Here is a 57,671-nt window from a genome sequence, read left to right on the forward strand (position 1 = left end):
CTAATGCAAAACCAGGTGAAGCAGCATTCCCTACACACAAAATGATTGAATTACCTTCAGGTCTTAAAATTGGTATTGTTGGTTTAACAACACCAGAAGCAAAATTCACATCACACCCAAGAAACTCTAAATATTTAGATATTATTGATCCAGTTGAAGCGACAAAACCAATTGTTAAACAACTTGAAAAAGATGGAGCAGATATTACAATTGCTATCGTTCACTTAGGAGTTAACCCATCTACAAAAACAGAATGACAATCAAAATACTTGGCTCAAAACCTTCCTGGTTTAGATTACATCGTTGATGGTCACTCACACACATTTAATAAACTTTATAAAGAAAACAACATTACACCAAATAATGTGACATATATCGCTCAAACAGGAGCTCACTTAGATAATATCTTTGAAACAGACTTCTTCGTTCAAAAGAGCACAAAACAAATCGTTGGTGAACCACACCAATCACAAAGAAATATTTTCCAAATTCTTTTACAAATTCAAAGTGAAAAATTAAATGCCGAAATTGAAAAAGCAGTTAAAGCACTTGAAGCAGAATACACTGCAAATGCTTCTGTAGTTGCATTCAAATCACCAATTGCATTTACAAATATCACAGAAAAAAGAGTTGAACTTTACAAAGAATCATTCTGAGAAGGACGTATTAGACCTACAAACTTAGGTACATGAGCTGCAGATGCAATTCTTAAAGACTTTGGAGATAGTAACCAAACTGTTTCTGAAAGAGTTACAGAACCAATTACATTAGATAATGCATTCGGATTAGCTAACGGTGGTGGTCTTAGATCAAACGTTGATGCTGGAGACATTACAAACGGAAAATTAACAGGTATTGCACCATTTGGTAACCGTCTTACAGTTGTTAAAGTTTCAGGTGATGTTGTTATCCAAACAATTAAACACTCAATCTCTAAAATTGGTTCAGGTGGATACGGACAATTCTCAAGCAATGTTAAATTTGAAATTGTTCCAAACCCAGAAGTAACTGAAGGAGTAAAAAACAGATTTATTCTTAAAGAAAATTCATTATTAATTAATGGAAAAGCAGTTGTTCCAACACAAAATTACTACATTGCAACAAACGACTTTATCGCAGCTGGTGGAGACCAATACCAAATGCTTAAATTAAATGATCCTAAATCTACAGCTGTATTAGCAGCAGAATATGAAGATTTAGTTGCATCATTCAAAAAATATGGAGCATACTTAAGTGAAATTGAAGGTAAAACACCTACAGATGCTTTAGGAATGCACAAATGAAGTTACTACGCAAACAGTGATTCACAACTTTATAATGCAGAAGACAATTGATCAACAAACATTAAAACAGCAGTTCAAACAACTTCAGATCCAGCTCACACACACGGAGCATAATTATAAATTTAAAAACAAGTGTTCTAAGGACGCTTGTTTTCATTTTTTGAATGATTTAGCGATTAATTTAACTCTTTAAGCAATTACTTCAATTAATCTTGTACAATACTTATATGGCTAGAAAATACTATAACAATATACATTATACAATTGACTATAATAACCAAGTTATTATCCTAAGTGACAAAATGTATGATGATCTTCATTCAAATAATCAATGAACAAAATACAAAAAAATGGGTGGTAGCAGTATCTCTGACTTATTAATCAAAGATGCTTTCAAAAGCGAATTTAGCGCTTTTTGTCATATCACACGTTTAAAATTACCCGTTTTAACACAAAAATATGTTAAGGCTGGGGTTGAATTAGAACCAAAAATTTTCGATTTCTTAAGAGCAAAATTACCAGATTATGGAATTGAAAATTTTGTCGCAGAAGATTTTGGGTATGATTACTTCAAAAATGATCCAATCATTGGTGGGGTTCCTGATGGATTTATTCCAAAATACAATATGATTCTTGAAATTAAAACAGCACAAGAAAAGAAAAAAGAAATTTGAAAAAAAGATGGTGTTGATGTTTCATACCGTAAACAAGCACAATTATATTCATATCTTAAAGGCGCTGATAAGTATGCAATTGTTGCATTATTCTTAAAACCAGATGAAGGTGATTACGAACATCCTGAATTAATCAATCTTAATCAACGTGATATTGAAACATATGCATTCAAATTAAATGAAGCAGATGCAATTGATGATATTAAAAAAGTTAAAGAGTGATATATACATTATACAAACACTAAAATTTCACCTAAATTTGATCTTGCAATCAATGGTGATCAAATTGAATATTTAGCTTGTGAAAATGAGCAACAATGAATTGGATTGTTAAATAAATGAAAAGCAGCAGGAAAAGCTGATCCTGACATTAAACCATAATTTAATATAACTAATAAATCTAAGAGCCATTACATTGCTATAATTCATAACTTAATTAAAATTCATTTATTCTATAGGCCAGGTCTTCACCTGGTTTTATATTTCAACTTTTAGAAAAAAGTTGTTTTATGATGTATTTTAAGATGAATTAAATTCTTTTAACATTAAAACTCGTGTAATTATATATAATACTTTTATTGTTTAAGACACACAATATAAAAAGGAGTAAAATGCTGGCATTTATATTTTGATATTACTTCAGAAATAATCCAATAATTGAAACATTATTTAATAACTCAACTATTGGAAGGGGTTATTTAATCAAAAATAATCTTAAAGTTTCTGATGAATATTTATCAACAGCAAAAAAATACATTAAAAGATTACTTTTAATTGAAATATTTTTAATGATATTTTATATATCTATAGTAATTACAGTTTCAGTTTTCCTTATCTTTAATGTTCTTGGTTTTGATAAAGAAACAAAAACAACAACATGATTTATAATTCTTCAACGTGTTGTTCCTGTTTTTGTCACAATGGTTCCTACTTTTTTATTATTAGCACCAATTGTAAAAACATTGAGGATGTTAAAGTTCTTTCAAAAATGAGAAATTTTTAACAAAGAATTATTAAATGATCGGTTAATTGAAAATCAACTAGATTCATTAGAAAAAGATAACTACACTCAATTTAAAATCAATCAAACTGATGATATTATCATTAAAACTAAAACAATTATTTTCGATGGTAGTGCAATAAAGAAAAATGAAGTAGAAAATGCTGAATTTGATTGAAGTAGATTAAAATCACATGATCTTAAATTAAAATTATTTAAATCAAAAATTTTGTCAAATAAATTCCAAATTTACGCATGCATGATTCAAGATTATGAGAATGCAACATATAATGAAAATGAAATCAACATTAATATGTTTTATGATGCATATAATGCCGCAAATAGAGAGATAAGAAATTAAATAGGTTTATAGCCTATTTTTTAATAACTTTGTTGCTTTTAAGACAAATTAATCATAATTTAGTTAATAAACATTTGTGGTGGTTTTTTAACTTATAAAACGTATTTTAATAATAAAACATTATAATTGTATTATTAGTTAAATCATTAGGAACAAGCACAAATATTCATAATGATATTTTTTTAAAAACAACTAGGAGAAAGGTTTAAAAGTATGATAACAATAATATTATTAATATTTTATTATCTAAGCTCTGAATTAAAAATGCTTAGATGAATTTACACAAACATTGCTAGAACATATGTTAGATCTAAAATTAAAGTTCGTGAAAACACTCTAGATTACTACATTGCAAAATTAAAGCATTTAGATAAAATTTTAACAATATTTGTTTCTATTCTATGTTTTACACTTCTTATTCTTGGTATATTTCTCTTAATTGCTGGTATCCTTGCTGATAAAAATGGCGGCACAAAATTATTTATTGGGCTTGGTTTTATGCTTTATGCATTATTAGCTCCATTTTCATTGGTTGTTGAGTTATTTATTATTAAATATCCATTATTAATACTAAAACAATGACAAAAAACAAATAAAGGTCTTTCAGATGAATTTCTTTTAGATAATAAAATTGATTTTGATCAAGTACATAATTTTGAACAAATCCAATTATTCCAAAAATCATATCGTTTCGTACATCCAAGAAGAATTGTTTTTATTACAACTCCGAATATCGCTTCTAGAATGAATAATTCTCCTAAATGAATTCGAATTTTTAGATCAAGTTTCAAGGTTCCGAGAAAACCTTTAATCATGTGAAATAAGAATTACTTCAAATACTTATTAATGATGCAAATTTACCACGAAAGCACTGTAAATAAGCAACCCTTAAACATTAATATGTTTATTAATGAATATCGTCTAATTAGTGGTAAATAAGATCAAATTATTAAAATATACTCACTGTAAAATAAATCCAGTGAGTATTTTTATATCTTGTTTTCTTGATTTTGATATTTTTTCACAAAAACATCTCAGTTAATATAAATTTTGTAAATTCATTTGAATTATACATTATAATATTTATGTGATTAGTTGACAACAACTCCCAGCCCGGGCACGTTAAAAGAATGGGGTAAACGTTTTTATGCACCCGCTGTTGTCGGCATTGGATGGGTGCTTTTTTGTATATCATTAAGTAATGAGAAGATAAATGAAATATGAAATTTATTATTAAAAATTAATAACTTTTATATATAACAGCACTATATATTGAACTGAATAACTACTTATTTATTACTTAGTGTATTTTGTATTTATCTCTTTTATCACTACACACAAGTTGAAAAGCTTCTGTTTTACATACAAAAAAACTAGCTTACAGAAGCTAGTTTTAATTATTATTTATAAATACCTTGTTTTCATTCTTCAAGTTCTTTTGGTGTAGCTAAAATAAAGTGATCATCATTAATTTTGATTCATTCAGGTTGGTTTTGATAACTATATTCATGAATTGAAGGGTTATATTCATAACCAATTAAACTTTGTTTATCTGAGTCAATTGATGGAACTGAATCAAGTAAAGATTTTGTATATGGATGAAGTGAATGGTTCATGATTTCATCTGTTGAACCAACTTCAAGTAATCTACCTTTATTCATAACTGCGATACGATCTGAAATATATTCAACCATACGCAAGTCGTGAGCAATAAATAAGATTGTTAAATTATACTTTTCTTTTAAATCATTAAAGATGTTTACTACTTGAGCTTGGATAGAAACGTCAAGTGCTGAAATTGGTTCATCGGCAATTAATAATTGTGGACGCAATGCAACTGCACGTGAGATACCAATACGTTGTTGTTGACCACCAGAGAACTCAAGTGGGTAACGTTTAAGAACTGAATCATCTAAACCAACACTTTTAAGAATGTTTCTAACAAGAACTTTACGACAATCTGTTTCTGATAATTTGTTAAGTTCTTTTCTTTCTTCATATGCTTTTTTAAGAACTTCAAGCGCTTCATCAACACCTTCTTGTTTCTTTAATTTAGCATAGAAGTCATGATATAAACTTGAAAATGCAACATTTTCATCTACAGCAATATCTTTATCTAATTCTCTTTTGTATCATCCAAATAATTCTGGATGTGTTTCTTGATTTAAATATGAATAAACTTCTTTAACTACATCTTGATCATAGTTATATATGTAAATTTCTTTTGCGTTTTTAGTATTAACTAAACCTTCTGAAACAACCGCTTCAACATTTTTATGTGGGTTTAATGAGTTAGCAGGATCTTGGAAGATCATTTGAACTTTATTGACCATAAAGTTTTCTAATTTTTTATAGTCACGTAATTTTTTACCAAATTTGAAACCACGTTTCATTTTGTGTGGCAATACTTGATCTAAAATTTTAATTTCCCCAAATGAGTGTGGTGTAAGTCCGATAATTGCTCTACCAATTGTTGATTTACCTGAACCAGATTCACCAACAAGCCCTAAAACTTCACCTTTGTAAATGTTAATATTGAAATCAGTTACAGCTCTAAATGCATGTGAACCGGTTCCATAAGTAATATCAACATTATTTAAACTTGCTAAAACTTCTTTACCTGGGGCGACTTTCATTAATTCATCAGTACCTTTTGTAAGGTTTCTGTATGTTGTTACTGTACGAAATGGGAATTTTTTAGTTTGTTCATAATAGATGTTTTCATTTAATTTTGGCATAACTATTATTTAACTTCTTGTGAAGCTAAAAATTCCTTTCATAATTTAAGAATATGCTTAGGTGGTTGATATTCTTCTGCATTTTCGTCAAGTAACGCTGTTTTAGCTCTATGTGTTTCTGATAATCAATAGAAGTCTGGTTCTACTTCAAAGTCTCTACCTAAGGCATAATCGTTTCTGACTGCGAATGCATCACCAACGATGTTATTTAAGCTAGATGGTACTGAACCTCTAATTGTAGCAAGTCTTTCACCTTTGTTAACATCAGGCATACTTAAGATTAAACCTCATGTATATGGGTGTTGTGGGTATTTTAAGATTTCTCTTGCTTTACCTTCTTCGATAATTTGACCAGCATACATAATTGAAATGTAATCAGCAATCGAAGCAACAACTCCAAGGTCGTGAGTAATGAATACGATTGATAATTTTAATTTTTCTTGTAATTCTTTAATTACATCAAGCACTAAGGCTTGAACAGTTGGATCAAGTGCTGTTGTAGGTTCGTCCATAACTAAAATTTTAGGTTCAAGCGCAACGATTGCGGCAATAACAACACGCTGTATCATTCCCCCAGACATTTCATGAGGATATAACTTCATAACAGCTTCTGGGTCGTTGATTTTAGTTAATCTAAGGAATTCTACAGCTCTATCGTATGCTTCTTTTTTAGTTTTAACAACTTTATTAATAAGCATACCTTCCATAATTTGTTTTCCAACTTTCATTGTTGGATTTAATGTTGACATTGGGTTTTGGAATACTGCTGAAACAACTCTACCACGGTAGTGTGATTTTTCTCAATCTTTAGTAGTGAATTTTTCAACATGATTTCCGTATAACATGATTTCACCAGAATCAATAACAGCATTATCTCCTGTTAAACCATATAAAAGAGATGTAATAACTGATTTACCTGATCCTGATTCACCGATGATAGCATGAACTTTACCTTCGTAAATTTTAATACTTGGTCCACGTAAAACTTTATTCTTTTCACCTGGACGTGAAGGGTTTGTGAAACTAAGGTTAATATCTCTAATTTCGGCTGCAATAGGTAATTTTGTACCGTCTGCGAACTCTTGATATTCAGTAGTTGCTAAGAATTCATCTCAATCAAATAAGTCATTCTTATTTGATAAAAATGAGAATTTGTTTGCAAATCAAACTTTAATGTGTCTTCCTAATTTATTGAATGTATTTTTCTTTGGTTCCTTTGTAGTAGTTACATTTGTATCAATATTGTTTTTATCTTGCATAAATATAACTCCTATCTTTGTCTTCTAAGTGCATCTTGAACTGTTGAACCAATAAGCTGCACACTTGTTGTAATTAAAATTAAGAATGTTGATGGAACAAATACATATCTTAAGTAATCAGGGAATACTTTTTGACCTTCAGAGATAACGTTTCCTAATGTTGGAACATCATCAATCGCAAGTCCAATGAATGCAAGTGATGTTTCAGATAAAACAACACCTGGGATTGTAAAAACTAATTGTGTAATTAAGATTGGTAAGATAACTGGAATGTAGTTTTTAAGCACTTTTCAAGTTGGTGTACCAAGAATTTTAGATGCTGAAACTCATTCAAAGTATTTTGCTCTTTTAACTTGAGCTCTAATTTGGTTTGCCATACCCGTTCATGAAGTTAATGATAATGAGAACACAATAACTCAGAAACTAGGGCGTAGAATAATTGTCATTAAAATTAAGATAATAATCGTTGGAACAATTGAGATAACCTTAATGATAAATGTCATAATCTTATCAAAGAACTCAAAGTGACCCATCATGATTCCAATTGTTAAACCAATTGAAACCTCAATAACAGTAACGACAAGTGCTAAGGCAAGTGAGTACCTTAAACCTCATCAAATTCTAGCTCAATAATCACGTCCTGCGGCATCTGTACCAAATCAGTGATAGATATTGAATGAATCGTATGAATTAAATGTTAAATTACCATCATTGTGGTTTGTAGCGTTAGGATCTTGAGTTGTAAATGGAATGATAATTGATAATAAGATAATTACCATTAAAGTTACAAATCCAAATACTCCAGCAAATGAACGTGAGAAACGATTTATAAACTCTTTGAATGCACGTGTTTGTGAGCCCATGTGTAAGTCGTTTTCAAAGTCCATTATTTTACCAACTATTTTTCAACTTTGATAGTTAAATGGTTGTGTAATTGGGTTTGGTGCAGCCATATCAGCCATGGCTTCTTTATTTGTTTCACCAAGATCTTGACGTTGACGAATTTTATTTGCTCAATTTGAGACAAATTTGTTTAATTTGCCTTTTTTCTTAATGTTTTTATCCATTATGCACCTCTCCTTCTAATACGAGGATCAATTGCTTCATAAAGAATATCTCTAAATGCATATGATAAAACAGTTAATAAAGCAAACATAGCAATTAAGAACAAGATAACTGGATAATCTTTTCCTTGAATTGCATCAAGTAATGTGTTACCTGATCCAGGAATTAAGAAGATTTGTTCGATAAAGATACTTCCTAAGAATGAACCAAAGATAACAGCGGGGAAGAATGTTGCGATTGGGAATAATGCAGGTTTAAGTGCGTGTCTTCAAACGAAACGGTTTCTTGAAACACCTTTTAAGTAAGCGAATTTAGCATGCACTGAATTCAACTCACGGTTTAATTCAGTTCTGATGTATTTAATATAAACAATGATACTTCCAAGTGATAAGGCTAGACCAGGCAAGATGAACGTTGCAAAGTTTTTATCATCAAATACGTATGGAATTCCTGCTTCTCTACCGATGAATACCAATAATAAGGCAAAAATGATTGATGGAACTGATGAGAAAATACTTACAACGATTGTTGAAATATTATCAACTCATCCACCAGGATTTTTACCAACTCAAATACCTAATGAAATACCAACTGTAACAGTTAATAAAACTGAGAAAATTCCTACTAAGAATGATTTATAGAAACGCTCTCAAATAAATGAGTTAATTGGTTGATCAGGGAAAAGAACTAATGAGACTCCAAAATCACCATGGAATAAGTCTTTTAAGTAATTAAAGTACCTAACAATTAATGGTTTATCTAAACCTAAAGCAATCTCTTTTGCTTTTCTTGCTTGTTCATCTAGTCCTTTTAATGCAGGGTTTTCACCTGGTACTGCATTGATTAAGAAAAATGTAATTGAAATAACGATTATACCTATGATAAAGAACTCAAGCATAATTTTGAAAGTTCTTCACGCTGTTTTTAGAAATGGAGAGTCAATAGCAAGTAGTTTATCTTTTAAACTAAGAGTGAGTGAACGTTTATTAGAAAAACGAACCTCATTATCTGATAATTTTGTTTTGTTAAATTTAAACATTAAATAAACTCCTTTCTACCCTTGTCTTTTCTTAGGTAATCCAATTCTAGGTGGACGTGTATAATCATAAGCATATTGAAGTGAGAATGTAAATAAACTATCTACCCCTCCAACTTTTGTTATTTCTCAGTTTGTATCAACTTCCATAAGCGGAATAACCATTGCAGCATCACGTACAACTTTTTCTAATGCACCTATAAATAAGTACACATAGTCTTGTGATCATTTTGCAATTAATTCTTCATCATTAAAGTTACCCGCAAAGAATGAGCTGATTCTTGATGAATAATCAAATACAGTTTCATTTGGTTTAATGAAAGCTAATTCAATAAATTTATTTCAGAAGTTTGGAATGATAAGATCCGGGTTTGCTTCTTTTAATTTTGTATTATTGAAATCAAGTCTAATATTTGTATCATTTGTCATTGTTGCTATTTCTTCTACTGTTTTTGTGTCTTGTAAGTAAGAAATAACTATTCTTGCTAATCTTGCTGCTTTAACTTTTGGATTTTTTACCACAAGATATTCCAATAAGTTAGAAATATATCTTTGTGTAAATCTATGTGCATTAGGGAATTTTGCTTCAAATTCAGATTTTAATGAGTTTCAAAGTCCTGAAAATTCAACAATATCAATAGCACTTTGTGATTCTAATGCTTTGTCATAAGCTTCTTTGATTGTTGCGTTATTATTAATAATTGCTTGAGCAGCTGCAACATCACTTGCTATAATATCTTCTTTTGTAAATTCTGGATGTTGTGTTTGCATTGCTTCAACGTAAAGTTGTACAACATAATCACCATAGCTATATGAACCTACTGGGTTTTCTTTAAATGCAATTGCTTTTTGGTTGATTGTGTCAATTTCATCTTTTTTAAAGAATGTTGCTACATAATCTTGAGCACCATTTCCACCAATACGGTCATAGTTTTGATAAATAATATCGTATGAACCATTTTCAATATAACTTGCAAAGATATTTTCAGGTAAGCTCTTAAGATCAATTTCAACAAAGTTATCAAATTCTTTAGCTAAAATTTCTTTTAAGTATGCTCCGGCTTGTTTTTGTTCATCTGTTCCATTGTTAATGTAACGTAATGTAACTTTTTTGATCTCTGGATGTTTTGCTTTATATCTTTCGATGTAGAATTTCGCAGTTTGCGGATCGTAAACAATATCTTTTCTCTTTGTATGTTCAAAGTTGAATTGTTTAGATAAGTGTTCTACGAAATCATAGTTTTGTAATGCGAATTCTTTATTATTTTTTGCTTTAGTTTTTAAGTCTCCAAAGAACATTTCGATATTTTTACCATCGAATGTTTTGTATTGACCATATGCTGTTCAAGTTGTTACAGGGAATGAGAAATCTCATTGCACTGCTTTAAGAATTTGCTCTCTATTAATTGCATAATAAATTGCATTTCTTAAATCTTGATCTTGTACTGCACTATCAGCATTTGTTTCATTATCTAAGTTAAATCCAAATGCAATCGTTCCATAACCTTGGTTTTTGTTAAGGTATTCTTTAAATTCAGCATTTGATCAATAACCGTTAATTTTTGAAGCAGGAATATATGTTTGTGAAATAATTCCATCTTCAAAGAAAATTGAGTTTGAGTTTTTGTTTGTTGAGAAACGAATTTCAATTTTGTTTGAAATTACGTTTTCAACATCAAAGTATTCTTTGTTTTTTGCTAGTTTGATGTATCCGTTAGGTCCAAGTAAAATTCCGTTTTTACCACCATCAATAACAAATGGTCCAGATGTAAGGAATTCACCAGGTTTTGAACCATAAATATCAATTCCACCTGCTTGAGTTTCAACATATTTTCTATTAATCGGATATAAGTGAGTAATAATTGTCGAAACTAAGAAACCTAGTTCTGGTGTATGGTTTTCGTCAAAAATCATAGTAAATGAGTTTTCATCTCTTGAATATGATTTAATAATACCTTTTGAATCGCGTCTGAATTCAAATTTTTGGTATGGGTTAACAAATGGATTTTTTACAAGTGTAACTTGGATTTTTTTGCCATCTTGAAGAATTGTGAATGGTTGTTTTTCTAAATTAGCATCAAATTTAGCGTTTTCTTCAAGTTCTAAACCTTTTGTAATTGTTTCATTATCATAATCAAGAAATGCTTGACCTGTATAAAAACCAAACTCTAATGCAGCTTCTTTAATTTTAGCTACTTCAAGAGCATCTTTCGGTTCATTTGTTTTTTCATCAAAAATTTGACTTTGTCAGATAGTTTCATCATTTGGATCTTGGATGTACATGTTTAATTCTTCATTAAAAATGTATTTTCTTCTGCCGAATGGATTTTTGTATGCTTGGTTGAATTTCTGAATGTATTCTTTTTGTGCATCAATAAATTTATCTGCACCACGAATACCGTATTTTCTAATAGTATCTAGTTTTTGTGAACCAGTGTTAATATCAAGAATGTACTCTAAGTAATCACGCACGTCTTGTGATGTAACAAAATCTCCATTGCTTCAACGATTTTTCTTTGCGTTTGTAAATCCAGTGAATGCCATGTAGTTATTGGCATTGCGTGGGTTAACAAATCCATAAATTGTTGATCCTTCTGTGATAACTGAACTTGATGTAGCGGCTCCAATACCACCAACGAGACCAAAGTTACTTAATTCATAGTAACCACTTGAAATCAATCCTGTTCCTGAATCTCTTAGAATTGCTTTTTCATTTTGTTTTGCGAAATCATCAAAATTAGATGAACCTAAATTTTCACCATCCTTATCACTTCTTTGTTTTTCGACTAATCCAAAGTTGAATCTATTTGTTGTAAGAACTGATTTTAAGGCACTATTTGGTCCAGTTTTAATGAATGAATCCACTAGTGATGGAATGATTTTATCCATTGATTTATATTTTACGTAGTTTAAGTTGTTAATCGGCTCTGTTGCTAGTCCTAAATCATAGTTAACACCAGCAGGTCTATTTGAATGTAATTTTGTATTTTCAGTATTAGATATATCAACACACGATACAGATGCTAAAACAGTTAATGGAGTAGCAACTGTAAGTGGTATTAATAATTTTTTTCTTAATTTTCTTTTGATCATTGCTCTCCTTAATTAGTGTGAAATATTGAATTGGAAATTAATTTTAATTTTTGGTTTTGGACTATTTCCATTATTTGTTTCTGTCGCATCTTCATTTTCGATGTAGACTGGTGCTGATTCTTTATTTTTACCATTTTCGGCAACAAATTTTAAGTCACCAATTGTAAATCCATCAACTGTATTTTTGTTTGCATCAACAAATTCGACATAGTATTCATGTTTTGGTTCTAATAATGTATCACGATATTTACTCATTAAACCATAGTCAGAAATTCATGATGAGTAACCTAAGTCTTTCAATGTAACTTTACTTGTTACATCACCTTGCTTTTCTAAATAGAATAAGTTGTTTGTATCTTGCACATTGATTGGTAAGTATTTTTCTTCTTTTGTAACTACATCAGTGAATTTAATGTATTTAACTTTTTCAGCAAGTTCATTAGGCATGTAACCATATAATGCAAGTGCGTCAAGGTTTTTATTTCTAAAGATACCTGAGATAGTTCTTGAACCAACACCATAGTTAAGCATTTGTGAAACAAAGAATGCTTTTGGTCTTGAATTAATTTTGTTTCCATCAAAATCTAAAAGACGAATGTTGTTATCAATAATTGGGTTTCTTTCATCATCGTAAAGAAGCATTCCGATTGTTTCTTTTTCTCATCTATCTTTGAAGAAACCATTGTTATTTGATAAGAAGTTACCAAAGTAGTTTGATCTTCTTCTTTGTGCTCCTGATCTAAAGTATGTAATATCATCACTTCAGTCAAATGCATATTCTTTTTTAAGTGCTGTAATTTCTTTATCAACATTTGTTATGAATTGAGTTAATAAATCTTTTTGTTTATTTAATTCTTCTTCTAATGTTGCTTTTTCAGCATCAGTAATGTTTTCTTTTTTAAGTTGCTCAATTAAAGCGTCACGTTTATCTTTAACTGTGTCAATTTGTAATTGATATTTATCACGTATTTTAAGCGCTTTAGCGTAGAACTCTTGTTTTAATTTTGATTCTACTGCTCCATCGATTGATTTTGAAATGTTTTCGTGATTTCCGACTTTGTGATTTAAGAATTCTAATTCTGTACCATCAACAACAAAGTCAAGTCCAGTGTTAGCTTCAGTAAGTCCTGAAATGAAGTTTGGAACATTTCCAAAATCTTTTGAATCCGGAACATATGTAACTTGAACATAGTCACGAGTTAATGTTTCAGCAATACTGTAGATATAATCGGTAAATTTATCATTTAATAATGGTTCAATTCTTGTTGCATTATATGTTTGTGCATCAGATGATGGTTCTCCTGAATTTCAAATTGAGTAAACCATGTTGATTACACCTCTATTTGTTCTTGCATCAAAATCTTTACCACGATCTGCGGCATATTGAATTTCACCAATTGCAAATAACATATCATTTACAGTCATGTATTTTGCAGCTTCATCGTGCCCTTGGTTGTATGCAGCAACACGAGCAGCGAAGTAATTTTGTAATTTTTCTGCATTAAATTGTAGACCTTCAAGTTGGTCTGTTGGTGCATCATTATAGTATTTTGTAAATTCTGGTGAAGATACACTAATACCGTATTCACTTGAGAAGATTGCTCTATTCGCTACTAAATCAGTTGCAGGAGAGAAATCTTTAACAGCACTGAATAAACCTGATTTTCTAAATTGTCTCATTAAAATATTTGCTAATTTTTGATCATCAAATGTAATTGCTTGTTTTTCTTCGTTTGTTAAATCATTTGAAGCAAGGAATAATTGTCTTGCTTTAATGAAGTCAAATTTTGATTTTACATATTCAATATCTCAGTTATATGTTTTAGAAGTTTCATCATAAATTGCTTTTGAATAGTCAATTGAAACAAAATCAAAGAATGAATCAAAATCTTTAGCTAAGACAGTTGGTTTATTTGTTGGGTTTTGAGGTAAGAATACTTGTGTTAATAATGATGAGTTAACAATTTTTAATAAGTTAGAGTTTAATTGTTTTGCTTTAGCAGATTCAGATGATGATGCTAATTCGTCTTTTGAAGGGGTTAAGAATTCAAAGAAGAATGGGTTAATTGCAATACCTTTAACATTTGCATTTCATTCTTTAATACCACGGTTAGCAACTGTTGCAAGTGCAGCGTAGTCATATGGAATGATTTCATTTAATGAACTAATATATGCAAAAGGTTGTGATTGGAATATATTTCTATTTTCAGCGCCCAAAACACCATATACATATGCAAATGAATTAGATAAACTACCTTGAACTTTAGCATTTGTAACTGGAATGTTGTAGGCTTCACCGATTGCTTTAATGTTAAAGTCAACATACATATTTCTTAAAAATGGTGAAGTTTGAATATTAGGGAATGCAAATCTTTTTAGTTTTAGAACATCATTATCATTTGGATTTGCAGTTCTTAAAACAAGTGTTTTATTTACATTTGCATATTGTTTTCCAAAACCATGTGGTCCGAATCCTCTATTAAGTGATTGAAATGTGCTAAGAACATCATCAACAAGATCATGATAAGCACGTAATGAATTACTTGATAAAGCAAAGTAAGCAAATGCTTCACGTGGGTCGTTTTCTGCTTGCTCATCAATATTGTTTGCATGTGGGTTAATTTCATTAATTCCACTTCTCTTGTAGATATCTCTATAAATAATTGATTCATCAATGTTCTCGTCAAGTAATGATCTGAATTTAGCATTAACACTTCCACCTAATGAAGTTGTGGCATTATTTCAACCAGAGTCAAATAAGTTTCTATCAATAACTCCTTCGAAAGCACGTGTTATAACAGCGATTTTGTTATTAATGTATGTTTTACTTTCTTCATCTAATGGTACGTTTAAAGGAACATTAATAACTGGTTTTCCATCTTTTGTAAGTAAGTTAACTTTTGTATAAACTTCTACTTTTGGTCTTGTTCCATCTGGGTTTGGTTTTGCATTCGGATTATCAATAAGTGCAGTTTCAACTACATTAATTCTAAATGTGTTGTCATCTGTGAAAGTAACTGAATTTGTAATTGGGTTACCTTGCCCGTCTTTTAACTGACCAAGCACATTACGTGCATTAACTTCATTAAATTTGTATGTAACTTGATTTGTTGCTGGGTCGATTTCTTTTTTGAATACTTTTGAAACACCAATAATTTGTGGGTTTAATGTACCTGAATCAGAGTCGAATGAGTTAGCAATGAATAAATCACCTAAAGCAACATTTCTAGCTTTTGCTGCTTCTACCATTCCGTTGTAGTCTTGTAAGAAACGACGTTTGTTATTTTTAAGTACTTCATAGATACTTGCACGAGGGTTTTCTGAACCTCAAATATCTTTAATATTTTCTCTTTCATATGATGAAACTAAACCATCTGATCCAATTTTTCCAAATTTAAATCTAATGAATTTTCCATCTTCAGGATCAATATGACCTAACGCATTAACTCTTTCAATTTCGAGGTTAGTTCTTGCATCAAGGTAATTTTTTAACGCTGAGTATGAGTAGTAAGATGAATCAGAAGCACCAGCACGTGTTGAAAGTCCCCCAACTAAAATTGGGTTGTATTTATCTTCTCATGCTTGACCTTGATCAAGTGTAAGGTGGTGTCCATATTCGTGAGTTGCAACGTATCTTAAGAAGTCTGTTGGAATACCATTGAATCCTGGTACTAATGCGCCTAGAACTAAAGGAAGTCCAATTCTATCTGTAGCACTAAATCCATAGTAACTTCCATCTTCAACTTTGTATCTTGTAATTCCATTTTCATCAACATATTTAACAAAGTGTGGTCCATTTCTTAAATTACCTCTATTTAAGTGTGGGTATTTTTTAAGAACTTTCTTAATTAAACCATCATAAGCTTCGTTATAAACTTGATAATGTCTTTTTGCTAGACCTTCTGCTGGATTACCATTTTTATCTTTTGCAGTTGGATCCTCAGGAGTGTTTGTTAACACTAATGGAGTAATTGCGCCTTGGTAACCAATTGCATCTTTAAATTCATCAAAATGTTTTGGATTAAAATCATTATATTTTGAAGCTTTGAAGTATTCATAGATTTTTTCTTGTGTTTCTATGTTTTCAAGTCCAACTTCAAGAATATGTGTGTTGATTTCTTTCTTATTTGTAACTTCAAATGAAACAACTTTGTATTGTTGCACTAATTCTTTTTGTTCTTCATATGATAAACCTTGTAATTCAGCATTTTTGTCAATTGCTTCAACAAATGATGCATAGAAATTACCTGCATAAACAAAGATTCTTTCATCTAAGTAACCATCTAAGTCATGTAAGTCTAAGAAACTTCTAAATGTTTGTTTTGAAGCATCGCATAACACTTGATATGAAAGGAATTTAGTCGAATCAAAATCAGCATTAGCAAAGTCTTCTAATTCACTTAAGTTGAAGTGAAGTAAAACTATAGAAGTTTCATCGGTTCTATTTGCAAGTGTAACTGTGATTGTAGAATCTTGATTTTCACGTGTTGCTCTATTACTTACAACATTTGTAACTGTCAACTCTTTGAAAAGTTTAAGATCTAATGAACTTAAATCGATTCCATATTTATTTCCAAACTCTTTTAACTGACTTTGTTCAATGTTGTCAGGTAAAACAAAAACTTTTTCACTTGTACCAATAACTTGTTTATATACTTTGAATTTTTTATTTAATAATTTTCTTGGGATTTGGATTGAACCAAATGCATCGTTAGAAGGGAATACAGCTTCATTTTTGAGTACTGAAGCAGTTGGTAAACTGTCTAAATAATTTAATAATTCTTGATATGTTGCATCCTTACCAAAGGCACTAAATGTTAATGCATCTTCTGCGTTACCTCTACCTGCGTTATTTGAGAATATTGGCAATGAACCAAAGAAGGCATCTGGGAAGAATTTAATTTCACTAGTTTCCTTATGAGCCGTAGAGTGTGAACCAAGTGTAATGGCATTACCATTTTGTTCAACTCCTTTAACAATTCTAAAACTGTCTAATGTTAAAAGATCAGGTCCTCATGCAACATTTTGAATAAACCATTTAGTAAATTCAATAAATTGTTTTGGACGTACAGCTAAAACATATTCATCAAAGAAACTAAATGAACCATATTTAACTTCTAAAATGAATTCATCATTATTTTCTTCAACATATTTGTTAAAGAATTCATCGAATGAATATTTTTTATCTGAATCATTAAATTTAAACTCTGTACCTTCATCATTAACTGAAGCAACTTGTTTTTTATCACGGTTTAAAATTGCTAATTCGGGTTTTAATATCTTGTTATCTTTACTTTCATAAATCTTTGAGTAATCGTTAGAAAATAAAGCCTTATTAGCAGGTGATAATGGTCCTAGTTTTTCGTCAGAACTATCAGCGTATGCAACAAGGGATCCAACTGAGATAGTTGAACCTACCGCTAATATTCCTAATGCTAAAAGTACTTTTTTTGGCAATGATCATTCTTTTAGTCTTTTCATTTTTGCACATCCTTTTCTGTAATGGTTTATATTAATAATATTAATATAACAATTTTACCAAAAAACGAGAGATTTCATAAGAGTATTTTTTTAGTTCACTAGATAAAAAAGATATTTATTAGTTGAGGTAATATGAAGAAAAAAATGAAATTAACACTTTTTGGTGCTGTTACAGGTATTGCAGTTACAAGTTTAATCCTAGGTAGCACCATAGCATTTAAAAACAGCAAAAATAATGACGAAAAATTCGAAAATATCGATGTAAAAACAGTTACATTAGATGGAGATATTAATAAAAACAAAAATAACACACCAAAGATATTAAATGATCACAACTACACAAAAATATTATCAATGAAAACACCTTATTTTAAGCAAGATAAAAACTCTCAATCAATGGTTTCAAATTTAATCAATGAATTAAAATTAAGTAATGAAAATATCAAAAATATTTCAGATGATTTTCTTTTAGATAATCAAATTTTGACTCATGAAGTTAAATCATATTATTCAATTAAAAATGATGTGACAAATTTAAGACCTTATACAATTACAAATTTATTTGATCAATATGGTTTTAAAAAACTTTTTAAAAAATATCAATCAATAAAAGCATTTGATACATTAAGATCACTAGATACTACTAATCTCAAAGATATCAGTAGAGAATTGAGAACTGTTTTGAATTTTTTCTACAACATTAACAAAGAATATTTAATGGACCACTTAACCGATTTACAGTGAAAATTAAAAAAAGATTTTAATGATTTACTTATAGATAAAAAACCTAATAATTTAATTTTCGAAATCAAAGAAAAAATCAACGACATTAATAGGTTGAATGAAACTAAAAAGCATGAAAACGATCTTATAAATATCACAATTAACAACATCGATCAAGTTATAAATAAACTTGAAAACGATATGAACGATATGGGTGATTCAATTAATGATTTACTAACTAAAATCGAAACTATCCAAGCAGTTGAAACAGATAAATTAAAGGCATTAAAAAATGAAATTCAAATTAAATATTGAAAACAAAGAATGTTTTTAAACAGGATTAATCTTTGAATCAATATAAATTCTTTTATTCATCACATTGAAAATGATTTTAGATTTAATGATGAATTATTGAATAAGATGCAAGAAAATAAAGAAATAGCAGATATACTTTCTAAATATTTAATTGCTAAATTTACAACATTCAAAAATATATGAAGCAAAATTGTTGCAGAACTTAAATCTAGCGATCAAGTAATAAATAATGAACTTTTAAGCCTTGGAGATAAATATTTAAGTAATTTAGCATCAAGTTTTACTAATAAAAATAATGTTAAAGATTTAAATAACTCATATAAAAATGAAACCATAAAATTCTTAACTGAAATTGAAGACACAATCATTGCAATGAATAGTATTTTTGATATAAATTTTGATAAATTATCAAAACGCTTTTTAAATGAAAAAAGAAACATCACACTAAATCTTCAGAAAAAAGAAGAATTATTAAATCACATTAATAAAGCTAAATTAGATAATGAAGTTCTAGATGATCAAATTAATATTTGAGAAACAAACATCAAAGAAACAACCAAAATTAATAATGATTTTAAACTCAAAAACCCTAAAAATAAGCCACAAATATCAGTGAATCAAAATTCATTAGATAATCTAAAATCACAACTTAATAAACTAAAAGAACAAAAACAGACAAATGATAATATTATAGATTCTTACAGTAGAGAATTAAACGATGTTGAAAACAGAATGTATGATATTTATATCCCTGAAAATGAAAAAGAAATTAATTCATTAATTGTAAAATTCGATCAATTAAACTACACCATTGGATTATTAGTAAATTCTTATAAACGAAAATCAAACATTGACAATTGACCAAAATTAATAAATATAATTGATAAAAGTTCAATGTCTTTAAGTTCATTTTCGGATGCAGAAAATAAAATATTAAATCAAATAAACAAACATAAAGTAAATATTTCTAGATGATATATTGAAAATGAAAATATCGTTAACGACTACAACACATATGTAAAAGTATTTAAAGATGCTAATCTTTCTGAACAAAATTTTGCAATAAAACTTTTAAAAGCCGCTAATAAAAATATCGATCACATCATTAATTCAAATCATAAAAATCTTCATGAGTTAAAAAATGAAAATATTAAATTAACTGAGTCACTTTCTAAGTTAGAACATAATTCATATGAATATGATGATGCGTTAGAAACAATTAAACAAAATGAGAAAGAAATTTCTGCTATAGAAAGTGAGTTATTAATTCTTAAAAAACGTAAAAGTGAATATGATTTTTACAATCAAATCACCAAAAGTTTACTCGAAAAAATGTTAGACATTTCTAATGAGAGTTCAAGAAGTTTCGAAACTTATAACACTACGGTATAGATAAAAAAGACACTTTTTTGGAAAGTGTCTTTTAATTATTATTTATTAGCCATTAAAGTATTTTTAATGTATTCAACAATATCTAATGTTGCTTTTTGTTCAGCATATAATTTCGCTAAATCAAATGATGTAAATACATCACCATTTTCTGAATCATTATTGAAAATTGATGGTGAGAATTTCATGAAACCATTTGAAACAATAACATAACCATCTCTTGAATTTAAGAAATTGTAGTAAGCATCTCTTGCAGATTCAAATGTTGATTTTAATGTTTCAAGGTTATCTGAATTATTTGATTTTTTAGCATTTAAGTAAGCTAAGTTTGCATCATTGAATGATTTTTCTAATCCTAAGAATTGTGTGTATAACTCTTTTTGTCTTACAACATCATCTTCACCATCAGCATTTGTTGCTTCAATGTTGTTTTGTAAGTTATCTGTTACAGCACGGTAAACTCTATTGCTTGATCTTAATTGTTTAATAAATTCAGATGTAAGACCAAATACATATTTATCTTCCATCGAGTCACTAATTAAAGCAGCATCCATTAACTCATTTAATTCTTTACCTTTAGAAATTTCAAATTGTCTAATAGCAGCAAAGATTTCTTGACCAGGTACAATAGCGTATTCTTTTTCTAATTTTCTAATTCTTCTTCTAAATCCATTGATGTGGTCGTTAGAATCTGAAATATTTTTATCAATAAGTGCATTTAAATTGTTTTGGTAAGTATCTTCATCACCAAGCGCTGATAATTTAGATTTTACAAATGTATTAATAAGTGATAAGTAGAAGTTTAAATCTTCAAGTGTGTGCTCTTCATTTGCTCCTTTTTTAAGGAATTTTCTAAATGCACGATCATTTAATAAGTCCATTGGTAAATCTCTAAAGTAATCATAATCAATTGAACTTAAACCATATCAAACACCATTTTCATCATTTGCTTGACTAATTTTGTTGTAAATTTCTTGGTATTTTGCATATGTATCAGTAAATCATTGTTTTGCAACTGCTGCATCTGTGAAGTTTTCTTCATGCATTAATGTAGGGAATAAGTTAGCAAATTCTTCAACAAGAGCTTTAACAGTATCTTTTCTTGCAAGTAGATCCTGTCTACCATCAGTTTCTGCATTAGCAAATGCATTTTTAAACCCATCTCATAATGTTGTTCCATCATATGGTTCTTCACCTTCAACTGGTGCTTTACCATAGAATTTTTGAAGTGATGTTATATCTGTTTTTAATTTTGCATAAGCTTGGTCATATTGTTCTTTTGTTGCGTTTTCATCAGCATTTAATGTTGTAAATGTACCTAAAAGTGCTCTTAAAATTGTGTTAATTTGTCCATCAAGAGTATCTCTAAACTCTGAAGTTTCATAGTGATATTTTCCTTCTTCACTAGTTAATTCAGTTGTATATTTATTAACTAATTCTGTAAGTTTAGGAACAACTGTTTCTGTTGCATATGATTTTGATGTTGCTAAATCACTTTTAGCATTAGTATCAAGAGTTTTTAAAGCCGCCATATCTTGATTTAACCCTGCTCTAATAACAGTGTTGTATTCATTGATTAATGCTTCTTCTTGTTCAATTTGTCTTGTGAATCTTGTACTAATGTTGCTAATTCCATATGTAGTTCTTGTTGTTTCATCATTTAAGTCGATTGAAAGTAATTTGTAGTATGTAAATAAATTATCTAATGTTGTGATAATTGAATCAATACGTTTAAGAGCGATTAATTTATCTACTGCTCTTACAACAGTATCTTCTGGCATTCTGTTAATTTCACTTAATTGTCCAAATACATATGTTCTTGCTTTTTTATATTCTCTAAATTCAGCTGATGCAGATTCATCACCTTCAAATTCAACGTTTAACTCTCTATATTTTGCATCAATTGTTGTTCTGAATTTATCATACACTGTACCTGTTCTACCTGAGAAATTAAGCATTGAAGCAATTTCATTTTGGTAGCCAGTTAATTCATTTGTAGTGTCTTTATCAAATTCAGCTAATTCTTTTTCAATTTCCTGGAATGAGTAAAGGAAATCATTTACTGTTACATTTGATGTTGTAAATTGGAATTTAGTAAGTTTAACTAATAAATAAATATATTTAGCGTATAACTTACCGTATGCAACTGAATTTAAGTAATCTTTAGCTTTTGTTGTATATAAAGTTTGGAATTTAGCAATAACTTTTTGTGCTGCTACACTTAATTGGTCAAAAACGTTTTGATCATTAATTTTTGCACTAAGCGGATATTCTGATACTTTCATTGTTTGAGGGATTGCAAGTTTGTTATAATCAAAATCACCAAAAGTGAATGGGTTTTGAATTGCTCTATATCAAACGTTTAATTCTATACTGTAGAATGTTTTTACTTGGTTATATAATGTTTGGTTCTCTGTATTTGTTGAAAGTACTGTTTGGTAAAGTTTAATAGTGTCTTTTACAGCTTGAAGATTTTCTTGTTTTTCAGGAGCTCCATTTGCATCTCAGTTAGAAACGATTAATTCAAGATCTTTAATTCTTCATTGTGCTAATTCATCCATGAATTTTTCAGCTGGATAGTTAATATCTGCATTTCTTAATTCGTGTAAGTATTCAGCTAAAATAATTCCGATATTGTCAATTAAGAAACGAAGTCTTTGACGTAAGAAGTTTCTGTTTTCATATGTTTCTTCAACTGTTTTAACTTCTTCGATTGATTTTTCGATCTTGTCAATTGTATTATCAATAATTGTTTGGTTTGATTGATATAACTCTGGTTGAGATGTTTTTGCAGCTTCAAGGAATTTTTGTAAGAATTTAGATAACTTGTTAATTGCATATTTTGTAGATGATGAACGTTTGATTAATTTTTGTTCAATGAATTCGATTCTATCTTTTAATGATTCAATTTCATTTTCTTTTAATTTAAGATCATTTTTCTCAAGTTCATTTTTATCAAATGGATTAGTTGTAGGTTGACCACCTTGGTTATCTATTGTTCCTGTGCTTGTACCTGTTCCTGGAGTTTCTGTACCAGGTTTTACAACACCGTTTTCTTTTAAGTCATTAAGTTCTTTTTGTGCATTTCTTAAGTCTTTTTTAGCTGCTGATAATAATTCTTGAAGTTTTGCATCAATTGTTTTTTCGAATTGATCTTTAAATGCGTTAAAAGCAAGAATATCTTCAATTTTTAATGATTTATTTTCAATTTTTGCATTAATTTCATCTTCTTTATCACTTAATAATTTATTTTGTGATCTATAGAATTCTGGTTCAGTTTTTAAAGCATCTAATTTAGATTCCAATTTGCTAAGTAATGTTGTTTTATTATTAGCAAATTCTTTAACTTTAGCATCGTTATCTTTCTCTGTGTTACCACATGAGGCCACTAATAAAACTGGTGATAATGCTAAAACAGAACTAGCTGTTAATAGGTTTTTAATATTTTTTTCATTATGATTTCCTTTTCTTTGTAAATAAATTAACCTCTAATTTATTGCATATTTTAATATATAAATTTTACCAAATTATAAGAAAGTCTTTAATCATTCCACATTTGGCAAAAGATCTGTAAAAAACACACTTTACCAACAAAGTATTGGTGAAGTGTGTTTTTGTAACTATAATTTAATTATTTTATTAATATTAAATTAAATGAAATGATTTTATTATTTTGTAACCATTCCAGCTACTTCTTCAGCAAAGTTAGATTGAACTTTTTCAATTCCTTCTCCAACTTCAAATCTAATAGCATCTACTAAAACACATCCGTGGTTTTGTAAATATTTTGCTACTGATAAAGAATCTTCCATTACAAATGGTTGTTTTTCTAAAACAAATTCTGATAATTGTTTGTTTAATCATCCTTCTGTAATAGCTTGTTGGATTTTTTCAGGTTTAGCTTCAAAGTTAGCAGGTTTTTCAAAACCTTCTTTAATTGATTCTAATCTGTCTGCAGGAATTTGTTCAACTAATACGAACTCAGGGTTCATAGCTGAAACATGCATTGCAACGTTTCTTGCTGCATCTGTGTTGTTTCCGTTAACAACTACTACTGATGCAACACGTTGGTTAGCATGAACATATACACCTAATACTTGGTTATCTGCTGCGTCAATACGTGCGATACGACGAAGTGAGATCTTTTCTCCGATAACTGCTGTTGCTTCTACTAAAGCTTGTTCAACTGTTTGACCGTCGCTTAACTTAACTGTTAAAGCTTCTTCTGTTGTCTTAACGTTAGCATTAAATACAGCTTTCGCAATTTCGTCTAAAAGTGAGATAAACTTCTCGTTCTTAGCAACGAAATCTGTTTCAGAGTTAACTTCGATTAACACAGCGTGCTTGTCATCACCCATAGCTGCAACTGCACCTTCAGCGGCAACACGACCAGCCTTCTTAGCTGCCTTAACGATTCCGTTTTCTCTTAATCATTGAATAGCTGCTTCAATTTCATATTCTGTAGCTTCTAAAGCTTTTTTACAATCAACTAATGCTGAGTTTGTTCTAGCACGTAGTTCTTTGATTAATTCCATTTTGTTATCTGCCATATTTTCTCCTAATGTAGATTTGATTTTAATTTTTAACGTTAAAGATTATTAGTTGTTTCTTTCTTTAGCGAATGTAGGTAAAACGATTTTTTCTTCGTCTTGGTAAGCAAATTTAGCTTCCCCACCTTTTGCTTTAACAATAGCATCAGCTAATACTGTCATAATTAAAGCGATTGATTTAGCTGAGTCATCGTTTGCAGGGATTCCGAAGTCAAGTAAATCTGGGTTAGCGTTTGTATCTAAAATACCAATAACTTTGATTTTCTTTCTTCTTGCTTCTTTAACTGCGATTTCGTCTTCGTTTGGATCTGCAACGATCATAACTTGTGGTAAACGGTTCATGTTACGGATACCATCTAAGTTTTTGTGTAATTTTTCTAATTCTTTTTGGAAGTTTAAAGCTTCTTTCTTTGTGTATCCAACAAAGTTTTTAGCTGCTTTAGCTTCTAATTCGTTCATTTTAGCAACACGCGACATAATTGTAGCGTTGTTTGTTAATGTACCACCTAATCATCTTTCTGTTACGTATAATGAACCTGTTCTTTCAGCTGCTTCTTTAACAGCATCACGAGCTTGTTTCTTTGTACCAACAAAGATGAATTGTGCATTCTTAGATGCTAATGTGTTTACTAATGAGTAAGCGTATTCTAAGAATTTTTGTGTTTTTGTAATGTCAATGATGTGTGAACCCTTGTTACGTTTGTTTGGAACGATGTATTCTTTCATTTTAGGGTTTCATAAGTGTGTTTTGTGTCCGAAGTAAGCTCCAGCTTCTAATAATTTTGATTTTGGAACAATTGGAGTTTTAGCTTCTCTTGTAGAAGTTTTAACTTCTTTTTTGTTTTCTGTTGTATTTGTCATTTTATTTTTCCTTTAGTTTGTTTTTTCTTCATAATCACTTCTAACGCCTAGCACTATTATTAGCACACCCAAGCGAATCCATGATTACTGTAATTTAATTTACAGATCTAAGAGTATTACTTTTAACTGCTTAAAAATAACTCTTATATCTATTTTATATAAAAAGCAATAAAATCAAAATTTTTTATTCAAAAACTTCGATGCCGTCAAAATGAAAAAATCTAACCACAAAATGATTAGATTTCCATAAAAAATTATTTATCTTGTACAGCTGCAACAGCAGGTAATTCTAATCCTTGAAGCAATTCTAAACTTGCCCCACCACCTGTTGAAACGTGTGTAAATTTATCTTCCATACCAAGTTTTTCAACGGCAGCAACTGAGTCCCCACCACCTACAACTGTGTATGCTCCTTTTAATTTAGCAACTGATTCACAAACTGCTAATGTACCTTTTTGGAAGTTAACGAATTCAGCCACTCCCATAGGCCCGTTTCATACTACTGTTTTAGCATTTTCTAATGTTTTTTGAATTAATTCAATTGACTTAGGTCCAATGTCAAGTCCCATTCATCCATCTTGAATGTTTCCTTCTTGAATTGAAGGTTCAACATCTTCAAATCCTTTAGCACATGCATGGTCAATTGGTAATACAACTTTGTCTGCATATTTAGCTAAGAATTCTTTTGCTAATTCAATGTAATCTTTTTCAACAAGTGATGTACCTGTTGTTTCACCTTTGGCTGCCATAAATGTGTAAGCCATAGCACCACCAATAATGATTTTATCTGCGATTTTTACTAAGTTTTCAATAACTTGAATTTTATCTGAAACTTTAGCACCACCGATAATTGCTACATATGGATGCTCTGGGTTTGTGATAACTTTGTTTAATGAGTTAACTTCTTTTTCCATTAAGTAACCAAGTGCTGATTCTTTAATGTTTGCAGAAATACCTACGTTTGAAGCGTGTGCTCTATGTGCTGTTCCGAAAGCATCATTAATAAACACATCGCCAAGAGATGCTCAGTAAGCACCTAATTCTGGGTTGTTTTTGCTTTCTGCTTTATCGTTTAAGTCTTCAAAACGTGTGTTTTCAACTAATAAAACATCACCAGGTTGCATATTTGCAACTGCATTTTCTAAAAGTGATCCTCTTGTTTCTGGAACAAAGATAACTGGTCTTTGTAATAATCTAGCTAATTCAACTGCTACTGGACGTAAGCTTTTTGATGCTAAATCTTCTGTTGTTTTAATTCTTCCTAAGTGTGAGAATAAGATTGCTTTTCCACCATCATTAATAATTTTGTTAATTGTTGGTAATGCTGCAACAATTCTTTTGTTTGATGAAATTACACCATCTTTAACAGGAACGTTAAAATCAACTCTAACTAAAACTTTTTTATCGTTTAATTGTAAATCGTTAATTGTTTTTTTCATACTACTCCTTTTTGTAATTTAAGTATTTAAATTATAAAGACTTTTATTGCATAGTTTATCAAAATAAACATATATTATTTGCGAGATTAATCATGTTGAAAATCTTGGTGTGTTGAAAGGTGCTATTATTTTACTAATACCACTAGCACATAGATAAAAACAATTGCCTTACGGCAATTGTCTTAGCTTTTTGTTTGTGTGTAATAGTAAACTGATGCATCAGTAGAAAGTTGATCATTAATTGGTAATAATGCTTTGTGTATGGTGTTTTTGTCATTATTGATTTCAAAAATATCAATAACATTAGCATCTTGACCTTCTAAAGCATCAGCAAAGTAATTACGTAAAATTAATAAATAAATAATATCTTGTGTTGGTACATAGTTAACATAGTTAAAGTTTGTTAATTGACCATAACCTTCATTTAAGTCATCATCACTTAAATCAAGATATGAAATTTTACGTGCGATGAAAGTAGCAACAAAATCTGCTTTATCTTCGTTTGTTTGAATTTCATTATCTGCAATGTATTTCTTAAGATCATCAAAATTATCTTTGAAAATTTGTTCTAAAACACTAATTTCAAATTCTAGTTCGTTGCTATTCTTGAATTCGAAATCATATTCCGAGTTCTCTAGTACATTTGTTAATTTTTGGATTAAATCAGCAAAATTGTTTTCTAAATAATCTTTAATGATTTTTGGATAAATGTTAATTCTAGTATCAATATCAACATCTTGATCCATTTTACCATCAAGGTATTTTTCATGATCAGCTATTGCTTGATAATATTCATCAAAATACTTTTTATTCTGTGCTGTAGATAAATTGGTTAAGTTTGTATACTTCTCAACAAAACTTTCTTTTAATTGATCATTTGTCTCGTTTTCTTCAACTTCGGCTAATGAATCAAATGATTTAAATCTTAAATCTTTTCAAACATTTGAAATTACAAATTCATTAAATAACTTTTTATTTACATCGGTTAAGCCTGAAACACCAGAGATTGCATGTTGCGTATTAAAGTCGTTTATCTCTTTATTTAAGGCAATAAAGTTATTTAAGAAACTATTTCTAGCTGCTTTGACAAATAATTTATTATCAGCATCAGTATTTTGACTTGAAAGCACAAAACCATCTACAAGTAGTAAATTTTGTTTAGGTTTAATAACTCTAATTTCACCATCTTCAACTTTATTGTTTTCACTAAAGTTATCAGATCCATAATATGCATCGATTGCATCACCATTATACATAATAGATGCATTTAAATCATCACGTCTATGATCGATGAAATTATTTAAAAGTTCTAAACCATCACCTTCAAATGAAATATTTTTAGCATTTGTAACATCAAAACCGGTTCCATCTTTGATTAAAGACTTAAAACTATCAATAAGTTTTTTATAAGTATCATTTGTGACTTCACCAGTAAACTCATCAGATGTTCTTGAACCATTTGCAAGAAGTCAATAAGATGAACCATAAAGCATATTATCACGAATGGCATCAGTAATGATTCAATTATCAAAACCATTATCGTGTAGTATTTTTAGTACATTAATAAATGTTCTAACACCGCCATCACCATTAAATTCTGGATTATTTTTGTAGTGATCTAAATTAATGCTTCCGTCTTCTGTGCTTTTTTCTTTACTAATTGGGTTTTTGTGAATGTTGTAAGCAATAACAGTATCTTGAGAATAGTATGGGAAGAAGTATTCTCATAAATGCGCATTAATTTCTTTACCATCATAATCAGTTTTAAGCACTTCATCATAACTTGCCATATGATCTCAAACTTCTTTACGTAAAACTAATTTAACCATTGTTTCTTTAAGTTCTTGATTATGTTCTAATTCTGGCATGTCAAATAAAGTAGCATAATCGATTTTTTGAAGTCTACCTTTTTTAACTAAGTTAGCAGCAAGGAAATCGGTACCGATACCCGCTGCAGCTTTATTATTAATTAAAGCATTTTCAAATTCACTAATTTCGTTGAATTGTTTGTAATTAAATTCTTGTTCCATTTTACTTCTGTTATCTTCAGACATATATGATTTGAAGTTGAAAAATGGTAATTTGTATGGGTGTGTTGCTTTATAAGCAATTGTTGTTGCTAAAAGCCCGACTGTTGTAATTGAAAGAGCTGCTATTGATAAGTTTCTAAGAAACTTTCTCATTAGTTGCCCTTCTTTTTCTTAACAATTGTATAAATAATGTTTGCAACTATTGTTAAACTAAGCACAATAGTTCCTAAAACAAGAGCTCATGGTTCGAATGAACCTTCATAAAGTTTTGTTCCTAATGTTTGTGTGTTAGAAACATTTCTTGTAATGATGAAGTCATCAAAACTTAAAACACTAGAAACTACAACAGTCATAATGATTGATGGAATCATGTAAACTAAATAAGTTTTAAATCATGATCTAATTTTTGAATATCCTAAATCTTGTGAAGCCTCAAGGAAGTTGCTATTGAACTTCTCACTTCTAGGCAACATTAATGAAATACCATAAGGTAGCGCCATAATTGTGTGAGCGATTACCACACGCCCAAAACCTTCTTCGTTTGTTTGTACTACTCCAAAGAATAATCCAAATACTAAAACTAAACCAATGGCTGTAATGTTGTCTGGGTTGATTAATGGAATGTTAGATGTTGATGAAACAACTGCTCTAACTGTTCTATTTTTTTGCCTATATAAAGCATAAACAGTGATTAAGCTAAGCACACAAACTAAGAAACTTACAATAATAGCAAGTAAAATTGTTGTAACAAGTGCTTGATCACGTTCGTTTTGGAATAAACCTGCTCAGTTTTCTCATGTAAATTTATCCCACGCAGTTCTTGCTTGTCCCTTTGGTGTAGGAGTATTAAAAGATAAAACTGCTGCTGTAATTAATGGAATATAAACAATAGCAAGAATAATATAAATATATGATTTTCTTAAAAATGATGAAAGTCTACTCATAATGTGCACCTCTCTTCATTTTGAAAATTAAGCGTGGAATAAATAAAACAAAAGCATAAATACTAATAAAGATTGCAGAAACAACAATAACAAGTGATGAACCAACACTTAAATCAAATTTGTTTCCTGGGTTAATTTTAGAGTTAATTACATCACCAATAAGTTGATTTTGTGATGCATCTGGTAATAATTTTGTTGAAACAACGAATGTTGTTGCACTTGCAAGGAAGATCATTGCAAAACCAGATAAAATTGCTTTTGTCCCATAAGGAATGATTACTTTGAAAATTGTTTGTGCGTTGTTGTAACCTAAATCATTACTTGCTTCAATAATATTTTTTGGCATGTCTTTAAAAACTGTATAAAGCGGCATAACCATTAATGGTAAGTTTAGATAAGTAAGACCAATAATGATAAATAATTCATTATTTAAGTCTTTTGCAGCAAACATAGTTAAAAATAAAGCTTTTAATGAATAAATACGAGCAATTGTGAAAATTGCCATTGGTGAAATAATAAGTGAAAGTGCATAGATTCTAAACACTTTTGACTTAGACATAGAGATAAAATAAGCATAAGGGAAAGCGATTAATAAACATAAAAATGATGATACTAACCCCACTCATAAACTACGTCCAATAATTGATCATGTATTGGTTGATTTTACTAATGATCAAGGATCAAATTCAACGCCTTTGACTGCAAAGGCTGAGATAACAATTAATAATACAGGCAGTACTATTAATAAGATTGCGATGATTAAATATGGAATTAATAATGAAACTTTTTTATCTAAGTTGATTCTTTGTCTAATTTTGGAAATCATTATTTGAATAATCTCACTTAGCGTCTTTTTTCATTAAGTGAATTGAATCAATAGTTCAACTTAAGTAAACTTTTTCATCTAAATCAAATTTCTTAGCAGTTTCAACGTAAATATATTCATCATCGTTAATTTCAACTTTAATGTAGTAATAACTACCACGGTATGAAATATCAACAATGTGTCCAGAAATTTTATCTGATGTTGTTGATGGATTTGCATTAATATCGATATCTTCAGGACGAATTAAACAATCAAGTACTTCGTTCTTTTCAAATTCTTCAGGATCATGAACTGTTTTGAATTCTTTTCCTAATAACTTAACTTTTCCACTCTTTGTGAACTTAGCATCAAAGATATTTGAATCACCAATGAATTTAGCTACTCAAATGTTTACAGGATAGTCATAAATGTTTTTAGGTGTGTCGTATTGTTCGATTCTACCATCACGCATAACTGCGATACGGTCTGATAATTCAAGTGCTTCATTTTGATCGTGTGTAACGAAGATGAATGTTAAACCTAATTCTTGTTGCACTTGTCTTAAAAGAATTTGCATTCTTTGTCTAATTTTGGCATCAAGTGCTGATAAAGGTTCATCTAAAAGTAAAATTTCAGGTTCAATAACAAGTGATCTAGCAAGTGCAACACGTTGCTTCATCCCTCCTGAAAGCTCATTAATACTTTTTGTTGCGTTTCCTGTTAAACCAACAATATCAATGATTTTGTCAATTCTTTCTTGTAATTCTTGTTTTGTCATTTTACGTTTGAAGTATTTATTTTTAAACGCTTCAATTTTTAAATTAACGTAGTTTTCTCAATATGAATATTTAAAGTCAGAATCATCAAGTCATGATTGACGTTTACGGTATTGGTATGTACCTTCTTTTAATTCTGTTAATTCTTGTTCATATTTTTCTTGAATTTCATCAAGTTGTTTCATTTTAGCGGCAGATTTAGCTTCTCATTGAGCTGTTTTGCGCTTTAATAAGTCATAGTATTTGTCATTAATAATTTCACGAGGAACTCTCTTAAGTTTTAGACCATAAGCGATGTTACCTTCGACATTTAAGTGTGGAAATAAAGCATAATCTTGGAAAATTGTTGATACATTTCTTTTATAAGGTTCTAAGTCTTTGATGTCATAACCATCAAATTTAATTTCACCACGTGTTGCTCATTCAAAACCACCAATAAGTCTAAGGATAGTTGTTTTTCCTGAACCAGATGGACCAAGTAATGTTACAAACTCACCACGTGTAATTGCAAGATTAATGCTGTGTAAAACTGTTTTATCTTGGAATTCTTTAACAACGTCACATAATTCAATGACTGGTTGTTGATTTTTGTTTATTTTCTTTTTAATAGCCATAAATATTTCTCCTTTCATTTTTAATAAACATTAAAGATTAACGGAGACTCTATCATATAAATTTTCTGAGTATTCTTCGACTTGATATTGCATTGAAGGATAGCTAATATCGCAAAATGTAATCATTACATTTTTAATCGGAATAATTTGAATTGATATCGCTTTATTTTTCATGCATAAATTATAACAATGGAAAATAAAATAAATAACAAATTTTATATTTATATAAATATAAAAGTTAAATTTTAACGTCATAAAATAAAAAAATAACCCAAGTGATTTTTTGGGTTATTTTGCACCGAAAAGAAGTGCTAAATTTGGATATGAAACACCAGGTTGAATTGTAAATCTTTCTTCGTACATTCTAATATCGTCTTGAGTTAAGTCATTTTTATTTTTGTTTAAAAATGCATCAACTTCGTCGGCTTTGACTTTATTGATTCTACCATTTTGAAAATCAATTAAAACCGGGTTTAAAAACACTCTATTATTAATAATTTCTAGCATAAAAACAGTTTTACCACTGATAATGTATAAAAGTTTTTGATTTGGGTTTTGCTTATCAACTACTGCTTCTTTGGTGTAGTTATCTATACGGAAGGAACCATCAAAAAATATAGGTCCAGTACGATAAATTGTGTGCACATGTGTTCTTATTGTGCTTGATTCAGTAGAAGACGGCACATTTCCAATTGCTAAATGTAAGTAGTTTGCAGTATGAAATGGTTTGCCATTTTTACTATCAGTATTATCTGTGAGTAGGAAATAGTCAAGGAACTCTCTTCTAAAGAAGAATAAGTATTTAAATACGACTAGAATATTGTCAGATAAGAGTTCTCTTTGTTTGTTGAGTAATTCTTGATATTCAGGTTTCTTATTCTTATAAGCTTCATCTATTTTTTCATTATTAGCATTAATTTGATCAAATAATTCAATTAAATCATTTGGTTTTTGAATTTTATTTAAGTTGTCTTCTTGTGTTTGAGTTAATTTAACTCCATTTTCATTAAATAATCTTTTAAGAAGTGTGATGTTTTCTTCACGATATTGAGACTTTTTAAACCCTTGTTCGGTAGTTTCGTTTTGACACGAAACAATCATTGACATAGGAATAAAAGATAAACTACCTAAACCTAAGAAACTAATTGTTTTTCATATCTTTTTCATTTTTATCATTTACATAAACAGGTGTGTAACGTAATCTAGTCCCACCTAAATTATCAATAAATAAAATTTTTGTTGTTTCTGTAGTTCTAGATGTATCTAGCCCCAAGGTAGCAAATAGATCTCCGTATTTTCTAAGATCAAAAACATCATTTATATTACTTGCTTTAAGTATTTTTGGAAAACTATGGAAATATGTATTAATCTTTTGGACTGCTACATATCCATTTGTTTCGTAATCATATCTACTACCATTAGTAAGCAGGATGATAAAACCATCTTTTGTTAATAAATAGTAATTAGTTTCACCATCAGTGCTTATCGATTTAAAACTATCGATAAAAGTATTAGAATCAATATTTTGAAACGGGTTGTAAAGGGTATTGTGTACTAAGTTTAATCTATCAAATTCACCTGTGGTATGAGTTGAAAGATCTTCTTCGTTATCTTGGATTAAGTTAAATTTACTAATGTTGAATAAAAATCATAGTCAGTTCTGTGATGTTAAAGTATCAATAACTTCATTACCATGCTTAACTGTAAAAGGTAATCTACGATTTCAAAACATTCTTGAGTTTACTAGAGATTGAGAGATGTTATTAGTATAACGATATGCATTTTGTACTTCTGATAAATATTTTTCGCCTAATTCCATTTGTGATTTGATGTATTTTCTACGATCATATTCATTGGGAAAAACATCATTTAAAATTTGTGAGATTGCACTCTGATTAAGAAAGTTTTTTCATTGATTTGAAACTTTATGTTCTTCTGTTTCATTATTTATTTCAAAATTAAAATCTGTTGGAGTTGTATGATTGTTTGTTTTTAATTGTGATGCAATAATTGCACCGATTCCAAGTGCTGCATAGGAGAAACCAACGCCAACTAAGACTTTTTTCATTGTTTTTTTAATTGCCATTAGCTTCTCCTTTCTTAATTTCTACAAATGGAAATACAAATGTAGGTTCTTTATATCCTAATTTATTAACCATATCACGTTCAAATTGTATTAAACCTACCTCATAGTCATGAATAAAACCACTATGAATAGATGATGAAAGTAAATTAAGTGAAATATTATTTGTAATTGAACCACCAAAATAAATATTGATTGGTTCTAATTTAACTACTGGAATTTCGGTTGAATAAGTAATTTGGATTCTAAAAACCAATTTACCTTTACGTAAGTAATAAATGTCACTATTTGACAATTCGGATGATTCATCACCGATTTTCATTTCATCAATATAGGTATCTGCAAATCTTAGAACTGGATATGGTTTTAATTCTTTTAATCTATTTAAATAATCATCTGATAATTTTGAGCTAGTAAATATCGGGTTTCTAACTCAATCAATGAATGTGAATTGAAATAAATTTAAATTATTAAGAATAAAATATCAGTTTTTATAAAAGAAATCACGATATTGTTTTACATATTCAATTGCAGGCATTGTTTGTTCTTGTTTAAGTAATGCAATTTGCTCGTTTAAAAATTGAATTCTTTTATTTTTTTCTACTTTTTCTGCCGAACTAAAGGCTCATCAGATATTTCTAATATCATTAATTTCTTTAATGTAGTCATCAATTTTGCTGTATTTTTCGTGGTACTCTTTTGTTATTTCTTGAAATTCTTTTAGGATTTGATCTTTGTTTTCTTTTTGAGCTATTAAATATTTTTGCTTTTCTTCTGTGTTGTTTTTATAAACTAAATTCAGAATTTTCTCAATAATATCATTATGAATCTTTTTTGTTTGTGAAGTAGTATCAAGTGAAATGATTTTGTCTCGTTCGATTAAATTATTAAATTCATCTTTAGCAGTGTAATTTGCACATGATGTTGCAATAATTGGGAAAGTTGTACCAATTGCACTAGTACAAAGTAATAAAAGTTTCTTAATCATATATGTAACCTCATGTGTATCTTAATAATTTAATCTCTTTTTTATTTATGTCATCCATTATTAATTTGAAAACTTCATTGTAATTCTTTTGTTGGTGTAATGAAAATAATTTTTCATCATTTTGTTGCTTATAAATTCTTTCTGAAATTTGTCTCTTATGTTCCTCTTCTGAAACACCTTCTTCTCTAAATGAGCTGGAGAAATAATCGATTTCTTTATTAATTTGTGATAATCTAATTTCTTCAATTTTACCTTGCATCATTTCTACAAAATTTTCAAAACTCATATTTAAGTTCTTGAAATCAAAAACATCGGGAAGAAGTAAGTATGTTGATGCTTTATCTGGTTGATCGAATCTAACTAGCATTAAGCAATAACGATCATTTAATTTAATGTAAATCATTTTCTTATCAGTGTGTATATCGGCTGATAAATTATTTAACTTTGTAACCTTGAAATCTTGAATTTTAGGATTATCTAAAAGTAAAATATAGTTTTTTAAATGTTCATTTGCATAATCAAAGTATTTAATAGTTGCAGGATTGTTTTCTGTTTCATCTTGGTCATCATAACTGTCACCATATGGGTTTAACATAAATCTTGCATTAGTTAAATGATTTAAAAATCAATATCAATTTTCACTTAATGTTTGTTTAATTTTGCTATGTGCTTGTATTACTTGTGTTTTTTTAGAACCAGATGCATTTTCAATTACATCTGTATTTAACAAGTTACCAAGAATTAATGCTGCTTTAAGTTCTGTAATTAAGCTATTATCAATTTTGTTTTGTTCATTAACATATACTTCTCTTTGCTTTTCAGAAAGTGATGTATCGTCATCTAAAATCTTTTGCATCATTAATTCATTATGTGTGATTTCTTTGTTTGTTTTGAATTGGGGTGTGTAGTCTTGTTTTATTTGGCATGATGTTGCAACTGCCATTAAAGAAAGCGGTAAAGCTAAGAAAAGAATTTTATTTCTTAATAACTTTTTCATAAAATACTTTTTCTAGTGATTCTTCTTTTTTACCGCTTGCAATTATTTTTCCCTTGTGGATAAGGGTAAATGAATCAACATATTGATCGATCTCGCTTAAAACGTGAGAACTAATGAAAATTGTTGTACCTTGTTTATTTAGTTCTTTTAAGATTTGGAATAGTTGATATCTTGCAGTAGGATCTAAGTTTGCTGCTGGTTCATCAAGAATAAGTAATTCAGGTTCATTAACTAATGCTTGAATTAATAAAACCTTTTTCTTTTGTCCTGATGAAAATGAGTATGGGTGTGAATTCTTTAAATCTGTGATGTCAAATTTTTCTAGTAATTGTTCGATTTTTGCTTTTGCTTCTTTTTTGCTTAAACCATTAAGCAACGCCAAGTTATATAAATATTGATATGTTGTTAATTCTTTTGCAAAGTTAGCATATTCTGGAACATAACCCAATTTTGCTTTAGCTAAGGGGTTTTTATTATCGATTCCATTAATGATAATTGAACCATCATAATTTGAATACGCAGAAATAATTGATTTAATTGTTGTAGTTTTACCTGCTCCATTTTCCCCGATAAAAGCGTGGAATGAACCTTTTTTGACTTCAAAATTAAGGTTAAAAATTCCTCTTTCTTGCTTTTTATCACGATAAATTTTTTCAAGGTTTTTTACTTCTAAAATATTCATTATTTATAGTCCTTTTTAATGTATAAATAGTTATTTGCAATTAACAACATAACTGATAATAATCCTCAAATTAAGATGTAATAGTTTTTGTTTACAATTCTTTTTTCTCTTGAAACTACTGCAAAATCATCTACAGTGGAGAATAAGTAATTATCACTTTTTACTAGATCAAAACGCATTTTAACTTTATTATCTACAACTTGTTGTTTTACATGATATGATGCATAGCCACCTATGTTGTAGTTGTATTCACCAAATCTAAATGTAAACTGTGACGGAGCATAGTTGTCTTGTTCATAAAGTGAGTTTTCATCAATTAAGATTGCATCTTGAATTTTTGAATCATTAAATGTGAAGTATAAGTAGTAAATTAAAGCTGTTACTAAATAAATTTGTCTTTCTTGTTCTGATGCAATGATTTTGTTTTCAAATGCATCACTACGTAATACTGAGACTTGTTCATCAATTAATTTATTGAATTCAGAATCTTTATCATCAATTTGACTTTGGATAAGTGTTAAAAGTTCATCTTTTAATCTTTTTGGCTTCATTTCAACTAAGTTTTCAAATTGATGTTTTTGTTCATAAAGATCCTTGAAAATGTTTGAAGCCAAGTAGTTGAAACTTTTTGATCCTAATAATTCTTTAATATTGTTTCATTTTAATCTACCGATTAAGTTCTTTTCAATTGAGAAAATAAATTTATCTTCTGGGAATTCGATATCAATGTTATCTGCTTTTTCACGAGCATAAATAATATCTGTATTATTTTGATTTTGGAAATTAATAACAGATTGGTTTTTAAGTGCAGATGGAACAATATATCCTTTTCTTGCACTTCAAACCGTTTTATTTCTAGTTGCAATTGTGCGTTCTTTTAAGAATTTGTTTTTGACTACCTCGTAGTTGTATAAACTAGAATCTTGGTTATTGTAATAAATGTATTTATTAAGGTTACTTTCATCTTCCTTAGTAAATGCATTGATAATGTTTTTGTTTTCAAAGTTAAATATATCTAACATTTGATATGGTGTCACTAATCATGAATATGCTTGTCATCCTAGTGCTGAGTTTTTAGAAATATCATATGCTTTATTAATGTATGCATCTTGATTTTCACTCAAGTTTTGTGCATCATAACCATTTGGAATTAAGAATAGTTTATCTTCTTTATTATTTAAATAGAAACCTTCTAAATTTGCTTGGTTACCAGCTGGTATTTGTTTGTTTTTTAAATTTAAGTAATATCCCATATTATTAACAGTTGAAGTGCTTTGACTTGCAAATGCAACACCCCCGATTAATAATGGAGTAAATACTGTAATAGGTAAAGTTAATGCTATTTTTTGGTTTGTTTTATATGCTATTAATGATGTGATTGAACCAAAGATTAAATAAGCAAATATGAATGTTACAAAACTTACTAATGTTATTGCTATCAAGTATGAATTTAACTTAAGTGTTATAGCTAAAACTAAGTTTACTAACATAATAATTAAACTTCAAATCAGACCATAGTTGATGAAGCTTATTAATTTACCTGTGAAAATTTGTTTACGTGATAATGGTTTGGCATAAGTTAAAATTTCTATTCCATCATCTTCCAAATCTTTGTATATATTTAAACTCTTTAATCCGGCAAAGATTATTGTTAATAACAATTGTACAAAGACAATGGCATACATAACAAAATAACTTATTTTTTCAGATATATTAACTATCGCGAATGTTGTAGTTAGTCCTAAACCCATAATAATAAGAATCAGTGGTAAGACTCAACTACTTTTTTTCTTGAATAAAAGTTTAAAAACAAAGTTTGAATAAATTAAACTTGTTTTCATTGTTCTCCTTCTTTTTTATTGTTTATTAAATTACTATACAGTAATATTATATTACACAAATTACTTTTTAGTAATATAAAAATAAAAAAAATAAAACAAAACGAACTGCGTTAACAGTTCGTAATGATATGGGGCGAATGACGGGATTCGAACCCGCGAATGACGGGACCACAACCCGCTGTGTTAACCACTTCACCACATTCGCCATATTTATGTAGTTATTATAATATATATTTAGCAAAATTACAAATATTTTTTAAAAATTCTATTGCAAAGAGCAAGAAAAATCCCAACAAATAATTGTTGAGATTTGCAATATGAAATTTATTACTAACTTCCTGGTAAAACAGGTTTAATCGCTGGTATTTCACCTTTAAATAATTCAGTTACATTTCCGGTTGTGAATTGTGTTGGTGAAACGAGTTCTGAGTTATATAAAATTGCAGTTTCTTCTTTACCACCATTTGAAAGGAATGCATATTGATTATTGTGCAACATGCTTCCTGGTGATGTAATAAGAGATCTTCAAACATTTCTTCCATATAATCTGTTTAATTCTTGAACAATATATTCAACATTGTTTTGTGCACCTTCATTAACTTCTGTAAGACCAATGATGTCAAAACCTTTCGCTTTAGCCACTGCTGCAATACCCATATATTTAAATGCATATTTATCAGCAATGTTTTCTCTTGGATTTGTAGTTCCAAAATTAAGAATATTTCAGTGAGCTATACGAAGTGATTTTGCGTTTTTACTATTTGTAAGCATATCTAAATTTGGATTATTGAAGTTTGCACTATTAATTGCAACATCTGTGAAAACTGGTGCATGATCAGATAAACGTGAACGAATTCTTGCAGATACTGCATTATTTGAACTTGTACCACCACTGTAGCTTGGGTGATTTTTAAGTTCTTCACTTACAAGTCCATCCATAAATACACGATAGATATCATATTTAAATTCTAATAATGGATTAACTTTATCATCAATAACCATAAATGTATCACTTGCTTTATTTGCATAAAACATTTTGTCATACATTTCAGAGTATCCGCCTTTTGTATTAAGAGATGTTTTTAACTCGGTTTTCGGTTGTGTAATAACCGCTTTAAAATATGGTTCAAAATAATTTTGTAAATAGAAGTTTTTAGTTTTTATATTTGTATCCCCACCAAAAATTGTTAAGTTTTTTGGATTAGAAATACCTTGATAATGTGCCGCAACATTAGGTAAAGCCATAAATTCACTAAATTCTTGTGCGCCTTGGCCAGCACCTGAAGCTATTGGTAATCCTTCATTTCTACTTACAGCAGGTTCTTTAACATTTTTAGATGACTTAGCACCTGGACTATCTAAGTGATCAAAGATTGTTGTAATTGTTGCAGAACCGCTTCCAAGTGCATTAACAGTGAATTGTGCACCAAATGGTGGACGAACATATGCGGTTTTATGTGTTGTTTTGATTAAATATTCATTTGCAAGGTTTAACTCAGCTAATGAAGTTAAAAGATTTTCTGATGTATTTGGAACTACTTCAACATTTTCTTCATTTGATGAACCTGTATTACCATCTGTTGGTGCCTCTGGTTCAGGTTGTGGTTGTGGTTCAGTTGTAGTATTTGTTCCTGTTTCATTATCACCAGAATTACTTGAATCACCTGAAGCAGAAGTATCATCAGATAATTTAAATACTTGAGTGTATTCTTTATCATCATTTTTTAAATTATATTTAATAACAAATGTTTTATTTGCTTCATAGAAGGTTCCTTTTATGTATAAGGTTCCTCTGTCTTCGACAAGAACCATATCATCAGGATTAAAACCATCTTTATAACGTAAAACAGTTGTTCTACCCCCGCTCTTTAAAATACTAAATGCACGAGAGGTTTTATAGTATTGGAATAGCACTCCTTTTTCTTCCATTAAATTTGAGTACTTTTGAATCGCTTTTTTATACATTGCTTTTAAAGCATCAAATGTGATATCAGAATCAAGTGTAAAAGCATCTCCTTGATTCTCGACATTTATTTCAAGATCAGGTGTTGGCTGAGGTGCAACTGGATCTGTATTTGTCTCTTCATTTGAGTTGTCTGTTGTCCCTGGTTGAGGTGTTGGTGTCTCGTCTGAAGGGATAGTAAATGTTTCTGTATGCTCTTCATCACTATCTTTTAGTTTGTATGTTACACTAAGTGTTTTAGTGTCAATATTTAAACTACTTTTAATGTATAAAGTGCTTTTATCTTTTACAGTTTGGATTCTGTCGATATCAAAACCATCTGCGAAGTTTAAAACTATGTTTTTTCCACCACTTCTAAGGATGCTAAATGCTTTTGATTTTTTGTAATATTGCAAGATTACACCGTGTTCGGTTATTAAATCATTATATTGTGAAGTTGCATGGTCATACATTTCACGAACAGTATTAAATTTTATTTCTGGATTTAATGCAAAAACTGTATTTTGTGTAACAGTTTCTTCATCATCGTTTTTAGGAGTAGATGGAGTTGTATCTTCACCAGTTGAACCTGGTGTTGGTTTTGGTTGTGGTGTAGAGTTATCACCTCTATTATTCAACTCTGTTTCAGGTTGTTTGTCTGAGATAGACTTCTTAAGTGCTTCTAAATCTATATCCTTAACTTCGATATCTCCTGGGAAAAATAAACTTTTGATTGTTGGAATTTGACCTTTTGATTGTATGAAAGCTGTTTTAAGTGATTTTAATTGATTTAAATCACTTATACTTCCTACTAAACTTTCATCAACGTTTGCTACTAAAGCAAATGATGATTCTTGATTTTTATATTGATTTAAAAGTTCAACGGTTATGTTTTTAGGTAATTCTTCACCTTTTTGAAGTTTTAATTCATAGTATTGAATTACAATTTGAAATTCTTTTGCAAATTGTTTAATTTCTTTAACATCTTGAGTGATTTCTTGTCTGAGTTGATCTAATTCTGAACTTGTAGTTTCAGTTTTTTTATCTTTTTCTGGAGTATCTATTAATTCAGTTTTTGGATCCTGCTGTTTAGTATTATTTTTATCAGTTTCCATTTTACATGAAACAATACCAAAAATCGCAGTTGATGAACCAAGTAGTACCAGTGATTTTGTTAGTAATTTTTTTAATTTCATATGTTGTCCTCCCGCTTTTTTATTACTAATTTAATTATAAAGTTTTTACAATCTGACTTGGAAAAGTTTCCACATTTTTGCCTTTTTGTTAAAAGATTAATAGCACCAAAATAATCTTTGTAAATATGGTTTTTTGCTTTAAATTTTTATTTTTCAGCAAAAAAACTTTTATCAAAAGTAAACTAAATCAACCCAAAATGAATTTTTAGGTAGTTTGATAACTTCAAAAACATTAACTTTTATTTGACGCGTTGTTTTTCTTGTTTTTTCTAAAAAATGCAAAATTATTAAAAAATATTACTATTTTTCAATCTTTTTTGTTATTCAATAATTATTTGAAATTCTAACTACAAATAATTAAACAAATTAATGTGAATATTTTATGCAATAGTATAGATTGTAAGAACATCTCCCAGAATATTCAAACTATTGAAAATCAAAATTTACATTTATATATAAAATCAACATTCATTTTATGTTTCCATAAATTCATTTAATATATGGAAAATTACAAGAAGTTATTTTGGTCTAAAATCTCTTCTAATGTAAAATACCCCGGGGTAATTATTGTATATGAAAAAACATCATTCCTTCAAATAATAATCATAAAAAGTTGATGTATTTTCCACTCAAATACCATAACATCAACAGGGTAGATATAAACAACTTTAGAGACGAATTTTCATATGAAAATTTATAAGAAAAAGAATAACAAACTAAAAAACAAACCAAGAAACATTTCAATTTGTTAGCTTGGTTTGTATGTTTATACCTATAATCTACTTTTGTATTGATTTAAATTTTTCTAGTAGCGTTTCTTTGTTCCGAGTTCCTTCAAAAGCATTTGGTTTAAGAATTAATAATGACGGTGCATTAATAGACTTCAATGAAGAATCTGCGAAAGCCTCTTCTTCGATTCTCTCTAATTTAGGAAAATTTACATGTTTTAATTTGGTCCTTTTGAATGCTTCTGATTCAATGATTTTTAATTTTGGTGCATTAACTAATTCAAGTGGTGTTTTTTCAAATGCACCCGGACCAATGATTTCTAATTCTGGGAGATTTACATGTTTTAATTTTGTTTCTTCAAATGTTCAACCGCCAATTTCTTTAAGCTTTGGTGCATTGATTGACCTAAGTTTTGACCTCCTAAATACACCACCTTCTATTTCTTCTATCTCCGGAAAGTCTATATGAGTGATTTTTGATTTCACAAATGCGTCAATAAATATTTCAGAAACCTTAGGTGCATTGATTGTTTCAAGAGTTGAGCTCTCAAATGCACTTTCTGATATAAAAGTTAATTTAGGTAGATCAATGTGTTTTATGTTCCCTTTATAAAAAATATAATCGTCTATGAATGTAACTTTTGGTGCATATATTTCACCAAAAATATAATTACTACAAAAAGCGTAATCGTCAAGTCAATCTACAGCTGTAATAATTAATCTTTTGATTTCTTTTTTACGTGTTTTAGTTGAAAAATTACCATTCTTCTTTGATGCATTTGAATTTTCTTTTTTATAAAATCAAATGCGTTTGATATTGTCAGGAATATATAATCATTCAAGATCAGCATCATCAACAAAACCTTCCATTGTTGTTTTTGTTTCATTCATTAAGATATATTTCTCTGGATGTATTTTTTGATCAAATAATAGTGACAATATTTCATCATCATTTAAAATGATTGACTTTATTTCACTACTAATATTTAAATTTCTTATTTCTTCTTTAAATTCATTTATCGTTGGTTTCAACACAATACTTTCATTTATTTCTTCGTCTTTTAATTGCATTATCTTTTCCTCCTATTTTTCATTTCAATTACTTATAACTAAATTATATATTTATATATTAATATATAAATAAATCTGGTAATTAGAGCACATATATGGAAGTTTGCTATTGCACAATCAAAAATTTACATAAAGTTAAAAGTCTTAAAAGATATTAAAATAAATGTTTATACAATAATCATTTATATACCCATTAATTTATGCAAACATAATAAATGAAAATATCTATAAAAACAAACCAAGAACACACTTAATGTATTTGTTGATTTTAATATTGCCGTTTTAATTATTTTGATTATATTCTTATTACATCTTTAAATTGTTCATTTAATTTTCTTCATTAGGAGTCCGGCTAAAAGGATTTAATTCTATATATTTTAATTTTGGGACGTTGATTGATTCGAATGATGAATTATAAAATGCATTGTTGCCTATTTTTTCTAATTCATGGAAATCTACGTACGTTAATTTTGCACCTATAAATGAAGAATCACCTATTTCTTTTAGTTTTGGAGCGTTGATTGATTTGAGGGTTGAATCTTTGAATGCACTATCACTTATTCTTTCTAACTCAGGAAAATCTACATAAGTTAATTTTTGCTTCCACGAATGCTCCTTGATCTATTTCTTTAAGTTTTGGTGCATAAAAAGTTTTAACATTCATTTTATAAAAAATGAATGAGCTTTTAAAACTTCGACACTTGAAAAGATTATATTTTCGATTTCCTTTATTTTCGGAATATTAAAATCATTATTTATGCTTACCACTCCATTTGGAATATACAATCATTCAAGGTCATCATCATTAGTAAAACCAATTATTTCTGTTTTATCATCGTTCATCTTAATATATTTTTCAGGATGTAGTTTTTAATTGAATAATAATGAAAAGACACTACTATCATTTAATATTTTTGTTTTAGTTTCTTCATTAATATTTAAGTCTCTTATTTCTTTTTTGAAATCAATTTTTGCCCTAATATTAATACCATAAATCACTGCTAAAATTGGTGTCGTAGTTACTGCTGGTGTAACTGCAAACAACAATAAAAATCGCTTTAATTTCATTACATTTTTCCTTTTATTTAATTTAAATTATTCGTAACTTCATTATATATATAAGTCAAGTAAACGCCACCGATACATGAAAGTAATGGAAATCAGTATGTCGTGATAGTCTTTTAGGTACAAAAGCAAGCCAAGAAACATTTTAGTAATGTTTCTTGGCTTGAATGTTATTGTCTTAATTATTATTATCTTTATCTTTTATTACATCTTTAAATTGTTCGTTAAATTTCGCTTCATTTGGTGTTCCACTAAAAGCATTCTGTGCTATATGTTTTACTTTCGGAGCATTGATTGTTTCAAGTGTTGAACCAGCAAAAGCAGTTTCACCTATTTTTTTAAGTTCAGGGAAATCTACGTGTGTGATGTTTGTTCCCTCAAATGCGCTTGAACCTATTTCTTTTAATCCGGGAGCATTGATTGTTCTTATTATTTTATTATCTTTGAAACACGATGGAGCAATATATTCAACTGTTTCAGGTAAAACTATCTCACCGTTATTCATTTCATCATCGTTATATTTTAATAATGTGTCGTTTAAAATAATCATTCCTGGTTTTTCGATAAATTTTGTTCCTTTAAATGCATTATCACCTATTTCCTCTAATTTAGGAAAATTTACTTGTGTTAGTTTTGCTCCTTCGAATGCATATGACCCTATTCATTTAAGTTTTGGAGCATTTATTGTTTCAAGAGTAGAATTAGCAAATGCGGCCGTGTCTATCCCTTTTAATCCAGGAGCGTTGATTGTTTTTATTGATTTACTATTTTCAAAAGCAGCAGAAACAATGTATTCAACTGTTTCAGGTAAAACTATCTCACCGTTATTCATTTCATTATCGTTATATTTTAATAATGTGTCGTTTAAAATAATCATTCCTGGTTTATCGATGAATTTTGTTCCTTTGAATGCGTTATGAGCTATTCTTTTTACTTTTGGTGCATTGATTGATTCGAGTGTTGAATTAGCAAAAGCAGCGCTACTTATTTCTTCTAGTTCAGGGAAATCTACGTGTGTGAGTTTTGTTCCTTTGAACACAGCACCAAAACTATAAAAACTTCCTATTCTTTTGAGTTTTGGAGCATTTATTGTTTCTAATGGGGTATTTTCAAAAGTCCCTGTTTCACCACCCTGTGTGTAATAAATATTTTCCAATTCTGGGAAGTCTACGTGTGTGAGTTTTGTTCCAGCAAACACTCCCATACCCATTTGTTTAAGTTTTGGAGCATTAATCATTTCTAGAGTCGAATATCCAAATGCGTGCATTTCTATTTTTTCAACTTCAGGAAAATCTACGTTTGTTAGTTTTGTGCCCATGAATGCATATGAGCCTATTTCCTTTACTTTTGGAGCATTAATTGATTTAAGAGTTGTATCTTGGAATGCGCTACCACCTATTTTTTCAAGTTCAGGAAAGTCGACGCGCATGAGTTTTGTTTTATTGAATGCAACATAACCTATTTCTTTTACTTTTGGGGCGTTGATTATCTCAAGAGATGAATGGGCAAAAGCAGAGTGAGTTATTTCTTTTAATCCAGGAGCATTGATTGTTCTTATTGTTTTATTATTTCAAAAACAATCTGACGCAATATATTCAATCGTGTCTGGTAAAGTCACTACACCATCAACTATTTGATTATCATCGTATTTTACTAAGCATTTACCTAAAGTTATGTTAGGTTGTTCGATGAATTTTGTATTAGCAAACGCATTAAAGTCAACTTTTTCTACTTTTGGAGCATTGATCGATTCAAGAGATGAATTGGCAAAAGCAGAGTATGCTATTTCTTTTACCCCAGGCGCATTAATTATTCTTATTGATTTATTATCACTAAAACAATCTTTCCCAATACATTCAATCGTGTCTGGTAAAGTCACTACACCATCAACTATTTGATTATCATCATATTTTACTAAGCATTTACCTAAAGTTATGTTAGATTGTTCAATGAATTTTGTATCAGCAAACGCTTCAAGGTCAACTTTTTCTACTTTTGGAGCATTGATCGATTCAAGAGTTGAAGCATAGAAGGCTTCATAACCTATTTTTTCAAGTTCAGGAAAGTCCACTCGTGTGAGTTTAGCGTTTCAGAATGCACGCGGACCTATTTCATTTACTTTTGGAGCATTGATTGTTTCGAGTGTTGAATCGATAAAAGCGGTTCCACCTATTTTTTTAAGTTCAGAAAAATCTACGTGTGTGATTTTTGTATTTCCGAATGAACCATCACCTATTTCTTTTACTTTTGGAGTATTGATTGTTTCGAGTGGTGAACTTGCGAATGCTCAGCTACCAATTTTTTCTAGTTCAGGAAAATCTAAGTGTGTTAGTTTTGTTCTTCCGAATGCGCTCCGAGCTATTTCTTTTACTTTCGGAGCATTGATTGATTCGAGTGTTGAATTAAAAAAAGCATAATCATCTATTTTTTCTAGTTCAGGGAAATCTACGTGTGTTAGTTTTGTTTCGCTGAATGCACTCGAACCTATTTCTTTTAATTTTGGAGCATAAACGCTTTCTACTCCTAAATTTTTAAAAAAAGTTCTGTGTCGATATAATACTTCAATAATACTTGGCATAAGTATATTTTTTATTTTTTCAATGATGGAATCTTAAAATCAGCAATATTCACTATTCCTTCCGGAATATATAATCATTCAAGATCTTCACCATTAGCAAAATCATTCATCTCTGTTTTATCATCATTCATCTTGATGTATTTCTCAGGATGTTGTTTTTGATCGAATAACAATGATAGAATGTTATCATCATTTATAATTTTGGTTTTAATTTCTTCATTAATATTTAAATTTTTTATTTCATTCTTAAATTCGTTTTTTGCCAAAATAATTAAATCGTTTTCTTTATCATTTTCTTCTTTTTTATTTTCATCTGTGTTATTTAATTTGTCTTTTGTTTCTACATCTACAGAAATATTATCGTTGTTTTCGTCCTTTTCTTTTTTTGGTTTGTCAACATCATCTTTCTGATGTTTTTCTTTATTATCATTACCACAACTAATTGCTAAAATCGGTGCAACAGCCGTTACTGATGTAACCGTCGATAACAATAAAAATTGTTTTAATTTCATTATGTTTTTCCTTTCATTTTAATTTAAATTATTCATAACTCCATTATATATATATATATAAGTCAAGTAAATCCCATCGATACATGAAAACAATGGAAATTAATATGCAGTTATAGTCTTTTAGACGCAAAAACAACAAAGAAACATTGTTAAAATGTTTCCTGGTTTGAATGTCGATGATTTAATTATTATTATCATTAATCTCTTATTACATCTTTAAATTGTTCGTTAAATTTTGCTTCATGTGGTGTTCCACTAAAAGCTTTTGATGCTATATATTTTACTTTCGGAGCATTGATTGATTCAAGAGTTGAAGCATAGAAGGCTTCATAACCTATTTTTTCAAGTTCAGGGAAATCTACGTGTGTGATGTTTGTTCCCTCAAATGCGCTTGAACCTATTTCTTTTAATCCGGGAGCATTGATTGTTCTTATTGTTTTATTATCTTTGAAAGACAATGGAGCAATATATTCAATTGTTTCAGGTAAAAATATCTCACTGTTATTCATTTCACTATCGTTATATTTTAATAATGTGTTGCCTAAAATAACCATTCCAGGTTTTTCGATGAATTTTGTTCCTTCGAATGCATTTCAATCTATTTCTTTTACTTTTGGAGCATTGATTGATTCGAGTGTTGAATTTCTGAATGCTTCTGATCTAATAATTTCTAATTCTGGAAGATCTATATGTTTTAATCTTGTTCCCAAGAATGCAAGACGATCAATTTTTTTAAGTTTTGGAGCATTGATTGATTCGAGTGTTGAATTCATGAATGCTTGTGAGTATATTGTCACTAACTCTGGAAAATCTACATTTGTTAGTTTTGTATTTGCGAATGCAAGATTATCAATTTTTTTAAGTCATGGAGCGTTGATTGTTTCAAGTGTTGAATCCTTGAATGCTTCTGGGTATATTACCACTAACTCTGGAAAATCTACATTTGTTAGTTTTGTATTTGCGAATGCAGCAAGACCAATTTCTTCAACTTTTGGAGTGTTGATTGTTTCAAGCGTTGAATTTTCGAATGTTTCTGATTTAATAATTTCTAATCCTGGAAGATCTATATGTTTTAATCTTGTTCCCGAGAATGCAAGACGACCAATTTCTTTAAGTTTTGGGGCATTGATTGATTCGAGTGTTGAATTCATGAATGCTTTTGGGTATATTGTCACTAACTCTGGAAAATCTACATTTGTTAGTTTTGTATTTGCGAATGCAAGATCATCAATTTCTTTAAGTTTTGGGGCATTGATTGATTCGAGTGTTGAATTCATGAATATTTTTGAATCTATTTTTTCTAATTCTGGAAGATCTATATGTTTTAATCTTGTTCCCGATAATGCAAGATCACCAATTTCTTTAAGTTTTGGAGCATTGATTGATTCTAGTTTTGAATCCTTGAATGCTTCGTTAGATATCGTATAAACTTTTGGAGCATTGATTGTTTCTAGCGATGAGTATTCGAATGCATTATTATCTATAAATTTTACCCCCGGTGCATTTATTGTTCTTATTATTTTATTATTTTTAAATGCCGATTCAGCAATGTATTCAATTGTTTCGGGTAAATTAACTACAGCGTCAATGATTTTATTGTTGTTGTATTTTAATAAACTATTACCTAAAATAATAGTTCCAAGTTGATAAAGATATGATGTGTCATCAAACGCATTAGATTTTACTCATTTGGCTTTTGGAGCGTTGATTGCTTTGAGTGGTGAACTTGCGAATGCTCAACTACCAATTTTTTCTAGTTCAGAAAAATCAACATTTGTTAGTTTTGTATTTGCAAATGAAAAATCACCTATTTCTTTAACTTTTGGAGCGTTGATTGATTTGAGGATTGAATCCGTGAATGCTTCATTACCTATTTTTTCTAATTCAGGGAAATCTACGTGTGTGAGTTTTGCGTTTCTAAATGCATTTTCTTCAATTTCCTTTACTTTTGGAGCATTGATTGATTCAAGTGTTGAATCCTTGAATGTTTCTGGGTATATTGTCACTAACTCTGGAAAATCTGCATTTGTTAGTTTTGTATTTGCGAATGCATTGCTGCCTATTTCTTTGAGTTTTGGAGCGTTGATTGATTCAAGTGTTGAATCCTTGAAAGATGCGAAATCTATTCTTTCTAATTCAGGGAAGTTTACGTGTTTGAGTTTTGTTCCCCTGAACCCTTCAAAAAGAATTACTTTAAGTTTTGGTGCATCAATTGATTCAAGGGTTGAATTTCCGAATGTTTGATAACCAATTATCTCTAACTCAGGAAAATCTAGGTGTGTTAGTTTTGTTCTTTTGAATGCATTCGGACCTATTTCTTTTACTTTAGGAGCATAAATATTTTCAACTCCTAAATTTTTAAAAAAAGTATCTTGCACTGCTAATACTTCAATACTTGGAATAAGTATATTTTTAATTTCTTTCAAATATGGAATATGTAAATCACGATTGATATTCACTATTCCTTCTGGAATATATAATCATTCAAGATTGTTTGCATCAGCAAAACCAAGCATTTCTGTTTTTTCTTCGTTCATCACTATATATTTTTCAGGATGTAGTTTTTGATCGAATAATAATGATAATATTTCATCATTATTTAAGATTTTTGACTTAGTTTTTTCATTGATGTTTAAATTTCTTATTTCATCTTTAAATTCTTCTTTACTTATTTTTTTGATATTACCACAGCTAATCGCTAAGATTGGTGCAATGGCTGTAACTGGCGTAACCGTTGATAACAATAGAAATTGTTTTAATTTCATTACGTTTTTCCTTTCATTTTAATTTAAGTTATTCATAACTCCATTATATATATATATATATATATATATAAGTCAAGCATTTCCGCTTATTTGTGGAAAATATGGAAAAACAATTAAAACAACAAAACTTTTTTAAGTAGACTAAAATCACAAAAAAGTTTATATAGTAGTAAAAATAAATAATCTTTTTGACACTTTTTTAATAAATAAGAATTTTTCACATTTTATATATAATGTAAATATTTTTTCGCACTTAACACAAAGCTAAATAAATCCTTTAGAAAGAGGCAATATGAGTAAAACTGCAAACAACATTGTTATTTTAAGTAATAAAGACATTCTTTGAAAACCCTTGATATCAAAACGATTAATTCAAAGAAAGATATTTTAGGTTAATCATATGTCAACAATATTTGTATTTTGTTTTACTGCTTTAGTCTTGAATTAAAAATGTTGAAATGAATCTTAACCAACATTGCGAGTTATTACACTTCTAGTAAGATCAAGGTAAGAGAAGAACTAATAGACTTTTACCTAAAAAGAATAGGTAAATTAAATAAACATTTTTCGATTTTAAATTATAGTTCTATATTTATTTCTTTATCAATCAGTTGAGCTTTAGATATTTTTAATATAGCCCCATGAACATCAAGTAATCTATCTATGATATTTTTTGCTTATGGAATTTCTGAAATTTTGGGAGCTTTCATCATTCTTCACACAGTTACATATCCATTGATCGTGTTAAAAGTATGAAGAGCAGAAAATAAAAAACTAAATGATGAAAATCTTATTGAAAATAGATTAGATTTTAGTCTTAGAGATAAATATGAACAAATTGAGATTTTTAAGAAAAGATATCGTTTCACTCACCCATGAAGAATAGTGTTTTTATCATTTGTTAGTTTACATGGTAAAAATACAATTTTCCTAAAGTTTTTATATGAATTAAAACAAGTTTTACAGTTCCTAAAAAGCCTTTGATTATACTGAGTAATAATTATTTCAAATACTTGTTAATGGTTCAAAATTATCATGAAACAACCGTAAACAAACAACCTTTAAACATCAATATGTTTATTGATACATACAATGAATTGCATTCACAATCATCACAAAATAACTAAATTGGAAATCTTTCTTAAAATTATTAATCAAAATTACTTTTGAATTTAAAACTTACTATAGAAGCATGATCAAAATAGGTAAACATCTATTGAGATCATGCTTTTTTATACCCTAATTACTATTAATATTTAATTAAATATTAATATTTCAATTTAAGTCCCTTATAATTTAGGTATGAAGAAAATCTATTTACATACAAATACAGAATATTCATTCTTAAATTCAACAATTAGAGTTGAACAATTAATCAAATTAGCTAAAGAAAATAATCTAGAATTCCTACCTTTAACTGACTTTGAAAACTTATATGCATTGCAATATTATTTTGAAATGCAAAAAACAACAAATATCAAACCTTTAATTGGAATTGATTTAAATCTTGCAGAAGGTTTTATTGTTTCTGTTTTAGCTAAAAGTTATGAAGGATATAAACAATTAAATGAACTAGTTTATAGACGTAGTAAGGGTGAAATGATTAACTTTAATGAACTTTCAACATTAGATTGTTTTATCATTGATCACTTACACGAAGGTTTAAAAGCAAAAAACATCCAAGTTGATAGTTATCCAAATAATTTTTATCTTAATTCAAAAACGCCATTAGAATACCAAACAGTTTATGCGCCTGTTAAAAAAGTTTTAACTGAAGATCAAAACAAAATCATTCCAGTGCTACAAAGCATTGCGGGTAATGGTGGTGCAGAATATCATTACTATACTGCGTATCTTGCAGATGAAGACTTTGTTGGTATTGATGAAAATGTTTATCAAAACATGCTTTATATTGCTGAAAATTGCAATGTGCAAGCACCAGATGCATCAATTAAACTTGCTAAAACTTCAGATGACCCAGGAACGAAATTACTCAGCTTAATCAACAAAGAAAAAGCATTGCAATTATTTGAAGATTTTGGTGAAAAAAATGTTCGTGAAAGAGTTGCTTATGAATTTAGAGTTATTGATAAATTAGGATTTTTAGACTATTTCATCATAATTCAAGGTGTTATTAATTACTGTAAGCAAAATAATATTTCAGTTGGACCAGGTCGTGGTAGTGCTTCTGGATCATTAATTTCTTACTTAATCGGAATCACAGATGTATGTCCGTTGGACTTTGACTTGTTATTTGAAAGATTCTTAAACGTTGATAGAGTTTCACTTCCTGATATCGATATTGATATTCAAGATAATAAACGTGATGAAGTATTACACTATATCAAAGACAAATATGGTGAAGACAAGGTTGCTTTAATCTCAGTGTTTCAAACACTTGCGCTTAAAAACAGTCTACGTGATATTGGTAGATACCTCAATATTCCTTTAGCTGTAATTAATAAAGTATGTAACTCATTAAAAAATGATGATACATCACTTGAAGAAGCATATTTTAACAACACAGCATACCGTAAATTTGCAGATGAATATCCTGAATTGCACTATTTCGCTTCATCAATTGAAGGTTTACCGCGTCAAATTGGAATTCATGCTGCTGGTATTATTATTTGTGATCGACCACTTAGAGATGTTGTGCCGGTTACTTTCAACCAAAACACCTTGCCACAAGTTCAATTCACTTTAAACTACTTAGAGAGATTCGGATTAATCAAAATAGATTTTCTTGGTTTAAAAAACCTAACAATTATTCAAGAAATCGAAGAAGAATTGCCAATGAACAAAAATTTTGACTATATCATTGGTAAAAGTTATGCTAAATTCTTTGATACTTTAACGTCAAAATTGCTTAACAAATTACTTACAAATGGTATTTTTCAATTAGAATCACCAGGAATGCAAAATGCTATTAGAGAAGTTGGTATTGACTCATTTGATGATTTATACGCTATCATTTCTCTCTTTAGACCCGGACCAATGCAGTATATTAAAACATATGCAGCTAATAAGAAGAATCCATCCTTAATTAAAAAACTTCATCCCTTATATGATGAAATTGTTGAAAACACATTTGGTATTATTGTCTACCAAGAACAAATTATGCAAATTGCGCAAAGAGTTGCAAACATGACTTTCGCTCAAGCGGATTTATTACGTAGAGCAATTTCTAAAAAAGATGAATCAAAATTAATCAGTTACAAAAAAGCATTTTTTGATGGTGGAATTGCAAATGGTGTACCAAGTGAAGTATTAGATGATATTTATGCTAACATTGAAAGATTTGCAGCATATGGTTTTAATAAATCGCATGCTGTGGCTTATGCAGTAATCTCTTACAAATTAGCCTATTATAAAGCACATTATCCATTTTTATTCTATAAAATCTTAATTTCTAATTATTCATCGGATCAAACCACAATTAAAAAATATGTCTCAGATGCCTTGGCTCAGGGAATTAAAGTTAAATCTCCAGATATCAATATCTCAACAGATGTTGTCACAAAACACGACAACACACTTTATTTACCAATCATAATGGTAAAAGGAGTTGGAGCAGTAGCGGCACAAAGAATTGTTGAAGAAAGAATAACAAATGGTGAGTTTAAATCATTTATTGATGCATTTATTCGTTTAAAAATTAATGCCAATATCTCTGATTCAGTACTTGAATTTCTAATTAAATCAAACACATTTAGAAGTTTTGGAAATGTTGAGACATTACTTTTATGAACTAAAGAATCAAAACAATATATTGACTTCTTTAAAAAATCAATTAAAAAATTATCTGAGGAAGATATCAAAGAAGAGTTCGATAAGCTCAGAGAACAAATCTCACAATTTGTTGACACAATCCCAAAAAGAGAGCGTGACTTACAAAAAGAATTGCAATATGAATCAGAATTACTTGGTGATATCTATAATTGTTTCTCTGCTTTAGATGATATGGATAATTTAATTAATCTTGCATCAGTTGGTGATAAACCGACTTGAGTTGAAGTATATATGTCTAAGGTTTCAAAAGATCCAAAAGGAAGACCAAGAATAGCGATTTCAGATCGTAGCACATCAGTTATGTCATACGGTTTCTCTGAACGAGCAGCACAAATTTTAAATGCAACAACGCCAAGAATTATTCGTGCTTTATTAAAAGTTAATAAATCTGGTTACTATACATTCTTAGACTGACAGGAAGTAAATAATGAAAAATAATAATAAACACTTAGTGATTGATGGAAACTACTTAATGTTTCAATCATTTTATGCATCAATGGTGCAACAAGGTCAATACATCATGAAAAATAAAAATGGTGTTACTACAAATGCAATTAATTTATTCTTATTACAAATGATTAAATTAATTAAATTCTTTAACCCAACACATATCTTTGTTGCATTTGATTCAAAAGAAAAATCATTTAGACATGATTTATATGATAGTTACAAAGACGGTAGAAAAAAAGCTCCAGCAGAACTTTTTCAACAATTTGGATTAATTAAAGAAATTTTAACTAAATTAAACGTACCACACCAAGAAACACCAGGTTTTGAAGCAGATGATCTTGTTGCTGCATATTGTAAATTTGTCTCACCAGATGAATACAAATTTGTTTTTTCACGTGATAAAGATTTACATCAGTTAATTAATAAATATGTTTCAATCATTGTTAGTGAACGTGGTAGTTACACACTTTTAAATGATGGAAACTTTTATGACAAATATGGTTTTACACCATTACAAGTTCCAGATTTCAAGGCACTTAGCGGGGATTCAAGCGATAACTTACCAGGAGTTCGTGGTATCGGGCAAAAAACAGCTATTAATATTCTTAATGAATATTACAATGTTACTAATTTATATAATAATCAAGCAACATGAGAGCAACACTTTACAAAAAGTGTCATTAAAAAACTCACCGAAGGTAAAGATGATGCAATGTTTTGTCTTAAAATGGCAACACTAAATCCAAATGTGACAGATTTCAATAATAATTCTGGTTCATATTTATTAAATCTAGATTTAGCAAATGCATACCATATCTTAGAAGAATTAGAATTAAGAACAGTAATTTCATACTTAGAAGACTTATGATCGCTATAGTCGGCAAATTAGCATCAGGAAAAACCACATTCATTAAACAAGCTGCAAAGCTTGGTTTTTCTACCTTTATCTGTGATGAATTTATTGCAGATTTATATGCAAATAATTATGAAATTATTTCCGAAATTAAACAAGAAATTGGTGAGTTTTTAATTGAAAATAATCAAGTTTCAAAACCAAAAATTAAAGAGTGAATTTTAAAAGATGCAAAAAACCTAGAAAAACTAGAAAAAATCGCATTTTCTTATTTAGATAAGCATTTTCAAACTCATGAATATGACCTTGTCGAAATACCTATTTTACATAATAAATTTTTCGATTTTTCCAAATATTTTTCTGTAATTTTTTACATGCAAATTGATGACAAACAAAGGGGAAAATTCTTGAAAAATAGGGGTGTGAATAAGTTGTTAATAAAAATTTTTGATGACAAAAACTCCTATAATTGAGGTGAAAAAGAATTTTACAATCAAAAAAAGGTTGTGAATATCTCATTGAATAAAAGGGATAATTTACAAAAAATTAAGTATTTAATTGAACGTCATTTATAACCATATAAAATACATATGAGACAAAGCCAAAGATGCTTTATAAGGAGTTAAATATGGACATGAAATTTATGTATTTTGCAGTTGAAAAAACTGTTGACATTACAAGTGATGATTTAAGTAATTTTAGAGAATTTTATGGTCCATTTTTAGGTGCTGATCCCGTGTTTTTATATCATTATTTAATTGATTCAGTTAGAGGTTTTACTTTCAAGCAATCAAGCTATGATTTTTTTGCTCTTACAAGTTTTTTAAACACTACAAAAGAACAACTTGATAAGTCAAGAAAACAACTTGAAGCTGTAGGTTTAATTAATACTTTTGCTGATAATAATAGAAACATTATGGTCTTTAGTATTCAAAAACCTTTAAATGCTTCTGGAATTAAAAATAATAAATTTATCTCTGATTTATTAAGAAGTAGAATTGGAGCAGAAAATTATAAAAACCTTGTTGATGCAAAACTTCGTCAATCAATTTACAAAGAAACACACCTTGTTGAAGATGTTACAACTGACTTCTTTGATATGTTTTCAGTATCAGATAGTGCTTTCGCACCTGACAACTCACCAAAAATAATTGAACGTATTATTGAATTAGGTAAATCAAGACAAATTGCAAATAATAATGCACCAAAAATTAATCAAGCACAAAATGTTGCTATCAAGTTAGAAATTGGACACACTAAATATTCAAATGAATATGAAGCAATTTTAAAACTTAACACATTTGATTTCTTTAAACAAATGGTAGGTAAAGAGCCAACAATGGATGAAAGATCAATTTTATTAGCATGACAAGCAAATCTTGATAATTCACAAATTACAAATTACTTATTCTATATCGCTTTAAATAAAACAACTACATTATCAGCCGCATTTAAAGCAACAAACAGCATGATTAATGAAATTACTCAATTAAACATCTTGACTTTTGATGAAGTTGAAAAATATTTTGATGGTAAAATCAAAAATGAAAAAGAAACAAATATTTTCCAGAAAAAAGAATTACTCAAAATGATGTTAAATGGTTAATAACTAATTAAGGAGAAATTATGAACAAAAAATTTAATTCATTAAATCTTTTAGCAACAAATAATTTTTCTCGTGATAGTCTTATT

The 57,671-nt window shown here is 29.0% G+C and carries 40 protein-coding genes and 1 tRNA gene (2 of these 41 only partly in view); 11 read left to right on the forward strand and 30 right to left on the reverse strand.

Features of this window, described 5'->3' with window-relative positions; translation table 4 throughout:
- The 4 genes from H9M94_RS00830 to H9M94_RS00845 all read left to right on the forward strand — a co-directional run.
- On the forward strand, nucleotides 1–1,397 hold the 3' portion of the coding sequence (locus H9M94_RS00830; protein WP_187469712.1) for a 5'-nucleotidase C-terminal domain-containing protein. It extends 781 nt beyond the left edge of the window; only the last 1,397 of its 2,178 coding nucleotides appear in the window; the start codon falls outside the window, past its left edge; the stop codon is at nucleotides 1,395–1,397.
- 113 nt (nucleotides 1,398–1,510) lie between these two features.
- A complete protein-coding gene (locus H9M94_RS00835; protein ID WP_187469713.1) occupies nucleotides 1,511–2,338 on the forward strand; it encodes an MAGa7180 family putative nuclease in 828 nt (275 codons plus the stop codon).
- Between the two features lie 230 nt (nucleotides 2,339–2,568).
- Nucleotides 2,569–3,318, forward strand: a complete 750-nt coding sequence (locus H9M94_RS00840) for an MAG0920 family protein (RefSeq protein ID WP_187469714.1) — start codon at nucleotides 2,569–2,571, stop codon at nucleotides 3,316–3,318.
- Between the two features lie 213 nt (nucleotides 3,319–3,531).
- Nucleotides 3,532–4,257 (forward strand): hypothetical protein, encoded by a 726-nt coding sequence (locus H9M94_RS00845; RefSeq protein WP_187469715.1) that lies wholly within the window; start codon nucleotides 3,532–3,534, stop codon nucleotides 4,255–4,257.
- 461 nt (nucleotides 4,258–4,718) lie between these two features.
- Here H9M94_RS00845 and H9M94_RS00850 read toward each other — a convergent pair whose 3' ends face one another.
- From H9M94_RS00850 to H9M94_RS00875, 6 genes are read right to left on the reverse strand one after another with little or no spacing between them, the layout of a single operon-like run.
- Nucleotides 4,719–6,056: an ABC transporter ATP-binding protein gene (locus H9M94_RS00850; RefSeq protein ID WP_255483468.1), complete on the reverse strand. Its 1,338-nt coding sequence runs from the start codon at nucleotides 6,054–6,056 to the stop codon at nucleotides 4,719–4,721.
- A gap of 5 nt (nucleotides 6,057–6,061) precedes the next feature.
- Nucleotides 6,062–7,315 (reverse strand): ABC transporter ATP-binding protein, encoded by a 1,254-nt coding sequence (locus H9M94_RS00855; RefSeq protein ID WP_187469716.1) that lies wholly within the window; start codon nucleotides 7,313–7,315, stop codon nucleotides 6,062–6,064.
- 11 nt (nucleotides 7,316–7,326) lie between these two features.
- Nucleotides 7,327–8,382, reverse strand: a complete 1,056-nt coding sequence (locus H9M94_RS00860; protein ID WP_187469717.1) for an ABC transporter permease — start codon at nucleotides 8,380–8,382, stop codon at nucleotides 7,327–7,329.
- Nucleotides 8,382–9,419, reverse strand: a complete 1,038-nt coding sequence (locus tag H9M94_RS00865) for an ABC transporter permease (protein WP_187469718.1) — start codon at nucleotides 9,417–9,419, stop codon at nucleotides 8,382–8,384. Before H9M94_RS00865 ends, H9M94_RS00860 begins: the two co-directional genes overlap by 1 nt.
- A 15-nt stretch (nucleotides 9,420–9,434) precedes the next feature.
- Nucleotides 9,435–12,509: an ABC transporter substrate-binding protein gene (locus tag H9M94_RS00870; RefSeq protein WP_187469719.1), complete on the reverse strand. Its 3,075-nt coding sequence runs from the start codon at nucleotides 12,507–12,509 to the stop codon at nucleotides 9,435–9,437.
- A 12-nt stretch (nucleotides 12,510–12,521) separates the two neighbouring features.
- Nucleotides 12,522–17,990, reverse strand: a complete 5,469-nt coding sequence (locus tag H9M94_RS00875) for a PDxFFG protein (RefSeq protein ID WP_222931579.1) — start codon at nucleotides 17,988–17,990, stop codon at nucleotides 12,522–12,524.
- 132 nt (nucleotides 17,991–18,122) lie between these two features.
- Here H9M94_RS00875 and H9M94_RS00880 point away from each other — a divergent pair, with 132 nt between their 5' ends.
- Nucleotides 18,123–20,420, forward strand: coding sequence for a hypothetical protein (locus H9M94_RS00880; protein ID WP_187469720.1), 2,298 nt, complete (start codon nucleotides 18,123–18,125; stop codon nucleotides 20,418–20,420).
- A gap of 38 nt (nucleotides 20,421–20,458) precedes the next feature.
- On the opposite strand, the gene H9M94_RS00885 is transcribed toward H9M94_RS00880, so the two are convergent.
- From H9M94_RS00885 to H9M94_RS01000, 24 genes are all read right to left on the reverse strand, one after another.
- Nucleotides 20,459–23,806 carry a hypothetical protein gene (locus H9M94_RS00885; RefSeq protein WP_187469721.1) on the reverse strand — a complete coding sequence of 1,116 codons (3,348 nt, stop codon included), beginning with the start codon at nucleotides 23,804–23,806 and terminating at the stop codon, nucleotides 20,459–20,461.
- A gap of 279 nt (nucleotides 23,807–24,085) precedes the next feature.
- Nucleotides 24,086–24,967, reverse strand: coding sequence for a translation elongation factor Ts (tsf, locus tag H9M94_RS00890; RefSeq protein ID WP_187469722.1), 882 nt, complete (start codon nucleotides 24,965–24,967; stop codon nucleotides 24,086–24,088).
- 48 nt (nucleotides 24,968–25,015) lie between these two features.
- The gene (rpsB, locus tag H9M94_RS00895; protein ID WP_187469723.1) at nucleotides 25,016–25,828 is read right to left on the reverse strand and encodes a 30S ribosomal protein S2; all 813 of its coding nucleotides are present in this window, start codon (nucleotides 25,826–25,828) and stop codon (nucleotides 25,016–25,018) included.
- Between the two features lie 254 nt (nucleotides 25,829–26,082).
- Entirely contained in the window at nucleotides 26,083–27,267 is a 1,185-nt protein-coding gene (gene pgk, locus H9M94_RS00900) for a phosphoglycerate kinase (RefSeq protein ID WP_187469724.1), read from the reverse strand.
- A gap of 142 nt (nucleotides 27,268–27,409) precedes the next feature.
- On the reverse strand, nucleotides 27,410–27,577 hold the full coding sequence (locus tag H9M94_RS03625; protein WP_370576687.1) for a hypothetical protein: 168 nt from the start codon (nucleotides 27,575–27,577) through the stop codon (nucleotides 27,410–27,412).
- A gap of 1,872 nt (nucleotides 27,578–29,449) precedes the next feature.
- Nucleotides 29,450–30,241 carry an ABC transporter permease gene (locus H9M94_RS00910; RefSeq protein ID WP_187469726.1) on the reverse strand — a complete coding sequence of 264 codons (792 nt, stop codon included), beginning with the start codon at nucleotides 30,239–30,241 and terminating at the stop codon, nucleotides 29,450–29,452.
- The gene (locus H9M94_RS00915) at nucleotides 30,234–31,067 is read right to left on the reverse strand and encodes an ABC transporter permease (protein ID WP_187469727.1); all 834 of its coding nucleotides are present in this window, start codon (nucleotides 31,065–31,067) and stop codon (nucleotides 30,234–30,236) included. The genes H9M94_RS00910 and H9M94_RS00915 overlap by 8 nt, the downstream gene beginning before the upstream one ends.
- The gene (locus H9M94_RS00920) at nucleotides 31,051–32,436 is read right to left on the reverse strand and encodes an ABC transporter ATP-binding protein (RefSeq protein WP_187469728.1); all 1,386 of its coding nucleotides are present in this window, start codon (nucleotides 32,434–32,436) and stop codon (nucleotides 31,051–31,053) included. The genes H9M94_RS00915 and H9M94_RS00920 overlap by 17 nt, the downstream gene beginning before the upstream one ends.
- Nucleotides 32,437–32,466: 30 nt before the next feature.
- Nucleotides 32,467–32,610 carry a hypothetical protein gene (locus H9M94_RS00925; protein WP_187469729.1) on the reverse strand — a complete coding sequence of 48 codons (144 nt, stop codon included), beginning with the start codon at nucleotides 32,608–32,610 and terminating at the stop codon, nucleotides 32,467–32,469.
- Between the two features lie 114 nt (nucleotides 32,611–32,724).
- The gene (locus H9M94_RS00930; RefSeq protein WP_187469730.1) at nucleotides 32,725–33,603 is read right to left on the reverse strand and encodes a hypothetical protein; all 879 of its coding nucleotides are present in this window, start codon (nucleotides 33,601–33,603) and stop codon (nucleotides 32,725–32,727) included.
- Nucleotides 33,578–34,522 carry an aromatic motif membrane protein gene (locus H9M94_RS00935; RefSeq protein ID WP_187469731.1) on the reverse strand — a complete coding sequence of 315 codons (945 nt, stop codon included), beginning with the start codon at nucleotides 34,520–34,522 and terminating at the stop codon, nucleotides 33,578–33,580. The genes H9M94_RS00930 and H9M94_RS00935 overlap by 26 nt, the downstream gene beginning before the upstream one ends.
- Nucleotides 34,512–35,507 carry an aromatic motif membrane protein gene (locus H9M94_RS00940; RefSeq protein WP_187469732.1) on the reverse strand — a complete coding sequence of 332 codons (996 nt, stop codon included), beginning with the start codon at nucleotides 35,505–35,507 and terminating at the stop codon, nucleotides 34,512–34,514. Before H9M94_RS00940 ends, H9M94_RS00935 begins: the two co-directional genes overlap by 11 nt.
- Nucleotides 35,500–36,504 (reverse strand): aromatic motif membrane protein, encoded by a 1,005-nt coding sequence (locus H9M94_RS00945; RefSeq protein WP_187469733.1) that lies wholly within the window; start codon nucleotides 36,502–36,504, stop codon nucleotides 35,500–35,502. The genes H9M94_RS00940 and H9M94_RS00945 overlap by 8 nt, the downstream gene beginning before the upstream one ends.
- Entirely contained in the window at nucleotides 36,482–37,189 is a 708-nt protein-coding gene (locus tag H9M94_RS00950; RefSeq protein WP_370576692.1) for an ABC transporter ATP-binding protein, read from the reverse strand. The genes H9M94_RS00945 and H9M94_RS00950 overlap by 23 nt, the downstream gene beginning before the upstream one ends.
- The gene (locus H9M94_RS00955) at nucleotides 37,186–39,027 is read right to left on the reverse strand and encodes an ABC transporter permease (RefSeq protein WP_187469735.1); all 1,842 of its coding nucleotides are present in this window, start codon (nucleotides 39,025–39,027) and stop codon (nucleotides 37,186–37,188) included. The genes H9M94_RS00950 and H9M94_RS00955 overlap by 4 nt, the downstream gene beginning before the upstream one ends.
- A 129-nt stretch (nucleotides 39,028–39,156) precedes the next feature.
- A tRNA-His gene (locus H9M94_RS00960) sits at nucleotides 39,157–39,232 on the reverse strand.
- 125 nt (nucleotides 39,233–39,357) lie between these two features.
- The gene (locus tag H9M94_RS00965) at nucleotides 39,358–42,165 is read right to left on the reverse strand and encodes a hypothetical protein (protein WP_187469736.1); all 2,808 of its coding nucleotides are present in this window, start codon (nucleotides 42,163–42,165) and stop codon (nucleotides 39,358–39,360) included.
- 779 nt (nucleotides 42,166–42,944) lie between these two features.
- Nucleotides 42,945–43,964 (reverse strand): leucine-rich repeat domain-containing protein, encoded by a 1,020-nt coding sequence (locus tag H9M94_RS00970; protein ID WP_187469737.1) that lies wholly within the window; start codon nucleotides 43,962–43,964, stop codon nucleotides 42,945–42,947.
- Nucleotides 43,965–44,291: 327 nt separating this feature from the next.
- The gene (locus H9M94_RS03630) at nucleotides 44,292–44,585 is read right to left on the reverse strand and encodes a leucine-rich repeat protein (RefSeq protein ID WP_187469849.1); all 294 of its coding nucleotides are present in this window, start codon (nucleotides 44,583–44,585) and stop codon (nucleotides 44,292–44,294) included.
- Nucleotides 44,586–44,807, reverse strand: a complete 222-nt coding sequence (locus tag H9M94_RS00980; RefSeq protein WP_187469738.1) for a hypothetical protein — start codon at nucleotides 44,805–44,807, stop codon at nucleotides 44,586–44,588.
- A 27-nt stretch (nucleotides 44,808–44,834) separates the two neighbouring features.
- On the reverse strand, nucleotides 44,835–45,032 hold the full coding sequence (locus H9M94_RS00985) for a hypothetical protein (protein ID WP_187469739.1): 198 nt from the start codon (nucleotides 45,030–45,032) through the stop codon (nucleotides 44,835–44,837).
- Nucleotides 45,033–45,207: 175 nt separating this feature from the next.
- A complete protein-coding gene (locus H9M94_RS00990) occupies nucleotides 45,208–47,607 on the reverse strand; it encodes a leucine-rich repeat domain-containing protein (protein ID WP_187469740.1) in 2,400 nt (799 codons plus the stop codon).
- Between the two features lie 11 nt (nucleotides 47,608–47,618).
- Nucleotides 47,619–48,119 carry a variable surface lipoprotein gene (locus tag H9M94_RS00995; protein WP_187469741.1) on the reverse strand — a complete coding sequence of 167 codons (501 nt, stop codon included), beginning with the start codon at nucleotides 48,117–48,119 and terminating at the stop codon, nucleotides 47,619–47,621.
- A gap of 197 nt (nucleotides 48,120–48,316) precedes the next feature.
- Nucleotides 48,317–50,884: a leucine-rich repeat domain-containing protein gene (locus tag H9M94_RS01000; RefSeq protein ID WP_187469742.1), complete on the reverse strand. Its 2,568-nt coding sequence runs from the start codon at nucleotides 50,882–50,884 to the stop codon at nucleotides 48,317–48,319.
- A gap of 450 nt (nucleotides 50,885–51,334) precedes the next feature.
- Here H9M94_RS01000 and H9M94_RS01005 point away from each other — a divergent pair, with 450 nt between their 5' ends.
- From H9M94_RS01005 to H9M94_RS01030, 6 genes are all read left to right on the forward strand, one after another.
- Nucleotides 51,335–51,904 (forward strand): hypothetical protein, encoded by a 570-nt coding sequence (locus tag H9M94_RS01005; RefSeq protein WP_187469743.1) that lies wholly within the window; start codon nucleotides 51,335–51,337, stop codon nucleotides 51,902–51,904.
- A 282-nt stretch (nucleotides 51,905–52,186) separates the two neighbouring features.
- Complete coding sequence (gene dnaE / locus H9M94_RS01010) at nucleotides 52,187–55,114, forward strand: DNA polymerase III subunit alpha (RefSeq protein WP_187469744.1); 2,928 nt, start codon at nucleotides 52,187–52,189, stop codon at nucleotides 55,112–55,114.
- Nucleotides 55,104–56,003, forward strand: coding sequence for a 5'-3' exonuclease (locus tag H9M94_RS01015; protein ID WP_187469745.1), 900 nt, complete (start codon nucleotides 55,104–55,106; stop codon nucleotides 56,001–56,003). The genes dnaE and H9M94_RS01015 overlap by 11 nt, the downstream gene beginning before the upstream one ends.
- Nucleotides 55,991–56,554, forward strand: a complete 564-nt coding sequence (locus tag H9M94_RS01020; RefSeq protein ID WP_187469746.1) for a dephospho-CoA kinase — start codon at nucleotides 55,991–55,993, stop codon at nucleotides 56,552–56,554. Before H9M94_RS01015 ends, H9M94_RS01020 begins: the two co-directional genes overlap by 13 nt.
- A gap of 53 nt (nucleotides 56,555–56,607) precedes the next feature.
- Entirely contained in the window at nucleotides 56,608–57,585 is a 978-nt protein-coding gene (locus H9M94_RS01025) for a hypothetical protein (RefSeq protein WP_187469747.1), read from the forward strand.
- Nucleotides 57,586–57,605: 20 nt separating this feature from the next.
- Nucleotides 57,606–57,671 carry the 5' portion of a hypothetical protein gene (locus H9M94_RS01030; RefSeq protein WP_187469748.1) on the forward strand. The gene runs 840 nt beyond the window's last position, so the window shows 66 of its 906 coding nt (coding positions 1–66); the start codon lies at nucleotides 57,606–57,608; its stop codon lies beyond the right edge, outside the window.

Source organism: Mycoplasma sp. Pen4 (assembly GCF_014352955.1).
Taxonomy (GTDB): Bacteria; Bacillota_I; Bacilli_A; order Mycoplasmatales; family Metamycoplasmataceae; genus Mycoplasmopsis.